Source organism: Cypionkella sinensis, from assembly GCF_042646385.1.
In the GTDB taxonomy this organism is placed as follows: Bacteria; Pseudomonadota; Alphaproteobacteria; order Rhodobacterales; family Rhodobacteraceae; genus Cypionkella; species Cypionkella sinensis.
Genome location: NZ_JBHRTO010000001.1, coordinates 564,874 through 618,683, shown reverse-complemented (window position 1 = coordinate 618,683; position 53,810 = coordinate 564,874). Strand labels below are relative to the sequence as shown.

At 61.4% G+C, this 53,810-nt stretch carries 65 protein-coding genes (2 of these 65 only partly in view); 26 read left to right on the top strand and 39 right to left on the bottom strand.

What is annotated here, in order from left to right:
* From nuoL to ACFOGH_RS02995, 23 genes are all read right to left on the bottom strand, one after another.
* Positions 1–1,956 carry the 5' portion of an NADH-quinone oxidoreductase subunit L gene (gene nuoL / locus ACFOGH_RS03105; RefSeq protein WP_380071589.1) on the bottom strand. Its footprint begins 273 nt before the window's first position, so 1,956 of the gene's 2,229 nt are visible here — the first part of the coding sequence; its start codon is at positions 1,954–1,956; the stop codon falls past the left edge of the window.
* 6 nt (positions 1,957–1,962) lie between these two features.
* Complete coding sequence (nuoK, locus tag ACFOGH_RS03100) at positions 1,963–2,268, bottom strand: NADH-quinone oxidoreductase subunit NuoK (protein WP_380071588.1); 306 nt, start codon at positions 2,266–2,268, stop codon at positions 1,963–1,965.
* 107 nt (positions 2,269–2,375) lie between these two features.
* Positions 2,376–2,867 (bottom strand): hypothetical protein, encoded by a 492-nt coding sequence (locus tag ACFOGH_RS03095; RefSeq protein WP_380071587.1) that lies wholly within the window; start codon positions 2,865–2,867, stop codon positions 2,376–2,378.
* Between the two features lie 39 nt (positions 2,868–2,906).
* Complete coding sequence (locus ACFOGH_RS03090; protein ID WP_380071586.1) at positions 2,907–3,521, bottom strand: NADH-quinone oxidoreductase subunit J; 615 nt, start codon at positions 3,519–3,521, stop codon at positions 2,907–2,909.
* Entirely contained in the window at positions 3,518–3,928 is a 411-nt protein-coding gene (locus ACFOGH_RS03085; RefSeq protein WP_380071585.1) for a carboxymuconolactone decarboxylase family protein, read from the bottom strand. Before ACFOGH_RS03085 ends, ACFOGH_RS03090 begins: the two co-directional genes overlap by 4 nt.
* Positions 3,929–3,933: 5 nt before the next feature.
* Positions 3,934–4,437 carry an NADH-quinone oxidoreductase subunit NuoI gene (gene nuoI, locus ACFOGH_RS03080; protein WP_380071584.1) on the bottom strand — a complete coding sequence of 168 codons (504 nt, stop codon included), beginning with the start codon at positions 4,435–4,437 and terminating at the stop codon, positions 3,934–3,936.
* A gap of 2 nt (positions 4,438–4,439) precedes the next feature.
* Positions 4,440–5,477, bottom strand: coding sequence for an NADH-quinone oxidoreductase subunit NuoH (gene nuoH, locus ACFOGH_RS03075; RefSeq protein ID WP_380071583.1), 1,038 nt, complete (start codon positions 5,475–5,477; stop codon positions 4,440–4,442).
* 42 nt (positions 5,478–5,519) lie between these two features.
* Positions 5,520–5,921 carry a hypothetical protein gene (locus ACFOGH_RS03070; protein ID WP_380071582.1) on the bottom strand — a complete coding sequence of 134 codons (402 nt, stop codon included), beginning with the start codon at positions 5,919–5,921 and terminating at the stop codon, positions 5,520–5,522.
* A gap of 3 nt (positions 5,922–5,924) precedes the next feature.
* A complete protein-coding gene (gene nuoG / locus ACFOGH_RS03065) occupies positions 5,925–7,934 on the bottom strand; it encodes an NADH-quinone oxidoreductase subunit NuoG (protein WP_380071581.1) in 2,010 nt (669 codons plus the stop codon).
* 4 nt (positions 7,935–7,938) lie between these two features.
* Entirely contained in the window at positions 7,939–8,442 is a 504-nt protein-coding gene (locus ACFOGH_RS03060) for a DUF3291 domain-containing protein (RefSeq protein ID WP_380071580.1), read from the bottom strand.
* A complete protein-coding gene (locus ACFOGH_RS03055) occupies positions 8,439–8,846 on the bottom strand; it encodes a DUF5333 domain-containing protein (RefSeq protein WP_380071579.1) in 408 nt (135 codons plus the stop codon). The genes ACFOGH_RS03060 and ACFOGH_RS03055 overlap by 4 nt, the downstream gene beginning before the upstream one ends.
* 107 nt (positions 8,847–8,953) lie before the next feature.
* Complete coding sequence (locus ACFOGH_RS03050; RefSeq protein ID WP_380071578.1) at positions 8,954–9,271, bottom strand: hypothetical protein; 318 nt, start codon at positions 9,269–9,271, stop codon at positions 8,954–8,956.
* On the bottom strand, positions 9,268–9,582 hold the full coding sequence (locus ACFOGH_RS03045) for a hypothetical protein (RefSeq protein WP_380071577.1): 315 nt from the start codon (positions 9,580–9,582) through the stop codon (positions 9,268–9,270). Before ACFOGH_RS03045 ends, ACFOGH_RS03050 begins: the two co-directional genes overlap by 4 nt.
* Positions 9,579–9,980: a hypothetical protein gene (locus tag ACFOGH_RS03040; RefSeq protein ID WP_380071575.1), complete on the bottom strand. Its 402-nt coding sequence runs from the start codon at positions 9,978–9,980 to the stop codon at positions 9,579–9,581. The genes ACFOGH_RS03045 and ACFOGH_RS03040 overlap by 4 nt, the downstream gene beginning before the upstream one ends.
* A 3-nt stretch (positions 9,981–9,983) precedes the next feature.
* Positions 9,984–11,279, bottom strand: a complete 1,296-nt coding sequence (nuoF, locus tag ACFOGH_RS03035; RefSeq protein WP_380071574.1) for an NADH-quinone oxidoreductase subunit NuoF — start codon at positions 11,277–11,279, stop codon at positions 9,984–9,986.
* A gap of 13 nt (positions 11,280–11,292) precedes the next feature.
* Positions 11,293–11,574: a DUF5337 domain-containing protein gene (locus ACFOGH_RS03030; RefSeq protein WP_380071572.1), complete on the bottom strand. Its 282-nt coding sequence runs from the start codon at positions 11,572–11,574 to the stop codon at positions 11,293–11,295.
* Positions 11,522–11,782, bottom strand: coding sequence for a hypothetical protein (locus tag ACFOGH_RS03025; protein WP_380071571.1), 261 nt, complete (start codon positions 11,780–11,782; stop codon positions 11,522–11,524). The genes ACFOGH_RS03030 and ACFOGH_RS03025 overlap by 53 nt, the downstream gene beginning before the upstream one ends.
* Before the next feature lie 8 nt (positions 11,783–11,790).
* Complete coding sequence (locus ACFOGH_RS03020; protein WP_380071569.1) at positions 11,791–13,008, bottom strand: NADH-quinone oxidoreductase subunit E; 1,218 nt, start codon at positions 13,006–13,008, stop codon at positions 11,791–11,793.
* Positions 13,008–14,243 (bottom strand): NADH-quinone oxidoreductase subunit D, encoded by a 1,236-nt coding sequence (locus tag ACFOGH_RS03015; protein WP_380071568.1) that lies wholly within the window; start codon positions 14,241–14,243, stop codon positions 13,008–13,010. Before ACFOGH_RS03015 ends, ACFOGH_RS03020 begins: the two co-directional genes overlap by 1 nt.
* Positions 14,243–14,431, bottom strand: a complete 189-nt coding sequence (locus ACFOGH_RS03010) for a hypothetical protein (RefSeq protein WP_380071566.1) — start codon at positions 14,429–14,431, stop codon at positions 14,243–14,245. Before ACFOGH_RS03010 ends, ACFOGH_RS03015 begins: the two co-directional genes overlap by 1 nt.
* Positions 14,432–14,434: 3 nt before the next feature.
* On the bottom strand, positions 14,435–15,034 hold the full coding sequence (locus ACFOGH_RS03005; protein ID WP_380071564.1) for an NADH-quinone oxidoreductase subunit C: 600 nt from the start codon (positions 15,032–15,034) through the stop codon (positions 14,435–14,437).
* A 9-nt stretch (positions 15,035–15,043) separates the two neighbouring features.
* Positions 15,044–15,577, bottom strand: coding sequence for a NuoB/complex I 20 kDa subunit family protein (locus tag ACFOGH_RS03000; protein WP_380071562.1), 534 nt, complete (start codon positions 15,575–15,577; stop codon positions 15,044–15,046).
* Complete coding sequence (locus ACFOGH_RS02995) at positions 15,568–15,933, bottom strand: NADH-quinone oxidoreductase subunit A (protein ID WP_322320220.1); 366 nt, start codon at positions 15,931–15,933, stop codon at positions 15,568–15,570. Before ACFOGH_RS02995 ends, ACFOGH_RS03000 begins: the two co-directional genes overlap by 10 nt.
* Positions 15,934–16,204: 271 nt before the next feature.
* Between ACFOGH_RS02995 and ACFOGH_RS02990 the strand changes: the two genes are divergently transcribed.
* Entirely contained in the window at positions 16,205–16,660 is a 456-nt protein-coding gene (locus ACFOGH_RS02990) for a CreA family protein (protein ID WP_380071561.1), read from the top strand.
* 113 nt (positions 16,661–16,773) lie between these two features.
* On the opposite strand, the gene ACFOGH_RS02985 is transcribed toward ACFOGH_RS02990, so the two are convergent.
* Positions 16,774–18,009: a DegT/DnrJ/EryC1/StrS family aminotransferase gene (locus tag ACFOGH_RS02985; protein ID WP_380071560.1), complete on the bottom strand. Its 1,236-nt coding sequence runs from the start codon at positions 18,007–18,009 to the stop codon at positions 16,774–16,776.
* Positions 18,006–19,226, bottom strand: a complete 1,221-nt coding sequence (locus ACFOGH_RS02980) for an MFS transporter (protein ID WP_380071559.1) — start codon at positions 19,224–19,226, stop codon at positions 18,006–18,008. Before ACFOGH_RS02980 ends, ACFOGH_RS02985 begins: the two co-directional genes overlap by 4 nt.
* 195 nt (positions 19,227–19,421) lie before the next feature.
* Here ACFOGH_RS02980 and ACFOGH_RS02975 point away from each other — a divergent pair, with 195 nt between their 5' ends.
* Positions 19,422–19,766 carry a hypothetical protein gene (locus ACFOGH_RS02975; protein ID WP_380071558.1) on the top strand — a complete coding sequence of 115 codons (345 nt, stop codon included), beginning with the start codon at positions 19,422–19,424 and terminating at the stop codon, positions 19,764–19,766.
* A gap of 1 nt (position 19,767) precedes the next feature.
* Here ACFOGH_RS02975 and ACFOGH_RS02970 read toward each other — a convergent pair whose 3' ends face one another.
* Complete coding sequence (locus tag ACFOGH_RS02970; protein WP_380071557.1) at positions 19,768–20,145, bottom strand: hypothetical protein; 378 nt, start codon at positions 20,143–20,145, stop codon at positions 19,768–19,770.
* 73 nt (positions 20,146–20,218) lie between these two features.
* On the bottom strand, positions 20,219–20,881 hold the full coding sequence (locus ACFOGH_RS02965) for an HAD-IA family hydrolase (protein WP_380071556.1): 663 nt from the start codon (positions 20,879–20,881) through the stop codon (positions 20,219–20,221).
* A gap of 84 nt (positions 20,882–20,965) precedes the next feature.
* Here ACFOGH_RS02965 and glmU point away from each other — a divergent pair, with 84 nt between their 5' ends.
* From glmU to ACFOGH_RS02945, 4 genes are read left to right on the top strand one after another with little or no spacing between them, the layout of a single operon-like run.
* Positions 20,966–22,315, top strand: coding sequence for a bifunctional UDP-N-acetylglucosamine diphosphorylase/glucosamine-1-phosphate N-acetyltransferase GlmU (gene glmU, locus ACFOGH_RS02960; RefSeq protein ID WP_380071555.1), 1,350 nt, complete (start codon positions 20,966–20,968; stop codon positions 22,313–22,315).
* Complete coding sequence (gene glmS / locus ACFOGH_RS02955; RefSeq protein ID WP_380071554.1) at positions 22,316–24,130, top strand: glutamine--fructose-6-phosphate transaminase (isomerizing); 1,815 nt, start codon at positions 22,316–22,318, stop codon at positions 24,128–24,130. It abuts the gene before it with no gap.
* Between the two features lie 41 nt (positions 24,131–24,171).
* A complete protein-coding gene (locus ACFOGH_RS02950; RefSeq protein ID WP_380071553.1) occupies positions 24,172–24,693 on the top strand; it encodes a DUF3833 family protein in 522 nt (173 codons plus the stop codon).
* Positions 24,694–24,697: 4 nt separating this feature from the next.
* On the top strand, positions 24,698–25,378 hold the full coding sequence (locus tag ACFOGH_RS02945; RefSeq protein WP_380071552.1) for a DNA alkylation repair protein: 681 nt from the start codon (positions 24,698–24,700) through the stop codon (positions 25,376–25,378).
* A 78-nt stretch (positions 25,379–25,456) separates the two neighbouring features.
* Here the strand turns inward: ACFOGH_RS02945 and ACFOGH_RS02940 are convergent, their stop codons facing one another.
* The gene (locus ACFOGH_RS02940; RefSeq protein WP_380071551.1) at positions 25,457–25,894 is read right to left on the bottom strand and encodes a hypothetical protein; all 438 of its coding nucleotides are present in this window, start codon (positions 25,892–25,894) and stop codon (positions 25,457–25,459) included.
* Between the two features lie 94 nt (positions 25,895–25,988).
* On the opposite strand from ACFOGH_RS02940, the gene moaA reads away from it, so the two are divergent.
* Complete coding sequence (gene moaA / locus ACFOGH_RS02935) at positions 25,989–26,996, top strand: GTP 3',8-cyclase MoaA (RefSeq protein WP_380071550.1); 1,008 nt, start codon at positions 25,989–25,991, stop codon at positions 26,994–26,996.
* Between the two features lie 9 nt (positions 26,997–27,005).
* On the opposite strand, the gene ACFOGH_RS02930 is transcribed toward moaA, so the two are convergent.
* The 5 genes from ACFOGH_RS02930 to ACFOGH_RS02910 form a co-directional block, all read right to left on the bottom strand.
* Positions 27,006–27,359 carry a DUF1304 domain-containing protein gene (locus ACFOGH_RS02930; RefSeq protein ID WP_380071549.1) on the bottom strand — a complete coding sequence of 118 codons (354 nt, stop codon included), beginning with the start codon at positions 27,357–27,359 and terminating at the stop codon, positions 27,006–27,008.
* Between the two features lie 151 nt (positions 27,360–27,510).
* Positions 27,511–28,677, bottom strand: a complete 1,167-nt coding sequence (locus tag ACFOGH_RS02925; protein ID WP_380071548.1) for a M20 aminoacylase family protein — start codon at positions 28,675–28,677, stop codon at positions 27,511–27,513.
* 52 nt (positions 28,678–28,729) lie between these two features.
* Positions 28,730–29,887 (bottom strand): amidohydrolase, encoded by a 1,158-nt coding sequence (locus ACFOGH_RS02920; protein ID WP_380071547.1) that lies wholly within the window; start codon positions 29,885–29,887, stop codon positions 28,730–28,732.
* 11 nt (positions 29,888–29,898) lie between these two features.
* Positions 29,899–31,149 (bottom strand): Hsp70 family protein, encoded by a 1,251-nt coding sequence (locus ACFOGH_RS02915; protein ID WP_380071546.1) that lies wholly within the window; start codon positions 31,147–31,149, stop codon positions 29,899–29,901.
* A gap of 258 nt (positions 31,150–31,407) precedes the next feature.
* Complete coding sequence (locus ACFOGH_RS02910; RefSeq protein WP_380071545.1) at positions 31,408–32,025, bottom strand: lytic transglycosylase domain-containing protein; 618 nt, start codon at positions 32,023–32,025, stop codon at positions 31,408–31,410.
* A 212-nt stretch (positions 32,026–32,237) separates the two neighbouring features.
* Here ACFOGH_RS02910 and ssb point away from each other — a divergent pair, with 212 nt between their 5' ends.
* The 7 genes from ssb (at position 32,238) to ACFOGH_RS02875 (ending at position 37,726) form a co-directional block, all read left to right on the top strand.
* On the top strand, positions 32,238–32,789 hold the full coding sequence (ssb, locus tag ACFOGH_RS02905) for a single-stranded DNA-binding protein (protein ID WP_380071544.1): 552 nt from the start codon (positions 32,238–32,240) through the stop codon (positions 32,787–32,789).
* 41 nt (positions 32,790–32,830) lie between these two features.
* Positions 32,831–33,772, top strand: coding sequence for an acyltransferase family protein (locus ACFOGH_RS02900; protein ID WP_380071543.1), 942 nt, complete (start codon positions 32,831–32,833; stop codon positions 33,770–33,772).
* Positions 33,773–33,865: 93 nt separating this feature from the next.
* Positions 33,866–34,228 (top strand): SUF system Fe-S cluster assembly protein, encoded by a 363-nt coding sequence (locus tag ACFOGH_RS02895; RefSeq protein ID WP_380071542.1) that lies wholly within the window; start codon positions 33,866–33,868, stop codon positions 34,226–34,228.
* Positions 34,229–34,289: 61 nt separating this feature from the next.
* The gene (locus ACFOGH_RS02890) at positions 34,290–34,640 is read left to right on the top strand and encodes a HesB/IscA family protein (RefSeq protein WP_380071541.1); all 351 of its coding nucleotides are present in this window, start codon (positions 34,290–34,292) and stop codon (positions 34,638–34,640) included.
* A 174-nt stretch (positions 34,641–34,814) separates the two neighbouring features.
* Positions 34,815–35,558: a triose-phosphate isomerase gene (gene tpiA, locus ACFOGH_RS02885; protein WP_380071540.1), complete on the top strand. Its 744-nt coding sequence runs from the start codon at positions 34,815–34,817 to the stop codon at positions 35,556–35,558.
* A 57-nt stretch (positions 35,559–35,615) separates the two neighbouring features.
* Entirely contained in the window at positions 35,616–36,542 is a 927-nt protein-coding gene (locus ACFOGH_RS02880; protein ID WP_380071539.1) for a DMT family transporter, read from the top strand.
* A gap of 11 nt (positions 36,543–36,553) precedes the next feature.
* Positions 36,554–37,726 (top strand): cytochrome P450, encoded by a 1,173-nt coding sequence (locus tag ACFOGH_RS02875; RefSeq protein WP_380071538.1) that lies wholly within the window; start codon positions 36,554–36,556, stop codon positions 37,724–37,726.
* Positions 37,727–37,852: 126 nt separating this feature from the next.
* Here ACFOGH_RS02875 and ACFOGH_RS02870 read toward each other — a convergent pair whose 3' ends face one another.
* The gene (locus ACFOGH_RS02870; RefSeq protein ID WP_380071537.1) at positions 37,853–38,314 is read right to left on the bottom strand and encodes an Lrp/AsnC family transcriptional regulator; all 462 of its coding nucleotides are present in this window, start codon (positions 38,312–38,314) and stop codon (positions 37,853–37,855) included.
* A 240-nt stretch (positions 38,315–38,554) separates the two neighbouring features.
* Between ACFOGH_RS02870 and ACFOGH_RS02865 the strand changes: the two genes are divergently transcribed.
* The 7 genes from ACFOGH_RS02865 to ACFOGH_RS02835 all read left to right on the top strand — a co-directional run bounded on the left by ACFOGH_RS02865 (position 38,555) and on the right by ACFOGH_RS02835 (position 43,611).
* A complete protein-coding gene (locus ACFOGH_RS02865; RefSeq protein WP_380071536.1) occupies positions 38,555–38,881 on the top strand; it encodes a DUF2849 domain-containing protein in 327 nt (108 codons plus the stop codon).
* Positions 38,874–40,544 (top strand): nitrite/sulfite reductase, encoded by a 1,671-nt coding sequence (locus ACFOGH_RS02860; RefSeq protein ID WP_380071535.1) that lies wholly within the window; start codon positions 38,874–38,876, stop codon positions 40,542–40,544. The genes ACFOGH_RS02865 and ACFOGH_RS02860 overlap by 8 nt, the downstream gene beginning before the upstream one ends.
* Complete coding sequence (locus ACFOGH_RS02855) at positions 40,534–41,283, top strand: phosphoadenylyl-sulfate reductase (RefSeq protein WP_380071534.1); 750 nt, start codon at positions 40,534–40,536, stop codon at positions 41,281–41,283. Before ACFOGH_RS02860 ends, ACFOGH_RS02855 begins: the two co-directional genes overlap by 11 nt.
* On the top strand, positions 41,280–41,684 hold the full coding sequence (locus ACFOGH_RS02850) for a DUF934 domain-containing protein (protein ID WP_380071533.1): 405 nt from the start codon (positions 41,280–41,282) through the stop codon (positions 41,682–41,684). Before ACFOGH_RS02855 ends, ACFOGH_RS02850 begins: the two co-directional genes overlap by 4 nt.
* Positions 41,685–41,782: 98 nt before the next feature.
* The gene (locus tag ACFOGH_RS02845) at positions 41,783–42,604 is read left to right on the top strand and encodes a ferredoxin--NADP reductase (protein WP_380073959.1); all 822 of its coding nucleotides are present in this window, start codon (positions 41,783–41,785) and stop codon (positions 42,602–42,604) included.
* 166 nt (positions 42,605–42,770) lie between these two features.
* A complete protein-coding gene (locus tag ACFOGH_RS02840) occupies positions 42,771–43,121 on the top strand; it encodes an MbcA/ParS/Xre antitoxin family protein (RefSeq protein ID WP_380071532.1) in 351 nt (116 codons plus the stop codon).
* Positions 43,102–43,611, top strand: a complete 510-nt coding sequence (locus tag ACFOGH_RS02835) for an RES family NAD+ phosphorylase (protein ID WP_380071531.1) — start codon at positions 43,102–43,104, stop codon at positions 43,609–43,611. The genes ACFOGH_RS02840 and ACFOGH_RS02835 overlap by 20 nt, the downstream gene beginning before the upstream one ends.
* Before the next feature lie 82 nt (positions 43,612–43,693).
* On the opposite strand, the gene ACFOGH_RS02830 is transcribed toward ACFOGH_RS02835, so the two are convergent.
* The gene (locus ACFOGH_RS02830; protein ID WP_380071530.1) at positions 43,694–44,224 is read right to left on the bottom strand and encodes a hypothetical protein; all 531 of its coding nucleotides are present in this window, start codon (positions 44,222–44,224) and stop codon (positions 43,694–43,696) included.
* Positions 44,225–44,340: 116 nt separating this feature from the next.
* Here ACFOGH_RS02830 and infC point away from each other — a divergent pair, with 116 nt between their 5' ends.
* The 3 genes from infC to ACFOGH_RS02815 all read left to right on the top strand — a co-directional run bounded on the left by infC (position 44,341) and on the right by ACFOGH_RS02815 (position 46,453).
* Complete coding sequence (infC, locus tag ACFOGH_RS02825) at positions 44,341–44,958, top strand: translation initiation factor IF-3 (RefSeq protein WP_449248532.1); 618 nt, start codon at positions 44,341–44,343, stop codon at positions 44,956–44,958.
* Between the two features lie 151 nt (positions 44,959–45,109).
* Positions 45,110–45,697, top strand: a complete 588-nt coding sequence (locus ACFOGH_RS02820; protein WP_380071529.1) for a YdeI/OmpD-associated family protein — start codon at positions 45,110–45,112, stop codon at positions 45,695–45,697.
* A gap of 63 nt (positions 45,698–45,760) precedes the next feature.
* A complete protein-coding gene (locus ACFOGH_RS02815; protein WP_380071528.1) occupies positions 45,761–46,453 on the top strand; it encodes an aspartate/glutamate racemase family protein in 693 nt (230 codons plus the stop codon).
* Positions 46,454–46,542: 89 nt separating this feature from the next.
* Here ACFOGH_RS02815 and ACFOGH_RS02810 read toward each other — a convergent pair whose 3' ends face one another.
* The 3 genes from ACFOGH_RS02810 to ACFOGH_RS02800 all read right to left on the bottom strand — a co-directional run bounded on the left by ACFOGH_RS02810 (position 46,543) and on the right by ACFOGH_RS02800 (position 51,277).
* Positions 46,543–47,505, bottom strand: a complete 963-nt coding sequence (locus ACFOGH_RS02810; RefSeq protein WP_380071527.1) for an XdhC family protein — start codon at positions 47,503–47,505, stop codon at positions 46,543–46,545.
* Positions 47,506–47,611: 106 nt separating this feature from the next.
* Positions 47,612–50,035 (bottom strand): OmpA family protein, encoded by a 2,424-nt coding sequence (locus ACFOGH_RS02805; protein ID WP_380071526.1) that lies wholly within the window; start codon positions 50,033–50,035, stop codon positions 47,612–47,614.
* 297 nt (positions 50,036–50,332) lie between these two features.
* Positions 50,333–51,277, bottom strand: a complete 945-nt coding sequence (locus ACFOGH_RS02800; RefSeq protein ID WP_380071525.1) for an MBL fold metallo-hydrolase — start codon at positions 51,275–51,277, stop codon at positions 50,333–50,335.
* Positions 51,278–51,339: 62 nt separating this feature from the next.
* Between ACFOGH_RS02800 and ACFOGH_RS02795 the strand changes: the two genes are divergently transcribed.
* Positions 51,340–52,389, top strand: a complete 1,050-nt coding sequence (locus ACFOGH_RS02795) for a glycosyltransferase family 2 protein (protein ID WP_380071524.1) — start codon at positions 51,340–51,342, stop codon at positions 52,387–52,389.
* Between the two features lie 120 nt (positions 52,390–52,509).
* Entirely contained in the window at positions 52,510–53,472 is a 963-nt protein-coding gene (locus ACFOGH_RS02790; RefSeq protein ID WP_380071523.1) for a phosphoadenosine phosphosulfate reductase, read from the top strand.
* A gap of 12 nt (positions 53,473–53,484) precedes the next feature.
* Here ACFOGH_RS02790 and ACFOGH_RS02785 read toward each other — a convergent pair whose 3' ends face one another.
* Positions 53,485–53,810, bottom strand: partial view of a lysozyme inhibitor LprI family protein gene (locus ACFOGH_RS02785; protein ID WP_380071522.1) — the 3' portion only. The gene runs 70 nt beyond the window's last position; 326 of the gene's 396 nt are visible here — the last part of the coding sequence; the start codon falls outside the window, past its right edge; its stop codon occupies positions 53,485–53,487.

The window sequence follows — 53,810 nt, the reverse complement described above, 5'->3', positions numbered from 1 at the left end:
CGGACGTTGCTGTGCGGCGAGTTTGCCCGGAAGGTCGGGACGGCGAATGTAGAACTGGAACGCCAGCAGGAAGCCCAGCACCATTGCGATGAACGGCGAGACCTTAACCCATTTCGGCGCTTCATGCGCGTGGTGCAGCACGTGGTTGTCCGCCCCCAGATAAATCGCGCCTTTCGGAGCAACACCGGGCTCGGCATGCGCCGCCTCAGCCGTCGCCGCAACCGCAGTTTCGGTGGCAGGTGCCGCTTCAGTGGTCGCAGCCGGGGCCGTTTCCGTCGCAGGTGCAGCCTCAGCCGTTGCTGCCGGAGCAGCTTCCGTCATCGCCCCCTCTGCCGTCGGCGCAGCCTCGGTCGCAGCGGTTTCTGTAGCCGGTGCATCCTCGGTCGCGTGACCTTCCTCTGCGGCCTGCTCATGCGCCGGTTCCATGTTGAACCAGGCCCGCATCTTCGCCTCATCGCCGAAGAAGCTGTTGTACCAGACCATCCCGGCAAACACCGCCCCCAATGCCAGCACCCCAAGCGGGATCAACATCACCGCAGGCGATTCATGCGCGTGGTCATAGGTATGCGCATCACCGCGCGGCTTGCCGTAGAAGGTCATGAACATTAGCCGCCACGAGTAGAACGAGGTCATGAACGCCGCGATCACCAGCAAAGTGAAGGCATAGTTCGACCCGACCCAAGCGCTTTCGATCACCGCATCTTTCGACAGGTAGCCGGCAAAGCCGTAATGCGTCAGCGGAATCCCCACCCCCGTAATCGCCAAAGTGCCGATCATCATCGCCCAGAACGTCAGCGGGATCTTCTTCCGCAAGCCGCCATAATTACGCATGTCCTGCTCGTGGTGCATCGCATGGATCACCGAACCTGCGCCCAAGAACAGCATCGCCTTGAAGAATGCATGCGTGAACAGGTGGAACATCGCCACCGGATACATCCCCACACCGGCGGCGACGAACATATAGCCCAGTTGCGAACAGGTCGAATAAGCGATCACCCGCTTGATGTCGTTCTGCACCAGACCCACGGTCGCCGCAAAGAATGCGGTCGTCGCACCCAGCACCACGATCAAGGTCTTGGCATCCGGCGCATATTCATAAAGCGGCGACATCCGGCAGACCAGAAACACCCCCGCCGTCACCATGGTTGCCGCGTGGATCAGCGCCGACACCGGCGTTGGGCCTTCCATCGCGTCGGGCAGCCAGGTGTGCAGGAACAGTTGCGCCGATTTACCACAAGCGCCGATGAACAGCAAAACCCCGATCAGATTGGCCGCGTTCCAGTCCGCCCAGAGGAAATGCAGATTGGTTTCCGCCAGTTTCGGGGCCGCCGCAAACACCTCATCAAAGCGGATGCTGTCGGTCAGGTAATACAGCGCGAAAATCCCCAGCGCGAAGCCAAAGTCACCCACCCGGTTGACGACAAACGCCTTCATCGCCGCCGCATTGGCACTTGGCTTGCGGTAGTAGAAACCGATCAGCAGATAGGATGCCACACCCACGCCTTCCCAGCCGAAGAACATCTGCACAAGGTTATCGCTGGTGATCAGCGACAGCATGGCAAAGGTAAAGAACGACAGATAGGCAAAGAAGCGCGGACGGTAGCTTTCGCCATGCGCCCAGTTGTCGTCATGCGCCATGTAGCCTTGGCTATAGAGGTGAACGAGCGCCGAAACCGAGTTCACCACCACCAGCATGATCGCCGACATCCGGTCAAGGCGAATGCCCCATTCCGTGCTCAGCGTGCCGCTCTCAATGAACCGCAGCACAGTGATGTGCTTAGTATCGCCCTGAAAGGTCAGGAAAATATACCACGACAGCACCGCACCCAGAAACAGGATCAGCGTGGCCAACCACGTCGCCGCCTTTTCGCCGATCAACCGCCAGCCAAAGCCGCACAGGATCGACCCCACCAGCGGAGCGAACAGGATGATCTTCGCGCTCAGTTGCATATCCATGATCGCTTAGCCTTTCATCACGTTGACGTCTTCAACGTCGATGGTGCCCCGGTTGCGGAAGAACACGACAAGGATGGCGAGGCCAATCGCCGCCTCTGCCGCCGCCACCGTCAGGATGAACATGGTGAACACCTGCCCCACCAGATCGCCCAACTGCGACGAGAAGGCGACGAAGTTGATGTTGACCGCCAGCAGCATCAACTCGATCGACATCAGGATGACGATGATATTCTTCCGGTTCAGGAAGATGCCAAAGATCCCGATGACGAACAAAGCCGCCGCCACCACAAGGTAATGTTCCAGTCCTACCATTTTCGTCCCTCCGGGTCGTTGCCCGTTGCTTTCTTTGTGCAGGCAGCCCTGCGTCGTCTCAGCCGAAATGCGCGAAATTCCTTGCCGAATTCCGTGCGGAAATCGCCTTACGGCATCGTCTCGGGGTAATACAGCGAACAGCCGCAATCTCCGCGTGAGGCTTTCGGCGTATAGGCCTTGGCCAGTTGACCCTTCACCACTTCATAGCCACCGCGTTGTGCGTTCTTGATGAACAGATCTTCATTCGCCAGCTTTTTCTTGGCGCGCAGGCCATCGACAAATGCAAACAGATCACCATGCCCCGGCAGACCCTTGCTCGAGTCTTTCAGCAGATATTCGGCCTTCAACTGCACCAGTTTGCGCGTGGCACAGTTGACCAGCGTGTATTTCTCTTTGGTGCCTGTGGCGTCGGATTCATCGGTTTCAAAACCGACATAGCCGTTGCCCTCATCAATCGCCGGGTTTTCGCGGTGCTTGCCAAAGGCATTGGTGGCTTCGCTGCCGCATTTTTTCAGATCGCGCACGACCTGTTTCTGATCAGCCAAAGCCGGGCCAACCGCCAGCATCGCGATAACGAAGGGAAGAACGAAAGCTTTCATCTGCACCACTCCATTGTTACATCAAATCTCAGGCCAGCCTTACAGCCCCTGCCCCGGCTTCGGGTCCATCAGCTCCATCGCCTTCGCCGGGTCGCGCCACATCTGGTGCAGCACGTTCTGGCGTTTCACATCCTTGCGGTGGCGCAGCGTCAACAGGATCGCACCGATCATCGCGACCAGCAGCACCAGGGCCGAAAGCTGGAACAACAGCAGATATTTGTCATAGATCAGCAGACCCAGCGCGCGGGTGTTCTCCATCTGCGCCATGTCCGGCGTGATCGCCGCGCGCAGCCCCATCGCGCCATCGGCTTGCACCCAAGCGCCGACGCCCAACACCAGTTGCATGATGATGATCACGCCGACCAGCAGCCCCAAGGGCATGTAGCGCGACATCTCGCCCTTCAATTCCTCAAAATCCACGTCCAGCATCATCACCACGAACAGGAACAGCACCGCCACAGCACCCACGTAGACGATGATCAGCAGCATGGCGACAAACTCCGCCCCCAGCAGCACGAACAACCCCGCCGAGGACAAGAACGCCAGGATCAGCCACAGCACCGAATGCACTGGGTTGCGCGACAGCACCACCAACAATCCCGCCGCAATAGTGACGGTGGAAAACGCATAAAAGGCCAGATCTGCAACGCTCATGGCGCTTTCTCCTCGGTTTCTGCGAACACGGCCTGCGCCGTCTCCAAAGCTTTCTGCATGGCGGGCGGGCCGCCGAACATCGACATTTGCCAGATCACTTCCGCGATCTCGCGCTTGGTGGCCCCAGCGGCCAGCGCATTCTTCACCGTCACCCGCATCTGCGGCTCGCCCAGCGGGCCAAGCACGGTCAGTGCCGCGATGGTCACAAGGAAGCGCGTGCGGGCGTCGAGGCCTTCGGGGTTGAAGGTCTTGCCAAAGAACGCCTCAAGCATTTCCTTCGGCATCATTGGAAACAGCTTCTCAAACGCCTTCACATCCACGCCTTCCAAACCGGGCGTGAAAGCCGAGGCCATTTTCTGGCCCTGCTCCATCATCTGCTTGAAAATCTGGTTGAATGCGTCGGTCATGCCATTCACCGATACGGCGCGTCGAGTTCAAGATTGCGCGCAATCTCGGCTTCCCAACGCGCGCCATTGGCCAGCAACTTGTCCTTGTTGTAGAACAATTCCTCACGCGTCTCAGTGGCGAATTCGAAATTCGGCCCCTCGACAATTGCATCCACCGGGCAAGCCTCTTGGCAGAAGCCGCAATAGATGCATTTGGTCATGTCGATGTCATAGCGCGTGGTGCGGCGGCTGCCATCCTCGCGCGGTTCGGCATCAATGGTGATCGCCTGCGCCGGGCAAACCGCTTCGCAGAGCTTGCAGGCAATGCAACGTTCCTCGCCATTCGGATAGCGGCGCAAAGCATGTTCACCACGGAAACGGGGCGAAAGCGGCCCCTTTTCATGCGGATAGTTCAGCGTCGATTTCGGCGCAAAGAAGTATTTGAAGCCAAGGCCAAAGCCCTTGAGGAAGTCAAACAGCAGGAAATACTTCGCCGCGCGGCCATAGTCAGTTGTGCGTGCCGGTCCCATGATCAGCCTCCCATCGTCCAGCGGGCCCAGAAGTGCCCGAATACTTCATATTTCGCCAAGAACGACACGATCACCACCCAAGCCAGCGACAGCGGCAGGAACACTTTCCAGCCAATCCGCATCAACTGGTCATAGCGGTAGCGCGGCACGATGGCCTTCACCATGGCGAACATGAAGAAGAACACCCACATCTTCGCAACCATCCACCACCAGCCATCGGCCAGACCGGGGATCGGCGACAGCCAGCCGCCGAAGAACAGCAGCGAGATCAGCGCGCACATCAGGAAGATCGCGATATATTCGCCCGCCATGAACAACAGATACGGCGTCGAGGAATATTCCACCATGAAGCCCGCAACCAGTTCCGACTCCGCTTCCGGCAAGTCGAACGGCGGGCGGTTGGTTTCGGCCAAAGCACTGATGAAGAACAGGAAGACCATCGGGAAATGTGGCAGCCAATACCAGTTCAGCAGACCCAGATTGCCCGATTGGGCGTGGACGATGGCCGAGAAACTCATCGAGCCGGTCGAGATGATGATGCCAATGATGATCAGACCAAGGCTGACTTCGTAAGAAATCATCTGCGCCGCCGACCGCAAAGACCCAAGGAACGGGTATTTCGAGTTCGACGCCCAGCCACCCATGATCACGCCGTAAACCTCCAGCGAGGATGCGGCAAACACGAACAGGATCGCGACGTTGATATCCGCCAGCACCCAGCCGCTATCAAACGGGATCACCGCCCAAGCCAGGATCGCCAGAACGAAGCTGAGGATCGGGGCAAGGAAGAACACCGCGCGGTCGGCCCCTGCGGGCACCACGATTTCCTTGACCACATATTTCAGCGCATCGGCTACCGATTGCAAAAGGCCAAACGGCCCCACCACGTTCGGGCCCTTGCGCATCTGCACTGCGGCCCAGATCTTGCGGTCGCCGTAAACAAGGAACAGCAAGCTCAGCATCACAAAAGCAACGATGGCAAGGCTTTGCAGCGCTATCAACAGCGCTATCCCCAGCCCGGTTTGCAAAAAGTCAGCCATGATCCCTCACGTTCCCTTAACCCGTTGGCCCTTATTTCGGCCCTAAACCGTCGGTATTCCCTGCGCACCACAATCGCGCACGGTCACTTCAGCATCTATCGTCTTCACACCACGGGGGAGTGCAGCCGAGATGGTGTAAACCGCATCCCCCCGCCAAACACCACCCTTGATCGCCACATTCGTGCGCACATGACGCGCAAATCCAAAGCCCCGGATCAGGGCATATTGCGCCGCAGCGCAGGCAGCGTAAGCCGCCACATCCGCATCATCGCGCGCACCCGTCATCGCCACCCGGAAATTCACCAGATCGCCGTCCAGCAGGATCGTCTCGATCCCCTTATAGCTGGGGTTGAACGCCACATCCTTTTTCGGCGTCTCGCCCGCGCAAGCGAACAGCCCGCCCAAGGCGGCCAGTCCGATCACAAAGGGGGCGAGAGGCCGCATGCCTTACTCTGCCGCCATCGCGGTTTTGGCGCGGTCGGCTTCCATCGCCGCCAACTCGCCCATCACCTTGCTGGCACGTGCAATCGGGTTGGTCAGATAGAAACCCTTGAAGGCATTGCGGAACGTGGCCTTGCCCATATCGCGCAGCGCAACCGGCTGCCAATCATTGACGGGCACATGATCGAGCATCCCCAGATGCGGATGCGCCACGACAATCGCCTTGCGCAACGCAGCGAGGCTATCCCACGGCAGGGTCTTTCCGACTTCCGCCGAAAACGCCCGCAAGATCGCCCAACCCTCTTTCGCCTCACCCGGCGCGAACCCTGCGCGCTGCGCCAGTTGCGGGCGGCCTTCGGTGTTCACGAACAAGCCGCTTTCTTCCGTATAAGCCGCCGCCGGGAAGATGATGTCGGCACGGTTCGCGCCCCGGTCGCCGTGGCTGCCTTGATAGATCACGAACGGACCTGCCGCGATTTCAACCTCATCCGCGCCAAGGTTATAGATCACCTCGGCCCCTTCGACCGCCGCAGCCAGCCCGCCCTCGGTCACAGCGCCCACGTCCATCGCACCCACGCGAGAAGCCGCCGTGTGCAGCACCAGCAACTTGGCCCCTGCCCCCTGCGCATAAGCCATGGCATGCGCCAGCACCGCCTCGCCATCCGCCTCGTTCAGCGCACCTTGGCCGACGATCACGATGGTGTTCGGCTTTTCCGTCACCTTGCCCACCAGATCGGCCAAAGCAGCTCGATCCGTTCCCATGTGCTTGTAATCATAGGTCAGATCAACCGCTTCACCGATCAGCCCGACATTCGCGCCCGCCGTCCAAGCCTTGCGTATCCGCGCGTTCAGCACCGGGCTTTCCACCCGAGGATTGGTGCCGATCAGCAAAATCGTCTTTGCGGTATCAATATCCTCAATCGCCGCCGTGCCGACGTAAGCAGAGCGGTTTCCCATCGGCAAACGCGCGCCATCGGTGCGGCTTTCCACCTTGCCGCCCAAGGATTCAACCAGCGCCTTCAACGAATAAGCCGCCTCAACCGGGGCCAGATCACCGACCAGACCGGCGATCTTTTTGCCCTTCACCGCAGCCGCCGCCATGGTCAGCGCCTCGTGCCAGTTCGATTTGCGCAAACGGCCATTCTCGCGCACATAGGGCACGTCCAACCGCTGACGGCGCAGACCATCCCAGACAAAACGCGTCTTGTCGGAAATCCATTCCTCGTTCACGCCGTCATGGTTGCGCGGCAAAATCCGCATCACTTCGCGGCCCTTGGTGTCGATCCGGATGTTCGACCCCAGTGCGTCCATCACGTCGATGCTTTCAGTCTTGGTCAATTCCCAAGGCCGCGCGGTGAACGCATAAGGCTTCGAAGTCAGCGCCCCGACCGGGCACAGATCAATGATATTGCCCTGCAGGTTCGAATCCAGCGTGGCGTTCAGGTAGGACGTAATCTCGGCATCCTCACCGCGCCCGGTCTGGCCCATCTGCAAAATGCCCGCCACTTCCGAGGTGAACCGCACGCAACGGGTGCAAGAGATACACCGCGTCATCTTGGTTTCCACCAAAGGCCCAAGGTTCAGATCTTCCGACGCGCGTTTCGGCTCGCGGTAGCGGCTGAAATCGACGCCAAAGGCCATCGCCTGGTCCTGCAAATCACACTCGCCACCCTGATCGCAGATCGGGCAATCGAGCGGGTGATTGATCAGCAGAAATTCCATCACGCCCTCACGGGCCTTCTTCACCATCGGCGAGGTGGTTTTCACCACCGGCGCCTCACCATTCGGCCCCGGGCGCAGATCGCGCACCTGCATCGCACAAGATGCCGCCGGCTTCGGCGGACCACCGACAACCTCGACCAGACACATCCGGCAGTTGCCCGCAATCGTCAGCCGCTCGTGATAGCAAAACCGCGGAATCGCCACCCCGGCGACTTCCGCCGCCTGAATGATCGTCATCGCGCCATCGACTTCAACTTCGATCCCGTCGATGCTGATTTTCTTGAGGTTCGACATCCGCTTACTCCGCCGCCATTGGGGCACAGGACCGGATTTTCATCCCCTGCGCTTCTTTCAAATAAGACCAGCCAAACGCCCGGTCCGTATCGCCGTTTGCCTGCACTTCTGCAAGCTTCGCAAGGGCTTCGTCCAATGTCGGCTTGTGCCCCGCAGGCACCCACCACATCACGAAATGCATCTTGCCCAAAACTTCAAACCACTCGGCCCGGCGCTCGTAGAACAGACGATGCACAGTGCCAAACACAAAATTCTCCAGCGAGGCCGCATCCTCCCAAACCGTCAGGTTGGAAACAAACTGCGGATCGCCGCCAATCTTGGCTTCGGTATTCCCCGTCCCCGGCTCGCCCGAGCCTTCCATCATCCACACGAACCCCGGCATCCGTTTGCCAAGCCCGTTCACCCGGTCCAATGCGCCCATGAACTCGGCCACGCGCGGGTCGTCGGTGGGGGCCAACAGGCGCCCCACGTTCAACTCGGCCAGATGATATCCGGGCATCTGGGTCATTTGTACGACCTCAGCAAAGACCCTGCCAAAGTGCCCTTGGCGATCTCATCCCGGCCCACTTTGCAGTAGCTCTCGACATCGCCCTCAACCGCACCGGCGGCTTTCAGATAGTCTGCCGCCAAACCCTTGATGCGCGCCTTTTCGACCTTGTTCTTGCGGAACGCTTCTACCTCGTCCTCGGTGTAACCCTTGGCACGCAAGTAGGATTTCAACTCGTTCCACTTCGACAGCACGGTGAACATCTTGGCGCTGATCGACGGGCAGGTGTTGCGGATGGTGTCGCCCACCCGCACCGCCACCAGAGATTCCGTGACGCGGGCATCCTTGTTCAGCGGCTCTTGCGCCAGTGCCGGGCTTGCTGCCAGTGCAACTGCCACAGTCATGGTTTTGATAAACTTGCTCATTTTGGCCTCCTTGGCATTAACAGCCCGGACCATATCGCGTGAACCCAGCGATATCCCATGACAAGACCGTGTCCTGTGCAGGTTATCGCCCATCAAAACCGCGGGGGTCATGCGCACCCCCCTTTGAACTGCCAAGCACCACCAACAAAATGCCCATAAGCCGCGCGATTGACCGCCCCGCCGCGCGAGGCGCAGAACGCCTCTGCCGCGCGTTTGGCTTCCAAACCTTCGTCGTTGCCGAATGCCGAACCGTCGCGCGTCATCGCCAAAACCGCGCCCGCTTCTGTTGGTTGCAGATCAGCAATATACGACCGCCCCGCCAGTTCCACCGCCACCGGCCCACTTTCCGCCAAAGCCATCGGGCGCTGCGTTTGCACGCAAGCGCTCAGCCCCGCCACGCTGATCAAGGCGAAAGCCCGCATCATACGCAGCCCCCGACAAACACCAACTGCCCCTTGACCAGCTTGGATTTGGTGTTGGCGACCTCATAACCTTCAGACGCACAAGCATCCTTCAGCAACGCCACGCCAATCTTGCGCTCGTAAGACATCGAGCCGCCGTCAATCCGCCAGACCCGCACATCATAAGGGCCGGATTTGTCGTCCGCCGTCAGTTCCACCTTGTATTTGATCCCCTCGTGTTCTGCCGGAATGATCAGCCCCGCATAGCCCTCAGCCGCCGCAACCTGCGGAGCCAAGGCCAGACCGATCATCGATGCCAGAACCAAGCGCATCATTTCGCCCCCTTCAGGAAACGGCCGATGCTGTCCTCTGTGCCAGCCATCTTTTTACCAAAACGGCAGAGGGCCTTGTCTTGGTTGAACAGGCCGCGCTTGTCCAGCTCGAATGCGCCCAGATTATCGTTGTCGTCTGCCCGTCCATAGAACAGCAAAGCCCGCATGCCCTGACGCCCAAATCCTTGCGCAGCAGTGATCTCGGTCGCAGCCATAACAAAGCTTTGGTAGTCGCCATTGCCAATCGGCTTCACACCGTCGCACCGCTTGGCAATCTTCCACGCCGCGACCACCTGTCCAAGCGCTGCGGCCTTCTCATCGGACATCGCAGCAGCAGCGCCCGCCCAGACCATCGAGGTCAGGCAGGCCGCCATTGCAAAATACCCGATACCAATCCGCATCGCTTACTCCGCCGCCATCGCGCCCATGCGCCCGGTGCGCTTGGCCTTGATGCGATCCTCGATTTCCTCGCGGAAATGCCGCACCAGGCCCTGGATCGGCCAAGCCGCCGCATCGCCCAAAGCGCAGATGGTGTGGCCTTCGACTTGCTTTGTCACCGACAGCAGCATGTCGATTTCCTCAACCTCGGCCTCACCGCGCACCAGACGGTCCATTACCCGCATCATCCAGCCGGTGCCTTCACGGCAGGGCGTGCATTGGCCGCAAGACTCGTGCTTGTAGAATTTCGACAGCCGCCAGATCGCCTTGATCACGTCCGTCGACTGATCCATCACGATCACCGCCGCCGTGCCCAGACCCGAGCGTTGTTCGCGCAGCCAGTCGAAATCCATGATCGCATCTTCGCACTGCGCCGCATTCAGCATCGGGACCGAAGACCCGCCGGGGATCACCGCCTTGATGTTCTTCCAACCACCGCGCACGCCACCGCAATGCACATCCAGCAACTCGCGCAGGGTGATCGACATCGCTTCTTCAACCACGCAAGGGTTGTTGACATGGCCAGAGATGCCAAACAGCTTGGTGCCCGCATTGTTCGGGCGGCCAAAGCCTGCAAACCACTCCGGCCCACGCCGCAGGATCGTCGGCACAACGGCGATCGATTCCACATTGTTCACCGTCGTCGGGCAGCCATAAAGCCCCGAGCCTGCCGGGAACGGCGGCTTCATCCGCGGCATGCCCTTCTTGCCCTCAAGGCTTTCCAGCAAAGCGGTTTCTTCACCGCAGATATAAGCGCCCGCGCCATGGTGCAGATAGCAGTCGAAATCCCAACCGGATTTTGCCGCGTTCTTGCCCAGCAGGCCCGCGTCATAGCATTCGTCCAAAGCGGCCTGCAAAGCCTCACGCTCGCGGATATATTCGCCACGAATGTAGATGTAGCAGGCATTCGCCCCCATCGCGAAAGATGCAATCAGCGCGCCTTCGATCAGGGTGTGCGGATCGTGCCGCATGATCTCGCGGTCTTTGCAGGTGCCCGGCTCAGACTCGTCGGCGTTGATCACGAGATAAGACGGGCGGCCATCCGATTGCTTCGGCATGAACGACCATTTCAACCCGGTCGGGAACCCCGCCCCACCCCGCCCGCGCAGACCCGACGCCTTCATCTGTTCGATGATCGTGTCTTTGCCGCGCGCGATGATCTCTGCCGTGCCATCCCAATGGCCCCGCGCCCGCGCACCGGCCAAGGAACGGTCGTGCATCCCGTAAAGGTTGGTAAAGATGCGGTCCTTATCGTCGAGCATGTTCGCCCCTTCCTTACGTGCGGCGCGCGCGCCAAATTTGATACGTCACGGCCATGGCCCAGATGAACCCCGCCAAAGCCGCCAGATCGATCAGCAACGAGTACTTCAGCGGCAAGCCAAGTTCCGCGCCAATCTGCTGGCCTCCCATCCAGAGCAGCATCGTCCCGGCAATCACCAAAGCCACCAGCCTGGTTTGTCGCGCAAGTCGTGCCTCTTTCGGATCAGGAACTGCCATCTTCGCCTCAGTGATGCCCGTGCCCGTGGTCATGCCCGTGGCCATGGTCGTCGGAACCATGATCGGTGACGGTCAGTTCAACGCCGCCATTGCCCAACAGCACCGCATAAACGCCAAACACCACCAGCCCCACGATCACCATCCCCAAGCCGCCGACATTGCCCAGCCAGACCGCCAGACCCGCCGCGATCAAAGCGGCCAGAACAGCAACAAGCCAGCCGCCAGCCCAAGGCCCATCAACGCTTGCATGGTCATGTGAATGGTCCATCATTGCCCTCAGTAATCGTTGGTCTTGGCGCGGATCAGGAAGGCATCCAGCCCGATCTCACCAATCAGCTTGGCCTGCGCCACCCATTTGTCGCGGCTGACCCGGCCTTTGAAGCCTTTCAGGTTGCTGTCCATCCACGCCACATCCGATGCGCTAAAGGCCGCAATCTGGTGAAAGTGGAAAATCCCCAGATCATGCAACAGCTTTTCGATGACCGGCCCGATACCTTCCAGCTTTTGCAGATTGTCCGCCACGCCGCCCCGCGGCGCAGTCAGCCCCGCTGGTTTGTTATTGCCCAACGGGGCAGGCGATTTGGCTTCTGGCGTCGCAAGCGGCGTTGCTTCCGGGGCATTGCCATCGGCCACCGGCCGGCCTTTCGACATCGCGGGCGCTTCGTGCACAGTCGCTCCAGTTTTGTCAGCCACCGCCGCCGCACCGGGCTTTGGTTCAACTGCCACACCAACCGCAGCCGTCACAGCCTCGGGCATTGCCGCCAGTTTCGGATCAGCAGCCACGACCTTGGGAATCCACGGCGTCAGCAGCGGCACTTCGGTGCCATCAATCCGCTTCACCGTATCGCCAATATCCACGGCATTCTGCGCACTGGCATTGTAAGGCTTGCGCCCCGCCTCATGCGATTTCAGCGAGGTCAGACCCGACAAAGGCTCTGCCGCATAGCGCCCATTCTGCGGCCCCGGCACCGGCACTTCGCCATTGCTGAACCGCCCGATCAAGGCGCGCAGCTTGTCTGCCGTCAGATCTTCGTAATAATCCTTGCCGATCTGGGCCATCGGCGCATTGGCGCAAGCGCCCATGCACTCAACTTCTTCCCAGCTGAACTTGCCATCGGCCGAGAGTTGATGCGGCTTGTCCGCCACCAGTTCGCGGCAGACCGCAATCAGCTCTTCCGCGCCACAAATCATGCAGGACGTTGTGCCGCAAATCTGGATATGTGCTACCGAACCAACGGGTTGCAACTGGAACATGAAGTAGAACGTCGCCACTTCCAGCGCACGGATATAGGCCATGCCCAGCATATCGGCCACATATTCAATCGCCGGACGGGTCAGCCAGCCATGCTGTTCCTGCGCGCGCCACAGCAGCGGAATCACCGCCGAAGCCTGCCGCCCAGCCGGATATTTCGCGATCTGCCCTTCTGCCCAAGCCAGATTGGCCGGGGTAAATTCAAACGAGCTTGGTTGTTCTTTGTGCAGACGGCGCAGCATTAGCGGTCAACCTCCCCGAACACGATATCCATCGTGCCGATGATTGCAGAAACGTCGGCCAACTGATGGCCTTTGCAGATGTAGTCCATCGCCTGCAAATGCAGGAACCCCGGTGCGCGGATCTTGGCGCGGTAAGGCTTATTGGACCCATCGGCTTTCAGATACACGCCGAACTCACCCTTCGGCGCTTCAACCGCCGCGTAAACCTCACCCGCAGGCACATGGAAGCCCTCGGTGTAGAGTTTGAAGTGGTGGATCAAAGCCTCCATCGAGGTTTTCATCTCACCGCGTTTCGGCGGGGTGATCTTGCCGCGTGCCAGCACTTCACCCGGCTCGGCGCGCAATTTGGTGATGCATTGACGGATGATGTGGATGGATTGCGCCATCTCCTCCATCCGGCACAGATAGCGATCATAGCAATCGCCGTTCTTGCCGACCGGCACCTTGAACTCGAACTCGTCATAGCATTCATAGGGTTGGCTGCGGCGCAAATCCCACGCCAGCCCCGACCCGCGCACCATCACGCCCGAGAAGCCGTATTTCTGAATGTCGTCTTCCGTCACCACACCAATATCAGCATTGCGCTGTTTGAAGATGCGGTTTTCAGTCAAAAGCCCGTGCAGATCGTCCAACACCTTCGGGAAGGTCTCGGTCCAAGCCTCAATATCGTTGATCAGATCGGGGGTCAGATCCTGATGCACACCACCGGGGCGGAAATAGGCCGCGTGCAGACGCGCCCCACAAGCCCGCTCATAGAACACCATCAGCTTTTCGCGTTCTTCAAAACCCCAGAGCGGCGGCGTCAGCGCGCCCACGTCCATGGCTTGCGTGGTGGTGTTGAGCAGATGGTTCAAAATCCGGCCGATTTCCGAATACAGCACCCGGATCAGCGACGCCCGACGCGGCACCACCGTGCCCGTCAGCCGTTCAATCGCCAAGCACCAGGCATGTTCCTGGTTCATCGGCGCCACATAATCCAGCCGGTCAAAATACGGCAGGTTTTGCAGATAGGTCCGGCTTTCCATCAGCTTTTCGGTGCCACGGTGCAGCAAGCCGATATGCGGATCGCAACGCTCCACAATCTCGCCGTCCAACTCCAGCACCAGACGCAAAACGCCATGCGCCGCAGGGTGTTGCGGGCCGAAGTTGATGTTGAAATTGCGGATGCGCTGCTCGCCCGTCAGGGTGTCAGCGGTGCCATCATCATAGCTGTTCTGCCGGATATCGCCGTCCATCAAACTGCCCTCCAAGAACTCGATCCAACTAAAACCAGACCGTTGTCAGGGCTGGACCTTTGATTTTCTTGAGTAATCTCTGTAAACCAAGAAGATTTTTTTTTATTCCCGCCTTGAATTATAAGAGCGAAAACAGCAGCCATGCCGACCAAAAGCTGTCCAACCTCTGAAAGGGATTCATACCACATGGATCAGCCCACTTTCTTCTCATCGCCGGGAAGGATGTATTTCGCACTCTCCCACGGGCTCATGAAATCAAATTGACGGTATTCCTGCACCAGCGACACCGGCTCATAAACCACGCGCTTCTGCGCCTCGTCATAACGGACTTCGGTATAGCCGGTGGTCGGGAAATCCTTGCGCAGCGGATGGCCACGGAAGCCATAGTCGGTCAGGATCCGCCGCAGGTCCGGGTGGCCCGAGAACAGGATGCCGAACATGTCGAACACTTCCCGCTCAAACCAGTTGGCCGAGGGGTGGATCAGGTGGATCGACGGCACCATGTCATCCTCGCCCACCGCGACCTTCAGCCGGATGCGGGCGTTGGTGTACATCGACAGGAAGTGGTAAACCACGTCAAAGCGCTCGACCCGCTCGGGGTGATCCACCGCCGTGATATCGACCAGCGAGGAAAACTTGCAGGCCGGGTCCACCGTCAGAAAGCCAATGAACGACACCAGCGCAGGCAGCGCCACCGTCACGTTCAATTCGCCAAACGCCAGTTCCGTCGCCAGCACCGCATCCGGGCGCTTTTCCGTTAGATAGGCGGCGAGTTCAGTCAAATCAGCCATATCGCCCCCTTAACGCACAAGCGTTCCCGTGCGGCGGATTTTCCGCTGCAACTGCAAAATCCCGTACAGCAGCGCTTCCGCTGTCGGCGGGCAACCCGGCACATAGATATCCACCGGCACGATGCGGTCACAGCCGCGCACCACCGAATAGGAATAGTGGTAATAGCCACCGCCATTGGCACAGCTTCCCATGCTGATAACATAGCGCGGCTCTGGCATCTGGTCGTAAACCTTGCGCAGCGCCGGGGCCATCTTGTTGGTCAGCGTGCCCGCCACGATCATCAGGTCAGACTGGCGCGGAGACGCGCGCGGTGCCGTGCCAAACCGCTCCAGATCATAGCGCGGCATCGAGGTGTGCATCATCTCAACCGCGCAGCAGGCCAGACCAAAGGTCATCCAGTGCAAGCTGCCGTTGCGCGCCCAGTTGATGATATCTTCCGTCGTGGTCAGGATAAAACCCTTATCCTGCAACTCGCGGTTCAGCGCCTGGGTTGCAACCTCGCGGTCCGGCCCCGCCGTATTCGCACCCGCCATCACGCCCATTCCAGCGCTCCTTTTTTCCACTCATAGGCAAAGCCCACGGTCAAAACGCCCAAGAACACCATCATCGACCAGAATCCCACCATGGAAATCTCGCCAAAGGCCACAGCCCAAGGGAACAGGAACGCCACCTCAAGGTCGAAGATGATGAACAGGATCGAGACAAGGTAAAACCGCACGTCAAACTTCATCCGCGCATCGTCGAAGGCGTTGAAGCCACATTCATAGGCTGACACCTTCTCGGGGTCCGGATTGCGCACCGCAATCAACGCGGCCGCAAGGATCAGCACAAGGCCAAGACCCACAGCAATCGCAAGAAGAATAAGGATGGGCAGATACTCACGAAGAAGATGATCCACGCGAAGCGCTCCTTCTGCTGGCAGATACGCGCCGCAAGCGCTTTGGCCCACGTCACTCTTGCCCATTCGTTTATCCCGCCACCTTGGCGGGGTCAACCAAAGGCCGCAGGAAAAGATGCCCGCAACAGCCGCTAAGCCCTTGGTTTTTGCGGTATAATTCATGAGTATTTCACTAAGGAATTAGCCAATATGCGCCGCTCTTGTGCAATCGCAGCATCCTGCCCATCTATAGGGCAGAAATCGCTGCAAAGCCCGGTTGGAAAGTCCCCTTATGCGCCTCTTTGCCCCCCTTGCCCTCGCCCTGCTGCCACTGACAGCCCAAGCCGAAGAAATTGGCCGAGTCGGCGTCGACTGGGTCGGAAATGACATCATCGTCGAGGCCATCCCCGACCCCAAGGTGCAGGGCGTCACCTGCCACATCAGCTATTTCGAACGCTCGATGTGGGACCGGCTCTCGAAAGGCAACTGGTTCGAAGACCCCTCCAACGCCTCGATCGCCTGCCGTCAAACCGGGCCGATCACCATCGGCGATATTGACACCTCGGAATCCGGCGAAGAAGTGTTCAGCGAAGGCCGCTCGCTGGTGTTCAAATCGCTGAACGTCACCCGGATTTTTGATCAGAAAAATCAGGTGCTGGTCTATCTCACCCATGCCACCGAACTGACCGACGGTTCGGCGAAAATGTCGATCTCTACCGTGCCACTGTATAACCCGGCAAAACCCTAAACTTTGCCTAAAATTTGCTTCATCTTGGTGAAAATACTCCACGGGGGAGCGGGTTTGGCACAAACCCGCTGGGGGTGTGAAACCCCCATCCGCAGCAGCCGCCAGATCGAGGCTCATTGAATAACCGGCAACACCACAGCCTCAGGCTCTGGCCCTTGTCCCACCACCAAAGCCTCGGCCCGGATGATCCGGGCGATCTGCGCGCAATCTTCCACTGAAAACGTCAGCGGCACCCGCATATCCACCAGCCCTGCCAGAATCCGATCCGTCTGCGGCAGGCACTGCGCCTCGGCATAGCCCCAATGCTGATAGCGCGAGGTGAACGCCACCGGGTCCGCCGCACCGAACCACTTCAACTCGACGCCCCGCGCCAAGGCCCGGCCCAGAAACGCGCCAATCCGCGCCGCAGACCAATCGGGCAGCAGAAACTGGAACGACGACCCAACATAAGTCTCCTCGTCAGGCCGCTCGACCAGCGCCAACCCCGGCACGCCGCGCAATCCGGCCTCCAGCGCCTGATAACACTCGGCCCACCGTGCCACCCGATCCGCCAGCAGCGGCAGTTGCGGCCGCAGGATCGCCGCGCGCAGATTGTCCATTCGCCCCGAGACATTCGGCACCTGCAAGCGCACAGCCTCAAACGCCTCGGGCGGTGGCGCCGCGCGGTGGCGCGCATACAGCATATAAGACCCTGACAGCAGCACTGCCCGCGCCATCACCTGCGGGTCATCCGAGATCAGAAAGCCGCCCTCTCCCGCGTTCAGATGCTTGTAGGTCTGCATCGAATAGCACCCCACCACGCCATGCCGCCCCGAGGCCACACCCTTCCAGGCAGCCCCCATCGTATGCGCGCAATCCTCGATGATCCGCACGCCAAGGCCGTCGCACAGCGCCACCAAAGCCTCCATGTCGCACAGATGGCCGCGCATATGGCTCAGCATCAGCACCTTGGCCCCACTGGCCCGCGCCTTCGCCGCCAGATCGTCGAAATCCAGCACCAACTGATCCGTCACCTCGACAAACACCGGGCGCGCGCCAACCGCCGCAATCGCCCCCGGCACTGGCGCGAGCGTAAACGCATTGGTCAGCACCGCATCCCCCGCCTGCACCCCCAAGGCTCGCAAGGCACAGCCCAAGGCATAGCCGCCCGAGGCCACCGCAAGGCAGTATTTCGCCCCGATCAGGTCGGCGAATTCCTCCTCCAGCAAAGCCGCTTCGGCGACTTCACCCGCAGCCGTGTTATAGCGGTGCAATCGCCCATGCCGCAGCACGGCAATCGCCGCCTCGATGCCCGCTTCGGGGATCGGCTCTTGCTGGGTGAAACTGCCCTCAAACCGTTCTTCGCTCACAGACGCTTCTCCTCACCCGGCACGATCAACAAGAACATCGCCAGCGTCACCGCCATCCCCGCCCCTGCCACAAAGAACGCCACATCCGGCGACTGCCAGCCGCCTGGCGCCATGAAATACCCAAAGATCTGGCTGAAAAACACCGTCCCCGCCAACATCGCCACATTCATGATCGCCGAAATCCCGCCCTGCAACTCGCCCTGCGCATCATCCGGCACCACCTTGGTCATCATCGCCGTCAGCATCGGATGGATGAAGCCTTCCGGCCCATGCACGATCATCAACACCACCACCACCGTCAAAGACCCTGCCACGCCATAGCCCGCCGCCGCAATCAACGCCGAGATCAAGCCGATCAGAGCCAAATTGCGCTCGCCAAACCACTTCACCCCAACCCCGGTCAAGCCGCCCTGAAACCCGGCCATCACGATGCCAAACACCGCCAGCGTCACCCCCACCATCGCGGTAGACCAGCCGAACTTCGCCATGCCCCAATAGGGCCAGATCGCCGGATAGACGCTGGTGAAAAAGAAAAACGCAAACAGCACCGCGCACATCGGCACCACGCCGTGATAGCTGCGAAACACCTTGAACGCCCCGAGCGGGTTAGACCGCGCCAGACTGAACGCGCGCCTGTTCTGCGGCGCCAAAGTCTCGGGCAGCACGAACCAGCCATAAATGAAATTCAGCCCCGAAATCCCCGCCGCCACAAAGAATGGCACCCGCGGCCCAAACTCGCCCAGCACGCCGCCCAAGGCAGGCCCCAGCACAAAGCCCAGCCCGAACGCGCCGCCCATCATGCCGAAATACTTCGCCCGCTCCTCTGGTGCAGTGATGTCGGTGATAAAAGCATTGGCGATCACCCAGCTTGATCCGCATACCCCGGCAATCACCCGCCCGATGAACAGCCACACCACCGTCGGCGCCAGCCCCTGCAACAGATTGTCCAGCCCCAAGCCCGCAATCGCCAGCAGCAACAGCGGCCTGCGGCCAAAGCGATCGGAAAGGTTGCCCATCAACGGGCTGAACGCAAACTGCGCCATCGAAAATGCAAAGAACATCCAGCCGCCAATCACCGCCGCTTCGGAAAGATCAACATGCCCCACCTGCTCGATCAGTTGCGGCAGCACCGGGATGATCAGGCCAAAGCCGATCATGTCCAACAGAACACATAGCAATACAAAGATGATGGCGTGACGGGACGGAGCTTTTGTCATGCCCGCAACCTAGGGCGCGGCCGGAACACTGTCAAACTGGCTTAAAAAACCGCCAAAACAACAATATGTTGTGTTTATGAGCCTCACCACCACAAGTCACTCCCAGCTGGGAAAGATCGCCGCATTGAAAACACCACGCGCAATCCCCGGCTGTCTGCGCTAGGCTTCCTTGCCATAGCCTGTAATGGAGCAGCCATGCGCCACCTGATTCACACCACCACCCTCTGCGCGGCCCTCGCCACCAGCGCGCAAGCCGACATCACCTATCAAGGCCGCGATGCGCAAGGATTGCACTGTGCGGCGATGCTGACCATCGCCTCAGCCCTGCTCTACAAAGCCAACCAAATCTCCGAGCATGAATTCAAAATCGGCCTCACCGGCTCGGCGATCATTCTATCGCAACTGCCGGGCACCGAGGCCGAAAAAATCCAGGCGATGCGCCAGCGCGCCGACAGCATCATCCGCACCCGCAGCCTCGACCAACTGGGGAAAGAGTTCAACTCGACGGGCAAATGGTGCCGCCGCGAATTCCTGCGCTGATCTAAACCCGCGCCGCGCGCCCCGTGCCCATCCACACGATCACCGCGAACATGATCAGCCCCAGCGCGCTCAGGCTGGAACCCGCAATCAGCGGCAGCTCACCCCAAGCTGCCCCCGCCAGCTTGCCATAAAGCCCAATCCCAAAGCCCATCATCCCCACCAGCGTCAGCACGTAATGCACGCCGATCAACCGCCCCGAGATCTGCGGGTTGGCGTTGTAGAACAATCCCGCCAGAAACATCCACACCCCGCCCACCAGATTAAGATGCGCATGGGTCGGCGCTTGCACAAAATCCTCGGCCATCCCCATCTTCACGCCCAGAACCACGCCACAGGTCAGAAAAATCACACTCGTCCGCAAAAACACATTCCCGGTCATGCCAGCCTCCAAAGTCAGATTCAGAATACACGATTGCTAAACCCGCGCCCCGGCCTCAGGCAAGTTTTCCCGCTCAGCCCAGCAACCGCGCCGCCAACCCCGGCAAATCCTCAAACCGATCCAGCAGCGCCTCGGGGTTCAGCCGAGATACCCCCGCCCCCTCTGGCCCGAATGTCACCAGCGCCACCGGCACCCCCACGGCCAATCCAGTCAGCCGATCGGTCTCGGTGTCGCCGATCAGCATGGATCGCCCGACATCGCCGCCCACCCGCCGCACCGCCTCGATGTAAGGGGCCGGATCAGGCTTGCGCACCGGCAGCGTATCCGCCCCCACAATCGCGCCGAACAGATCGCTGACCCCCAGACGGCGCAACAACTCCACCGCCAGCCCTTCCGGCTTGTTGGTGCAAACGGCGGTGCGATAGCCATCACTCAACAACTCAAACACCGCCTGTATCGCCCCCGGATACATCTTGGTATGCACGTCAATGCCATCGGCATAAGCCGCCAGCAGCACCGGATACTGCGCCGAAATATCCGCCTCGGAATAGGCCACCCCCAGCCGGTCAAACCCCACCCGCAGCATCGCCCGCCCGCCATGAAAAGCCGTCAGCGTATCGCGCCCATCCAGCACCACCCCATGCCCCAGCCCGACAAAACACGCATTCGCCGCCGCCAGCAAATCCGCACTGGTATCGGCCAGCGTGCCATCCAGATCAAAGACCACAGTTTTCATCTTCGTAACCTTGCGTGAAGAACCACCCCTTGCGGCCCCGCCGATCCGGGGTAAAACGGGCGACAACGAAAAGAAAGAGGCGACATGGCAGTATCCTTCATCATTTTGGCCGCAGGCATGGGCAGCCGGATGAACTCCGACACCCCGAAGGTGCTGCACCACGTCGCCGCCGCCCCGCTTCTGCACCACGCCCTCACCGCCGCCCGCAGCCTGGAGCCGTCGCGCATCGTCGTCGTCACCGGCCATGGTGCCGCCGAGGTCGCAAAATCCGCCGAAACCTTCGATCCCGCGATTGAATGCGTACTGCAAGAGCCGCAACTTGGCACTGCGCACGCCGTCGATATGGCCGCCCCGTTGCTGAAAGATTTCGCGGGCGACGCGATCGTGCTTTACGGCGACACCCCCTTCATCCGCCCCGAAACCTTGGCCGCCATGCTCGATGCGCGCAAAAAGCACGCCGTTGTCGTGCTGGGCTTTCAGGCCAAAGACCCCGGTCGCTATGGCCGCTTAGTCACACAGGGCGATGCTTTGGAAAAGATCGTCGAATACAAAGACGCGACAGACGCCGAACGCAGCATCACCCTCTGCAACTCCGGCGTTCTCTGCGCCCCAGCCAAACTGATGTTTGACCTGATCGCAAAGGTCGAAAACAACAATGCCGCCCAAGAATACTACCTGACCGACCTGCCCGCCTTGGCCCGCGCCGAAGGCCTTTCCGCAGGTGTAGTGATCTGTGACGAGGCCGAAACCCTCGGCGTCAACACCCGCGCGCAACTGGCCGAGGCCGAGGCCGCCTTCCAATCCCGCGCCCGCGCCGAGGCACTGGAAAACGGCGTCACCCTCACCGCCCCCGACACCGTGTTCTTCGCGCTCGACACCCATATTGGCCGCGACGCCATCATCGGCCCCAACGTCATCTTCGGCCCCGCCGTAACCGTCGAATCCGGGGCCGAGATCAAAGCCTTCTGCCACCTCGAAGGCTGCCACATCAGCCGCGGGGCCACCGTCGGCCCCTTCGCAAGGCTAAGACCCGGTGCGGAACTCGCCGAAGACGTGCACGTCGGCAACTTCGTCGAAATCAAGAACGCCATCCTCGATGAAGGCGTCAAAGTCGGCCACCTGACCTATATCGGCGATGCCGACATCGGCGAATTCACCAACATCGGCGCAGGCACCGTCACCTGCAACTATGACGGCGTGATGAAACACCGCACCAAGATCGGCAAACGCGCCTTCATCGGCTCGGATACCATGCTGGTCGCCCCCGTCAGCATCGGGAACGATGCGCTGACCGCCTCTGGCTCTGTGATCACCGAAGATGTCCCCGACGAAGCCCTCGCCTTGGGCCGCGCCAAGCAAGTCAACAAACCGGGCCTCGCCACCAAGCTGATGGCCCATCTCAAAGCCATCAAGGCCGCGAAAGGGAAGTCGTAAATGTGTGGAATTGTTGGCGTTCTGGGCAACCATGAAGCGGCCCCGCTGCTGGTCGAATCCCTCAAGCGGCTGGAATATCGCGGCTATGACAGCGCCGGGATCGCCACCATCAACAAAGGCAAACTCGACCGCCGCCGCGCCGTGGGCAAGCTGGTGAACCTCTCCGACCTTCTGGTGCATGAACCGCTCGCAGGCAAGGCAGGCATCGGCCACACCCGCTGGGCGACGCATGGTGCCGCCACCACCACCAATGCCCACCCGCACCGTTCCGGCCCCGTCGCGGTGGTGCATAACGGCATCATCGAAAACTTCCGCGAGTTGCGCGCCGAACTGGCCGAAGCTGGTCTGCGCCAAGAATCCGAGACTGATACCGAGACCATTGCCCTGCTGGCCCATCTGTACATGCAACGCGGCGCCACCCCAACCGAGGCCGCACGCCAAACCCTGCACCGCCTGCACGGCGCCTTCGCTTTGTGCTTTCTGTTTGATGGCGAGGATGATCTGATCATCGCCGCCCGCAAAGGCTCTCCGCTGGCCATCGGCCATGGCGATACCGAGATGTTTGTCGGCTCTGACGCCATCGCCCTCGCCCCAATGACCGACCGCATCACCTATCTGGAAGAAGGCGACTGGGCCGTCGTCACCCGCGCAGGTGCCACGATCTACGACGCACAAGACCGCCTTGCCAACCGCGCCGAAGCCCGGATCCAAGTCGATGCCACCCGCATCGAAAAGGCTGGCTACAAGCATTTCATGGCCAAGGAAATCGCCGAACAACCCGTGGTAATCGCCGACGCCCTGCGCCGCTATGTGCAGAACGGCGCGCTGCAACTGCCGATGGAGGTTGACTTTTCCGCCGTGGATCGGCTGACCATGGTGGCCTGCGGCACCGCGAGCTATGCCTGCCATGTCGCGAAATACTGGTTCGAACAGATCGCGGGCCTACCCTGCGAAATCGACATCGCCTCGGAATTCCGCTACCGCGAACCGCCGCTTTCTCCCAACCAATGGGCGCTGTTCGTCAGCCAATCCGGCGAGACCGCCGACACCCTCGCCGCCCTGCGCTACACCCGCGACAAGGTCGCCAAGATCGTCGCCGTGGTCAATGTCCCCACCTCCTCGATCGCGCGCGAATCCGATCTCGCCCTGCCGATCATGGCGGGGATTGAGGTCGGCGTTGCCTCGACCAAAGCCTTCACCTGCCAGTTGACCACCCTCGCACTGTTGGCGCTGAAAGCCGCCGTGGATCGTGGCCGCCTGACGCCCGAAACCCTCGCCACGCACCTCAGCGATCTGGCAGCCTTGCCCGGCCTGATGAACCACGCACTTGCGCTTGGTGCCAGCATCGCCGCCATCGCCGAGGAACTTTCCGAAGCGCAAGATGTGCTGTTTCTTGGCCGAGGTGCGATGTTCCCGCTCGCGCTGGAAGGTGCGTTGAAACTGAAAGAAATCAGCTACATCCACGCCGAAGGTTATGCATCAGGTGAACTGAAGCACGGCCCCATCGCGCTGATCTCGCCGCAAGTCCCGGTGATCGTCCTTGCTCCGCGCGATCATCTGTTCGAGAAAACTGTCTCGAACATGCAAGAGGTCATGGCCCGCCACGGCAAAGTGCTGCTGATCTCCGACGCCAAAGGCATCGCCGAGGCCGGGATGGAGTGCTGGAAAACCATCACCATGCCCGAGGTTTCCGACGCCTTCGCACCGATCCTTTACGCCATCCCGGCGCAGCTTCTGGCCTATCACACCGCCATCGCCAAAGGCACCGATGTCGATCAGCCGCGAAATCTGGCAAAATCCGTGACTGTCGAATAACCCGCCTTATATCCCCACAGTCCCCCGATAAGGAGCCTGTGATGGATCGTCGCCTTTTTCTGCTCAGTGGTCTCGCCCTTGCCGGATGCAGCACGCTGCCGCCTGCGCCCCAGCTCAACGGCGCGCAGCTGACACTGGATCAGGCCTTCGTTGGCCGTAAAACCGGCACCGGCCTGTTCCGGGTCACGCTGACCGGTCAGGAACGCCGGTTCACCGCACGCCTGCGCGGCAAACTGACCCGCTCGGGCACGCGGCTGACGGTTGTCGAGGATTTCGCCTATAACGATGGCCAGAAAGATCGGCTGACCTGGGTGTTTGACCGCCAAGCTGCGAGCGGCTGGATAGGTCGGCGCGAGGACACCGTCGGTCAAGCCGTTGTGACAGAAGAAAACGGCGCGGTGCGGCTGGCCTACACGGCTGATTTCAAATCTCTGTCGGGCGTCACCCGACTGGGCTTTCAAGATGTGATTTATCGTGCTGGCGATGGCCGGATCGTCAATGATGCGGTTGTGTCCCGCTTTGGAATTCCGGTAGGAACGGTCAAGTTCATCATCCAAGGATAACACGATGCCCACCTCGGCTCAGGCTCTGGCAGCCCTCGTTGCGCTGGAAAACACAGGCGAGGTCGCGGCGGCGCATGCCTATCACAAAGCAGATCGGCGCTATCTTGGCCTGAAAGTGCCGCAGATCGAAGAACTGACCACAGCATGGCGCGCCGATCTGTCGGTGGACGACCGCATCCAGCTTGCCGCTGATCTGTGGGAAAGCGACATCCACGAGGCCCGCATCGCAAGCGCCAAACTGCTGACCCAAGCCCGCATCAAACCCGATACCGCGGCTTGGGATCTGATCTGCCAATGGGTACCGCAGTTTGACGCTTGGGCCATCGCCGATACCGTCTGCATCGCCGCCCAAAAGCGCATCACCGCCGACCCTACGCGGATCGAGACAGTCGAAGGCTGGACCACATCCGAAAACATGTGGACCCGCCGCGCCGCCTTGGTGGCAACCCTGCCCTTCACCAAACAGAATTTCCCCAAACCGTTCGAGTTGGACATCCGCGACCGCGTGCTAGGCTGGGCCGCAGTCTATATCGACGACAAGGATTGGTTCATCCAGAAAGCCGTGGCGTGGTGGCTGCGCGATCTCTCCAAACACGACCCCGCACGCACCACCGCTTTCCTTGATCAACACGGCGAGCGGATGAAAACCTTCGCCCGCAAGGAAGCTGCGCAATATCTCGGCTAACCACTTCGGGTTATCCTCTCTGCCCAAATATCCCCAGGGGTGAGGCGCCAGGCGCGGAGGGGCAGAATGCCCCTGCCTTCATTCGGCGTAGATCGTGACCTCTGGCAGATCGGTCAGCCCCAACCCCAGCGCCCGGAACGCCGCCAGCGACAGCGAAGCAGCCCCGCTTCCGGGCAACAGGTCCACCGCCACCGAAGCCCCACCGGCTGTCACCACCCGGCCCTTGGCCTTGACCGTGACCAGCGGCGACTTCACCCACAACCCCTGCTCGGCAGGGCTGCCAAGTGCCACCACAGCCGTGCCCAACGATCGCTCACCGCCCGCAGGCTTCGCCGCCACCGCCGCAGCCCGCTCGGCCGCGGTGGTGCTATCCAGCGCCGCCGCAGATTTGCCAGCACCAATCACAGGCCGCGCCACCGGCGCAGCGCTGGCAACCGGCGCCTCAGGTGCTTTTTCAGTTTGCATCATGCCGCAGCCCGCAAGGCCCAGCACCGCACTCAGAAGGATCATGTTCATACGCATCATCCCCCAACGATAGCGCGCCGCCTCTGCGCATACAACCGTCGCATTCCACCTTGTCGCGGCCCCCTGCGCCGCTTACCTTAGTCCCATGTCCGAGATGCCCCTCATCGACCCCTTCGCCCGCGCGATTTCCTACCTGCGTGTCTCGGTTACTGACCGCTGCGATTTCCGCTGCGCTTATTGCATGACCGAACACATGACCTTCCTGCCGAAAGCCGAATTGCTGACGCTGGAGGAGCTCGATCGTTTGTGCAGCAATTTCATCGCCCTCGGTGTAGAAAAGCTGCGCATCACCGGCGGCGAGCCTTTGGTGCGCAAAGGCATTATGACATTCTTCGACGCGATGTCGCGCCATCTTGCCAGCGGCGCGCTGCGCGAACTCACCCTGACCACCAATGGCAGTCAGTTGCGCAAATACGCGGCTGACCTCGCCGCCTGCGGGGTCAAGCGCATCAATGTCTCGCTCGACACATTGGATGAGAAGAAATTCGCCGAGATCACCCGCTGGGGCCGTCTGGCTCAGGTGTTGGACGGGATCGAGGCCGCAAAAGCCGCGGGCCTTGCCGTCAAGATCAACGCCGTGGCGCTGAAGGGCTTCAACGAGGATGAGCTTTTCCGTCTCACCGATTGGTGCGCCGCCGAAAACCATGACCTCACCTTCATCGAGGTGATGCCGATGGGCGATATGGGCGAGGCGCAGCGTATCGACCAATACTGGCCACTGCGCGACCTGCGCGACCGCCTCGCCACGCGTTACACCCTGCAAGACCTGCCCGACCGCACCGGCGGCCCCGCCCGCTATGTCCGGCTGGCCGAATCCGGTCAGCGCATCGGCTTCATCACCCCCCTGACGCATAACTTCTGCGAAAGCTGCAACCGCGTCCGCCTGACTTGCACCGGCGAGCTTTACATGTGCCTTGGCCAGGAAGACATGGCCGACCTCCGCGCTCCCTTGCGCGCCAGCCCCGGCGACACCGCCCTGCGCCAAGCCATCCGCAACGCCATCGCCCACAAACCCAAGGGCCATGATTTCGACTACACGCGGCAAGTGGTCAAAGGCCAGATGACCCGCCATATGAGCCATACCGGAGGCTAATTCCCGGCCTCATATCCCCGCCAACACCGCGACTATCGCCAGCGCCGCAGGCACAGCCTGCACCAACAATATCCGGCGTGAGGCTGTCGCAGCACCGTAAATCCCCGCCACCAACACGCAAACCAGAAAAAACAGCGCCACGCCGCGCCCATCCGCCCCCAACCAAAGCGCCCAGATCAACCCTGCCGCCAGAAACCCATTATAAAGCCCCTGATTGGCCGCCAACACCTTGGTCTGCGCCGCAAATTCCGCCGAGGTTCCAAACACCGCCCGCGTACGCGGCGCCTGCCAAAGAAACATCTCCAACACCAGAATATAAAGATGCAGCACCGCAATCAGCCCGATCAGACCCGTCGCAATCATCGCTCATCCTCTCTGCTCAAATATCCCCGCCGGAGGCTCCCACCGCCCATCCCGCGCACCGTGTCAAACCCAGCCAACCAGAGCCACCAAACCCCACTGCCCCCTGAAGGCGGTGGGGTGGGCGGGTGGGAACCGCCTGAGGGGGGCAGTTCTACGCCGCTGGCATCCGCGCTTCCACCATCCCGGCATACCAGCTTGACCCAAACGGAATCGCATTATCGTCAAAGTTATAGGCCGGATGATGCACCATCGCCGTGTCGCCATTGCCGACGAAAATATACGCCCCCGGCCGCTCCAGCAGCATGAAGCTGAAATCCTCGGCCCCCATCAACGGCGCCGTATCGGTATCGACCTGCCCCGACACCGCCCGCGCCACCTCTGCCGCATAGTCGGTATTTTCAGGCGCATTCACCGTCACCGGATAGCCGCGCGTGTAGTCCACCACCGCCACCGCCCCCAAAGCTTGCGCCGTGCCCTCAGCAATCGCCTTCACCCGGGCCTCGACATAATCCTGCACGCCGAAATCCATCGTCCGCACCGTGCCCTTCATCTTCACCACCTGCGGGATGACGTTATGCGCCGTGCTGTCCGTCGCCACCGTGCAGACCGAGACCACCACCTGCTTCAACGGGTCCACCCCGCGCGAAGCAATCGTCTGCAGCGCCACAATGATATGCGCGGCCACCACCGTGGTATCAATGCAGTCATGCGGTTTCGCCGCATGGCCACCCTTGCCCGTCACGGTGATCTCAAACTGATCCGCCGCTGCCATCATCGCACCCGGGCGGATGGCGAAATGCCCCACCGGAATCCCTGGCATATTATGCATCCCGTAGACTTCCTGAATCCCCCAACGATCCATCATGCCATCGGCGCACATCTCGCGCCCACCGCCGCCACCTTCTTCCGCCGGTTGGAAGATCAGCACCGCCGTGCCATCGAAATTCCGCGTCTCGGCCAGATATTTCGCTGCCCCCAGCAGCATCGAAGTATGCCCATCATGCCCGCAAGCGTGCATCTTCCCCGGCACCTTGGAGGCATAGGCCACCCCGGTCTGCTCGATGATCGGCAGCGCATCCATATCCGCCCGCAAGCCGATCACCCGGCCGCTGGTATCGGTCTTGCCCTTGATCACCACCACCACGCCGGTGCGACCAATGCCCTCTGTCACCTCATCACAACCAAACGAGCGGCACAGCTCTGCCACCCGCCCAGCGGTGCGATGCACCTCAAACAACAACTCGGGGTTTTCGTGAAAATCCTGCCGCCATCCGGCGATCTCGGGCAGCATCTCGGCAAATCGGTTTTTCGGGGCCATGGCATATCTCCTTTGCGCCATGATTTGAGCAAACGCCCCCGCCCTGCAAGCCCTATCCGCGCGCGCGCATCATCCCCGCCAGCCAAGCCGCGCCGTAAGGCAGGCCCGCGTCGTTATAAGCATAGGCCGGATGATGCAGCAAAGGCCCGTCGCCATTGCCGACAAACATGAACGCCCCCGGCACCGCATTCAGAAACTCGCTGAAATCCTCCGACACCATCATCGGCGCCACATCGGCCTCAACCGCCGCCGAAATCCCCCGCGCCACTGCCACGGCATGACCCGCACAAGCCGCATCATTCACCGTTGCAGGCGCGTCGCGCAGATACTCCACCTCTGCCACCCCGCCATGCGCCGCTGTCACGCCCAACACCACCGCCCGCAGCCGATCCTCCAGCAGGTCCTGCACGCCCGGATCAAAACTCCGCACGGTCCCGGTCAGCACCACCCGCGCCGGGATCACACAAGCCCCCGCCCCCTCGCTGACAACCGTAGACACTGACAAAACCGCCGCCTGCAACGGATCAACATTACGCGAAACCACCGTCTGCAACGCCACCAACACATGCCCCGCGATCATCACCGGGTCCAAGGCCAAATGAGGCTGCGCCGCATGCCCGCCCCGCCCGGAAATCTCGATGCGAAACATATCCGCCGCCGCCATGATCGGCCCCGGCCGCGTGGCATAGGCCCCCACCGCCAACCCCGGCATATTGTGCAGCGCGTAAACCTCATCAATCGGATAGCGCGCCAGAAACCCCTCGGAAATCATCGCCCGCGCGCCACCGCCCGCTTCCTCGCCGGGTTGAAAGATCAGCACCGCCATCCCGGCAAAATCACGCGATCCGGCCAAATGTTTCGCCGCCGCGAGCAGCATCGCCGTATGCCCGTCATGGCCGCAAGCATGCATCACCCCCGGCACCGTGCTGGCAAAGGCCACGCCAGAGTCTTCGGTGATCGGCAAAGCATCCATATCCGCCCGCAGACCAATCCGCCGCCCCGGCCTGTTGCCGTTGATCACCGCGACCACCCCAGTGCCGCTCCACCCAGCCTCAACACTGTCGCAGCCAAAACCGCGCAGCAATTCCGCCACCCTCGCCCCGGTGCGATGCTCAGCAAAGCTCAACTCTGGATAGGCATGAAACTCCCGCCGCCACGCCACAGCCTCGGGTAAGATCGCCTCAATCGCCGCCAGCATATGCCCTGTCATTCTCGGCCCCCTCAGGAAAACTTCCGCCGCGCATCCAGCGCAAGGCCAGTCCCGACAGAGCCAAGCATATCCCCCGTGGCAATCGCAACCCCCGGCAGCGCCGCCTGCACGCAAGCCCGCAGCACCGGCAGGCCCGAGGAACCCCCGGTCATGAACACAGTGCCAATATCCGCCACGCCCACACCCGCCTGCGCCAGCACAGCCCCCAGCCGTTCCGAAATCCGCTCCACCAGTGGGGCGACCGAGGCTTCAAACCCCTCACGCCGCAGCATCGGGTTCGGCCCGCCCGTCAGCGCCGAAAGCTGCAACCGCACCGCCTCTTGATCCGAAAGCGCGATCTTCGCCGCCTCGACCGCCATCGCCACCGCATGCCCGTTGCGCTCGGAGACCACCCGCATCAGCCGCTCCAGCAGTTCCGGGCGATCCACCTCACGCGAGAACGCCTTGAGGTCCGCCAGACAGCGCTGGGTATACAGCATGTTGATGCGGTGCCATGTCGCCAGATCAAGGAAATAATGGTTCGGCATCAGCCCCTTACCCTGCTTGGTGGTGGCCTTGTAACCCAAATGCGGCATCACTTCCGCCAAAGACAGCATCCGGTCAAAATCGGTGCCGCCCACCCTGATCCCGTCATTGGCAAGAATATCGCCCGCCCGATCCGCCGCCCGCGCCCGCTCTGGTGACACCCGCACGATGGAAAAGTCGGATGTGCCGCCGCCGATATCGACGATCAGCACCAGTTCTTCGCGCGCGATCCCCTGCTCATACTGCAAAGCCGCCGCAATCGGCTCATACTGAAACGCCACCTCGCGAAAGCCCAAGCCGCGCGCGATCTCCTCCAGCGCCACCTGTGCCTTCATATCCCCGGCCTCATCGCTATCAACGAAATGCACCGGCCGCCCCAAAACCACCCGATCCGCCCCCGGCGCATGGCTCCGCAACACGCCCACCATATGGCGCATAAACCGCGTCAACACCTCGCGGAACGACACCGCACGGCTGCCGATCGCCGTGCGTTCATCAATCATCCCCGAGCCAAGCGTGCTTTTCAGCCCCCGCATCAGCCGCCCCTCATCGCCGCGCAAATAGGCCGCAATCGCCGCGCGCCCAAACTCCGGCGCACCGCCATCCTGCTCCCAGAACACCGCCGAGGGCAGCGTTTCCGCCTGATCTTCCAAGCCGATCAGCCAAGCGCGCTCTGCATCCGCCAGCGACACCGTCGAGTTCGAGGTGCCAAAGTCGATCCCACAAAACAGCGTCATATCCGGCCCCTCGGTGATGGAAAACGCACGCTGTAGCCGCCGACGCGCAGGAAGTAAACCAAGCGCTAGGCCCCAACAGCCAAATCGCTGCGCAGTTTCTTCTTGGCAAAAATACTCCCGCCGGAGGCATCCTCCGCCTCAACCCGCATGGCGATTCCGAACTCGCCAAACGCTAACGAAGGATCAAATACCCTTCACCAACCCATTGATTTTATATAAATGCAAACCCTGTCCACGCGTGGACACAACAGAAAACCCTCAGCCCAGAATCGCCAGAACGTAGTTTTCCGTCTCATCGTAGGGCGGCACTCCGCCGTGTTTTTCCACCGCCAACGGCCCCGCATTATAAGCCGCCAGTGCCAGTTTCCAGGTGCCAAAACGGTCATACATCATCCGCAAATAGCGCGCCCCGCCCTCAAGGTTCTCACCCGGATCGTTGATATCCACACCCAACCGATCCGCCGTCCCCGGCATCAGTTGCGCCAGCCCCGTCGCTCCCTTGACCGACACCGCCCCGGTGTTCCAGCCACTTTCCTGCTGCACCAGCCGCAGGAACACATCTTCGGGCACGCCATGCTTGCGGGCAGCGGCCTTTGCGACCTCAAGGTACTCGCCCTTATACTTGCCAGTGAACCGCTTCACCGGTGCATCGCCACCAGCAGCGGAGGTATCCTTGTTGTAATTCGGCTTCAACCGCTCAGACCCGCTATAGACCACCGCAAGTTTGCCATCCAGCAGCGCCATCTGAGACTTCATCAACGCCGCCCGGCTTTTCTTGCCGCCCAGCTTCAGCGCTTCGGCCTGCGCCACCCCCACCATGGCCGAGGCTACGCCCGCCGCAATCATCACCCGCAAGACCAACGCCGCAAATCGCATGGTAATCCTGTTTTCCGCCGCAACAAACTCGCGGCACTATACGCATTTTTCCGCCTAGTGCCAGCCTTGTGATGGAACCGCCCCTGGGGCGATCGGCAAAGCCTTGCCCATGTGGGCGGCGAAGTCCGGTTGCGGGGCCAGATGGGGCAGTCTATAGAATTTCTTAACCATCTGCCCGCGATGCTGGCGGAGACAACGGAATCAGGGAGACTATGATGGCAGGCGTTAACAAGGTGATCATCGTCGGCAATCTGGGCCGCGACCCCGAAGTGCGGAATTTCCCCAACGGCGGCAAAGTGGTGAACCTGCGCATCGCCACCTCGGAAACGTGGCGCGACAAGCAAAGTGGCGAACGGAAAGAGCGCACCGAATGGCATTCGGTCGCGATCTTCAACGAAAACCTTGGCAAGATCGCCGAGCAATATCTGCGCAAAGGCTCTACCGTCTATGTCGAGGGCCAGTTGGAAACCCGCAAATGGCAGGACCAATCGGGTGCGGATCGCTACACCACCGAAGTCGTGCTGCGGCAGTTCCGTGGCGAACTGACCCTGCTCGGCGGCCGTGACGGCGGCGGCGCGGGCGCAGGCGGCGGCGATGATGATCGTGGCCGTTATGAAGATCAGGGTGGCGGCGCAGGTGGCGGCTATAGCCGTGGTGGAGGTGGCGGTGGTTACGGCGGCGGCAACAGTGGCGGTGCTGGTGGCTATGGCGGCGGCAGTTCGGGCGGTGGCCGCTCAGATATCGACGACGAGATTCCGTTCTAAACCTGCGATAACATCAGGCACTTATTCCAATGGCCAGCGCCATGCGCAGTCGCGCCGTCGATATCCTCAAGCTGGTGCTGGCCTTCATGGTCGTCGGCATCCACGCCAATCCGTTTGCGCCACTGGGGCGGACGGCGATCTTGCTGACCGGAGACGGGTTGTTCCGGCTGGGCGTGCCGATCTTTCTGCTGTTTAACGGCTATTTCCTGCACGCCGCCGTGGCCCGTGATCGCGGCTGGGGCTATGTGAAGCACGCAGGCCAGCTTTATGTGCTGTGGATGCTGATCTATTTGCCGCTGTATTGGCCGGTGCTGGCGGCGCGCGGGCTGGGGCCGAACCTGCGCACATTGATCTTCGGCTATTGGCATCTGTGGTATCTGGCCGGGATGGTGATGGCGGCAGCGCTGATCGTCGGTATTGCGCGCTGGTCGAACCGCGCTTTGCTTTTGCTGATGGCTGCGACATTTCTGGGCGGGCTTGGCGTCACCTATGGCATGGCCTTCGATCTGATCGCGCCGAACAAGCAGATTTTCTCTGACCCGCTCTTGGCCAACCGCAACCCGCTGCTGCTCTGCCTGCCCTATATGCTGGCAGGTTTCCTGATCGCGCGGATGCAGGTGACAGATCGCGTGGCGGTGGGCTGGCTACAAGTCGCGGCCCTCGTCGGGGTCGCGCTGGTCTTGGCCGAATCGCTGCTGCTGGCGCGCTTTGCCATCAAAGGCGTGGCGCATGACAACATGATCGCCCTCGGCCTTGCAGCCCCGGCGCTGATGCTGCTGGCGTTGAAATGGCCCGGAACCTTGGCTACCCGCGTGGTCAGCGACTATGCCTCGGGGATCTACTTCATCCACGTCGCCTTCGTGGCGCTGCTGTTTCGCTATGAAGATTTCAGCCGCCCGGCGATCTATGCCTGCGCTGTCGCGGGCTCGCTGCTGCTGGTTTGGGCCATCCGCAAAGCGGGGCTGGAGCGACGGTTGCTGTGAGGCCTGCGACACCACCCAGCAAAACATATTCCTGCACTAGACCTTTGCGCGGCATTCCCTATATAAACGGTCAACTAACCGCGTGAGAATGTCATGAACCAGCCGCTGGACCAGATCGAGGGCGCGCCCCTGATCCGCCCCTCTACCACCGAACATCCGCTGTATGAGCAGGTGGTTGAGGCTTGCCGCACGGTCTATGACCCGGAAATTCCGGTTAACATCTTTGATCTGGGCTTGGTCTATACCATTGACATCTCGCCGGAAAACAGCGTCGAAATCCTGATGACCCTGACCGCCCCCGGCTGCCCGGTGGCAGGCGAAATGCCCGGTTGGGTGCAGGATGCGGTCGAACCCGTCGCCGGGGTGAAAGAGGTCAAGGTCGGCATGACCTTCGATCCGCCCTGGGGGATGGAGATGATGTCGGATGAAGCGCGGCTGGAACTGGGCTTCATGTAAGTCCCTTGCGGGACGCTTACCGTAATCCTATCTTTGCTGCATAGCTTAAAGGACCACATCCATGTTCGGCATCCCAGGCAAAGCCGCTGTCACCCTGACCCCGATCGCCGCCAAGCAGATTGCGCGGCTGATGGCCAAGCAAGGCTCGGCTGGCCTGCGCATCGGCATCAAGAAGGGCGGCTGCGCGGGCATGGAATACACCATGGATTACGTCGCCGAAAGCAATCCGCTGGATGAGGTGGTAGAGCAAGACGGCGCGCGGGTGTTGATCGCACCGATGGCGCAGATGTTCCTGTTCGGCACCGAGATCGACTATGAAACCGACCTTCTGCACGCAGGTTTCAAGTTCAACAACCCCAACGTGGCCGAGGCTTGCGGCTGCGGCGAAAGCATCAAGTTCAAAGACGCCTGATCTGGCGGCAATCGCCGTGATCTGAAGGCGCGGCGTGCCGCCGCAAGCCGTTTCAGCGCTTGCGCGCGGTGGGTGCCCTGCAGCGGCCAGTGGAAAATCCTGCTATCCAGCACCCTGCCCCTTTCGCTTGGCCAGCCAAATCGTTACGCCTTGCAACAGATCAGGGAGGACGCGATGAAAAAGCTGGCAGCAGGCAACTGGAAGATGAACGGATCGGCGGCGGCTTTGGCCGAAGTGCAGGCTTTGCTGGCGGCCCATCCCGACCCCGCTTGCGAGATGCTGCTCTGCCCGCCTGCCACGCTGCTGGCGCAGATGAACTGGGCCGCGCGTGGTTCGGTGCTGAAACTCGGCGGGCAAGATTGCCATACCGCCGCGTCCGGCGCGCATACCGGCGATATTTCAGCGGATATGCTGAAAGAGGCGGGTGCCACTTACGTCATTCTCGGCCATTCCGAACGCCGCGCCGATCACGGCGAAAGCGATGCGCTGGTGCTGGCGAAAGCGCAGGCTGCCATCGCGACAGGTTTGGTGGCAGTGGTCTGTCTGGGCGAAACCGAAGCGCAGCGTGACGCAGGTGAGACTTTGGCGGTGATCGGCGCACAGCTTGACGGATCGGTGCCGCGCGATGCCAGTGCCGCGCAACTGGTGATCGCCTATGAACCCGTCTGGGCCATCGGCACCGGGCGCACCCCCACCATCGCGCAAATTGCCGAAGTGCACAATTTCCTGCGTGCCCGACTGACCGCCCATATCGGTGCCGAGGCGGCAAACACCCGTCTGCTCTATGGCGGCTCGGTCAAACCGTCCAACGCCGCCGAGATTTTCGCTGTGGCTGATGTCGATGGTGCTTTGGTGGGTGGTGCCAGCCTGAAAGCCCCCGATTTCGGTGCGATTGTCAGCGCTCTCGCCGCCGCCTGACCCTGCCGCGTCGCGGACAGAGCAGCCAAGCCTTTTCGGATTGCCCAAATATACAGCATGACAGCCGCAGCCCAAACCCCCGCCCCCGCAGCGCCCAGCCTTCTGGGGGCCAATCTGATCTGCATGGCCTCGATGCTGATCTGGGCCGCTGGCCTGCCCGCCGCCGATTTCATCATCCCCTTGCTGCCAGCAGACCAACTCAGCGCCTTGCGGATGGCCTTGGCCGCCCTGTCGCTGCTGCCGATCTGGGCTCTGATGGAGGGGCCGGGGGCGCTGTTGCGCGTCAACTGGCTGAAGGGCATCGCGGTGGGCAGCCTTATCGGCCTTGGTGCATGGTTTCTAGTGCAGGGTCAGGCACGCGGCGGGGCTGTCACTGCAGCCGTTATCTCGGCAACCCTGCCTGTGGTCGGCATCGCACTGGAAGTGGCGCTGGATGGCCGTAAGCTGACCAAAGCGCTGATCCTGGGCCTTTTGCTGTCACTCGCGGGCGGCATGATGGCGCTGGATTTCAAGGCAGGCGGGCTGTCTTTGGGCTTTGGCGCGCTGTTGTGCTTCGGCTCGGTGGTCTCCTTTGCCTTGGGATCGCGGCTGACTGTCACGGCCTTTCCCGGCCTGTCGCCGATTGGCCGCACTGCCTTGACCATCGCCGGTGCCGCGATTGCGGTCAGCGTGGTGGCCAGCCTTGGCATCGCCGCAGGCAACCCGCTGACTGATTTCAGCGGCTGGGGCTGGAAAGAAGGCATTGCCTTGCTGGCGTTCTCGGTCGGCTCGCTGGGGATCAGCCAGTTGATGTGGATCATGTCGGTGGAAAAACTCGGCATTGGTCTGTCATCGCTGCACATCAACGCAGCCCCGTTCTATGTGATGATCATCCTGTTCTTCCTCGGCGGGCGCTGGGATTGGGGCCAAGCCGCCGCCGCCTGTCTGGTCGCCATCGGCGTGCTGATCGCGCAAGGCATCATTCCGTTGGGCAGGCGGGCTTGAAGGACGCGCATATGAAAACCCTGCAGCAATCGCCACTTGACCCCGCCTTCGTGCAAAACCCCTATCCGTTCTACGAAACCGCCCGCGCGGCAGGCCCGTTCTTCCACTGGGCCGAATACGGCATGGCCTGCACCGGCAACGCCGCCGCCTGCAACGCCATCTTCCGCGACCGCCGTTTCGGGCGTGAGGCCCCGGCGGAACTGGCCCCCAAGATCCCCGAGCATCTGAAACCATTCTACGCGGTTGAGGCCCATTCGATGCTGGAGCTTGAGCCGCCCCGCCACACCCGCCTGCGCGGTCTGGTGCTGCGCGCGTTCACCTCGCGCCGCATCGCCGCCCTGCAACCCGAAATCGAAACCCTGAGCCACCAGTTGATCGACGCCTTCCCGACCGGCCCCTTCGATCTGCTGGCGCATTTCGGCCAGAAACTGCCGGTGATCATCATCGCCCGCCTGTTGGGTGTGCCCGAGACGATGTCGGATGATCTGCTGCGCTGGTCGAATGCCATGGTCGGCATGTATATGGCCGGACGCGACCGCGCCCGCGAAGACCGCGCCATTGCTGCAACCGAGGCTTTCGTGGCCTTCATGCGCCAATATGTCGAGGCCCGCCGCGCCGATCCGCGCGATGATCTGATCACCAGCCTGATCGCCGCCGAAGAGGCTGGCGAGAAGCTGACCACGGATGAGCTGATCACCACCTGCATTTTGCTTTTGAACGCAGGGCATGAGGCCACGGTGCACACCATCGGCAATGGCGTGAAAACCCTGCTGCAGACCGGCCACCAAGCCACCGCCGAAAATGCCGAAACCTGCATCGAGGAAATCCTGCGCTTTGATCCGGCTCTGCATATGTTCACCCGCTGGGCTTATGAGGATATCGAGGTGATGGGCCACACGTTCCATCGCGGCGATCAAGTGGCGCTGCTGCTCGCTGCCGCGAACCGTGACCCCGGTGTCTGGGACGACCCCGCCCAGTTCCAACCGAACCGCCCGATCAAGCCGCATGTCAGCTTTGGCGCAGGCCTGCATTTCTGCGTCGGCGCACCGCTGGCGCGGCTGGAGTTGCAGGCTGCCCTGCCGATCCTGTTCCAGCGCCTGCCAAATCTGCGGCTGGTCGAGGCGCCGGTTTATGGCGATGTCTATCATTTCCACGGGCTGACCAAGCTGCTGGTGCAGGCTTAAGAGAGGGGCCAGCCCCTCGGCTTCGCCTCACCCCGGAGTATTTCTGCCAAGATGAAGCCGCTTTCACTTTGGTGTAATATGCTCGGGGGACGCTAAGGCGCAGAATGATCGTTGAATATCATTTGGCTACAGCGGCAGCGTGGTTGTTGCCTTGATCTCTTCCATGCTCAGCAGCGCGGTTACGTTGTAAATCTTCACTTCCGAAATCAGCGCCTGATAGAACGTGTCATAGGCGCGCGCGTTTTTCACCCGCACTTTCAGGATGTAATCAATATCCCCCGCCAGCCGATGCGCTTCCAGCACCTCGGGGCGGCTTCGCAGCACTTGCAAGAACTTGCGCTGCCAGTCGGCCTCGTGCTGCGAGGTGCGGATCAGCACGAAGAAACACGCCTCCAGCCCCAGGCTTTCGGCATCCAGCAAAGCGGTCTGTTTCAGGATCACGCCCTGTTCGCGCATCCGCCGGATACGGTTCCACACCGGGGTTTTCGAGCTGCCCACCTTGCGGGCGATTTCATCCAGAGATTGCTCAGCATCCTCTTGCAACTCGGCAAGGATTTTCCGATCCAACTCGTCCAACTGGGCTGCCATTCGCCAGACACCTTGCTTTGCGGAAATTCATTCTAATCCATCGCAGTATCGGAACATTTTTCCTTATCCGCAAGGGGGACTGGCAAAAACAGGGGAAAATATCCTATATTGGCAGGGTAATTCTATGGGTTCGCAGCCTGCCCTACCAAGCTTGGCCTTGCAGGTGCCGCCGCGATCCTCTACCGCCGCACCGCAACCGATATCCAAGCCCAAACTCAAGCCCAGCACAGGGACACCAGCATGAGCCGCCAGTTCACCCCGAAAGTCGTCACTGCCAATGATCTGCGCGAAGGCGATGTGGTCTATCTTACCGCAGATGACCGCTGGAGCCGTCTGCACCACGAGGCCGAACTGCTGAGCGATGAAGCCCAGGCGCAGACCCGGCTGGCCTTTGCGGCATCGCAACGCAATGTCATCGTTGGCGCTTATCTCGCCGATGCCAAGGCTGGCCCACACGGCCCCGAACCTGTGCATTTCCGTGAGGCGTTCCGCACCCGTGGCCCTTCCAACTACGCGCATGGCAAGCAAGTGGATCTGGGCAAGCAAGTGGACCTGCAAAATGTATAACTACTCCGATTTCGATGAATCCTTCGTCCGCGCCCGTGTGGCGCAATTCACCGATCAGGTCGCCCGTCGTCTGGATGGTAGCCTGACCGAGGATGAATTCCGCCCACTGCGCCTGATGAATGGCCTCTATCTGCAACTGCATGCCTATATGCTGCGCGTGGCAATCCCCTACGGCACGCTGAACCCCAAGCAAATGCGCCAACTGGCGCTGATCGCCGACACCTGGGATAAAGGCTACGGCCATTTCACCACCCGGCAGAACATCCAGTTCAACTGGCCGAAACTGCCCGACGTGCCCGCGATCCTTTCCGCCTTGGCGGATGTGGAAATGCATGCCATCCAGACCTCTGGCAACTGCGTGCGCAACGTCACCGCCGACCATTTCGCCGGTGCCGCCGCGGATGAGATTGAAGACCCCCGCCCCTATGCCGAGCTTTTGCGGCAATGGTCCACCGACCACCCGGAATTCCAGTTCCTGCCGCGCAAGTTCAAGATCGCCATCACCGGCAGCCCCAATGACCGCGCCGTGACCAAAGCGCATGACATCGGCCTGCGCATGGTCCGCAACGCCGCCGGAGAGCCCGGCTTTGAAGTGATGGTCGGTGGTGGCCTTGGCCGCACCCCGATGATTGCCTTCACCGTGCGCGATTTCCTGCCCGTGGCCGACCTTTTGCCTTACGTCGAGGCGGTGCTGTCCGTCTACAACATCCTTGGCCGCCGCGATAACAAATACAAAGCCCGCATCAAGATCACCGTGCACGAGACCGGGCGCGACGAAATCGCCCGCATGATCGAAGAGCGCTTTCTGGAAACTCGCCCGCAATTCGGCGGCGCGGACCAAGCGCTGCTGGATGACATCCGCGCGGCCTTCGCCCCACCCGCCTTCCGCAACGCGCCCACCGATACCTATGATGCCTTTTACAAGGCCGACCCGGTGTTCCGGGCGTGGGTCGATACCAACCTCGCCCCGCACCGCAATGACCAATATGCTATCGTCACCATCAGCGTCAAAGCCCATGGCCAGACCCCCGGCGATGCCACCAGCGCGCAGATGCGGGTGATGGCGGACCTTGCCGAGCAATACGGCCACGGCGATCTGCGCATTTCGCACGAGCAGAATGTGATCCTGCCGCATGTGCATAAATCCGACCTGCCTGCGGTGCATGCAGCGCTGGTGCAGGCGGGCCTTGGCACCGCCAATGTCGGTCTTCTGTCCGATATCATCGCCTGCCCCGGCATGGATTACTGCGCCTTGGCCACCGCCCGCTCAATCCCGGTCGCACAGGAAATCTCGTCGCGCTTTGAGGAGTTGAAGCTGGAGCATGACGTTGGCCCCCTGAAGATCAAGATCTCGGGCTGCATCAACGCCTGCGGGCATCACCATGTCGGCCATATCGGCATCTTGGGCCTCGACCGCGCCGGGGTGGAAAACTACCAGATCACGCTGGGCGGTGACGGCACCGAGACCGCCAGCATTGGCGAGAAAACCGGCCCCGGCTTTGCCTATGACGAGATCGTGCCCGCGATCGAGCGGATCATCCGCGCCTATCTGGAAATCCGCGAGGATTCGTCGGAAACCTTCCTGCAAACCTACCGCCGCACCGGGTTTGCGCCGTTCAAAGCCGCACTTTATGGTGCCGAAGGCGGGCGTGATGCCGCGTGATTTCCCCTCAGGCTCGGTGGCAGAGCGCGTCGCGGTTCTCAACGCGCGCTACAAACACCATGCCGCGACTTCGGTGCTGGAACATGCGCTGAAGGATGATGACTTGGGCCGCGTCGCCCTTGTGTCGTCGTTTGGTGCGGAATCGGTGGTGCTGTTGCATCTGGTCTCGGTGATCGCCCCGGAAACCCCGGTGCTGTTCGTCGATACCCGGATGTTGTTTCAGGAAACCCTCGACTACCAGCGCGAACTGGCCGAGAAGCTGAACCTCTGCGATGTGCGCACCATCCGCGCCAACCCGGCACGGCTGAATTTTGAAGACCCCGACAACACGCTGCACCAGTTCAACACCGACGCCTGCTGCAACGTGCGCAAGGTGGAACCGCTGGAACGTGCCTTGGTGCAGTTTGATGGCTGGATCACCGGCCGCAAGCGCTTCCAATCCGCGACCCGCACCGCCGTCGAGTTCTTCGAGGCCGAAGGCGATACCCGCATCAAGGTCAACCCCTTGGCGCATTGGGGCCGCGAAGATCTGGAAGAATACATGATCAACAACCGCCTGCCGCGGCACCCTCTGGTGTCGCAAGGCTACCCGAGCATCGGTTGCGCCCCTTGCACCAGCAAGGTCGCCCCCGGCGAAGATCCCCGCTCGGGTCGCTGGCGCGGACAGGAAAAGACCGAATGCGGCATCCATTTCATCAATGGCAAGGCCGTGCCGATCAGAAAGGACAGTGCAGCATGAGCGTTCTCGTCACCGATCAGGGCTTTGCGCCCGCCCCCGAAGTCGCCGCAGTGCCGCTGGCCGAGATCACCGCGCATACAGGCGCGGTAGATCTGCTGCACACCGACGCGCCCGAGGCTTTGCTGCCCTATCTGGCCAACCTCACGCTGATCCGCATCGCCTTCCCGGCTTTTTCCGATGGCCGCGCCTTCACCATCGGGCATCGTTTGCGCGCGCTTGGCTACAAGGGTCATCTGCGCGCCATGGGGCCAGTGATCGCCGACCAATATCCGATGGCGCGGCGCACCGGCTTTGACGATGTGGAAATCCCCGATGAGATGGCCGCCCGTCAGCCCGAAGCGCAATGGAAATTCCGCGCCGACTGGAAGGCGCATGATTACCAATCGCGCCTGCGCGCATAAGCCCAATTCCGCCCGCTGCCCCGCTGCGCTACAAGGCCGCATCGCTGCCCCCCTAGCGGCACGTGCCCAAGACGACCGTCTCAACCGAAAGCCCGCCCATGTCCTCCTCTGCCGAAGCCACCCTCTCGCCCGCCAAACCGCATCTGCCCGATGCGCAAACCGTGACTGCAGTGAAACACTGGACCGACCGGCTGTTTTCCTTCCGCGTCAGCCGTCCGAAAAGCCTGCGCTTCCGCTCGGGTGAATTCGTGATGATCGGATTGATGGGCGACAACGGCAAACCCCTGCTGCGTGCCTATTCCATCGCCTCTCCTGCATGGGATGAGGAATTGGAATTCTACTCGATCAAAGTGCCCGATGGTCCGCTGACCTCGAAACTCCAGCACATTCAGGTCGGCGATGAAATCATCCTGCGCCCGAAACCCGTCGGCACCTTGGTGCATGACGCGCTGCTGCCCGGCAAACGCCTGTGGCTGCTTTCCACCGGCACCGGCTTCGCACCCTTCGCCAGCCTTCTGCGCGAACCCGAGACCTATGAGAAATACGACCAAGTCATCATGATGCACACCTGCCGCGAAGTGGCAGAACTCGCCTATGGTCAGGCCTTGGTCGAAAGCCTCGCCGATGATCCGCTGATTGGCGAGATGGTGGGTGACAAACTGCGCTATTACCCCACCACCACCCGCGAACCGTTCCACCACATGGGCCGCGTCACCGACAACCTGACCTCCGGGAAAGTGTTTGCCGATCTCGACCTGCCAAAAATGAACCCGGAAGAAGACCGCGCCATGGTCTGCGGCAGCCTTGCCTTCAACGTCGACGTCAAAGCCATCCTCGAAGGCTTTGGCCTACATGAAGGCGCCAATTCCGACCCGAAACAGTTCGTCGTCGAGAAAGCCTTCGTCGGCGACGGGATCTGATCGCTCGGCTTCATCTTGGCAAAAATACTCCCGCCGGAGGCTTCTTCCGCAAATGGCGGATGCCTCCGGCGGGAGTATTTGCGCCAAGATGAAGTCCACAGCAGCGATAGCTTTGACATTCCACACAGATTGACCTATATATACGTCAATCTGAATGGAGGTCGCGATGAACATCCTCGCCTTTTCCGACAAATCCCTGTTCCAACCCCGGCTGCTGGCCGAGGAATGGCTGACCACGCAGGATGAAATCGCCCGCACCGCTGGGCTGGGTCGCGATGCAATCGCGCGTAAAGATCGGCTGGCTTCTGCGAAAACCCAAACCCGCCTGCGCGAGATGGTCGAAATCATCAACCGCCTGACGCCGCGCTTTGGCTCGGGGCTGGTGGCCTATGCTTGGTTCCGCTCTGAACCCCTGCCCGGTTTCGGCGGCATGACCCCGGCGCGGCTGGTGCAGGATGGCAAAGCCGAGGCGGTGATGGACTATATCGACGCCGTGGATGCGGGCGGCTTTGCCTGATCCGTCCACCTGCTACCAAGGCCCGCTTTACCGCGCCCTGAACCCGATCTGGGCGCGTGATCCCTTGTCAGGCGAAGGTGCCAGGCGCCATGGTGGGCGCTTTAACGCCAAGGGCCGTGCGGCGTTATATACCGCGATGACAATCATGGGCGCTGTGGCGGAGGCCAACCAGATTGGCCGCCCGTTCGAGCCTGTAACGCTGGTCAGCTACATCGCCGATCTCGACAACATCTTCGACAGCCTGAACCCCGCACATCTGGCGGCGCATGGCATCAGCGCCGCGGATCTGGCGGCGGACGACTGGCGTTTGCAGATGATGGCTCGCGGCACATCTAGGGCGCAAGACGCAGCCGAGGCGCTGATCGCCGCAGGCTATCACGGCCTGATCGCACCGTCTTTCGCCAAAGGCGCCGCACCGGATGCGCGCAATCTGGTGCTTTGGCATTGGCCAACGCTTACGCTGATCGACACCGAGCATCGCCTGAAATAGAGGCCGGATATGCAAAGGCCGCGCTCGGGTTTTCCCGGCGCGGCCCTGTTTGCCCGAAGGCGCAGACGTATCAGCCCAAGGCTTACATGCCCAAAGCGGTCTTCACGGCAGCCAGAGCTTCCGGCACTTTTGCAGCATCGGTGGCCGCTGCATCAACGCCGGTTTTCAGCGTGGTTTTCAGCGCATCATCCAGCGCCGATGCGTCGATCAAAGCCTTGACCTTGACGGCATCGAAGTTGGCCGGGTCGAGCACAGCCATCGCGTCGCTCGCCATCGAGGTCGCTGCAGCGGTGGCATCGGTTGCAGCCGAAGTGGCCGCAGCAGTTGCATCATTGGTCGCGGTGGTTGCAGCCGCAGCCGCATCATTGGCAGCCGTGGTGGCAGCCGCAGCCGCTTCATTCGCCGCAGCGGTTGCTGCCGCAGCCGCATCATCTGCTGCTTTCTTGGTCGCTGCAGCCGCTTCTTCTGCTGCCTTGGTCGCTGCTTCTTCTGCAGCCTTGGCCTCTGCCGCAGCGGCTGCCGCTGCCTCTTGCGCCGGTTTCATGCTGAACTGGTAATAGCCAGCGCCAGCCAAAGCGATCAGCACGATGCCGATAAGGACGTTCTTGTTCATAATCATTCTCCCAATACCGAGTACACATCGGTTAGCCCGGCTATGACAGAATCGGCGGCAAAAGAAAAGACCTGCACCAGCCAGCACCGGGCCAGAAGCCAAACCATGCACAAATCTTGCGGCTTTTCAGGTTGAAGCTTGCCCGCCACAAGACTATCTTGCGCCAGCCAATAACCATTCAAAGGACCACCACCATAGCCCGCAGACCTCACAATGCCCCGCCGCAACGCGAAACCGGCCCGCGCATCAACGATCGCATCCGGTCGCCCGAGATTCGCCTGATTGGCGCAGATGGGGAAAATGTCGGTGTCGTCACCCCCGCACGCGCGATGCAGATGGCCGAGGAAGCCGGGCTCGATCTGGTGGAAATCTCGCCCAACGCCGAGCCGCCAGTCTGCAAGATCATGGATTTCGGCAAGTTCAAATATGAACAGCAAAAGCGTGAGGCCGAAGCCCGCAAGAAGCAGCACATCATTGAGATCAAAGAAATCAAGTTCCGTCCCGGCACCGACACGCATGACTATGATGTGAAGATGCGCTCGGTGCTGAAATTCCTTGATGAAGGCGACAAGGTGAAAGTCACCCTGCGCTTCCGGGGCCGCGAAATGGCGCACCAGGAACTTGGGCTTGAATTGCTCAACCGCGTCGCCGCCGATGTCGGCGATGCTGGCAAGATCGAATCGATGCCAAAACTTGAAGGTCGCCAGATGGTGATGATGGTCTCGCCGAAATAGGCTAGACCCGCCGAACTGGCGAAAATTCTTGTAGCAAATTTGGGGGCCATTGGCCCCCTTACTTTTGCCCGCCCGCCCGCTGCCCGCCTCGGCGCGATAGACAGCCGCTTTGGCCTGCATTACCCCTGACAGCAATGTCCGGGGGAAGATGATGGCAGATTCCGACACGCAAATTGCCGCGTTCTTTGACGAAGCACCGATCTGGCGGGCCGAGTTGCAGGCGCTGCGCGCGCTCTTGCTGGCCTGCGGTTTGCAGGAAACCTACAAATGGCGTGGGCCCTGCTATTGCCACGACGGCGGCAATGTCGCCCTGCTCTGGGGCTTCAAGGAGGCTGCGACGCTCGGTTTCTTCAAAGGCGTGCTGCTCGAAGATCCCGCAGGCATCCTGCTGGCACCGGGTGAAAACTCCCGCGCGGTGCGGATGGTGAAATGCGCCGATCTGGCGCAGATCACTGCCATGGCCGAGACGCTGCGCAGCTATATCCGCGCAGCCATCGCGCTGGAAACATCAGGCGCGAAAATCAGTTATCCCAAGGATGATCTGCCCTACCCCGAAGAATTGATCATCGCGCTGGAACAAGACCCCGAACTGGCCGAGGCCTTTGATGCGCTGACGCCGGGGCGCAGGCGGGGGTATCTGTTGCATTTCAATCAGCCGAAAGCCTCGGCCACCAAAACCACCCGCATCGAAAAGCACCGCCCGCGTATCCTCCAAGGCAAGGGAATGAATGATCGGTAGGGTGCGTGCTTGCACGCACCACCCTTATCCCGCCCCCCCAAAGCCCCCCAAGAAAGCTCCCTCATGAAAACCATCGGCATCCTTGGCGGCATGTCTGCGGCTTCCACCCAAACCTATTACCGCACGCTCTGCGATCTGACGCGCGCCCGCTTGGGCGGCCTGCATTCGCCCGAGCTGTTGATTCGCTCGATAGATTTCGCCCCGATTGCAGCACTGCAAGCCGCTGGCGATTGGGAAGCCGCCGCCGCCATTCTGAACCTGCATGCCAAGGCCCTGCAAAGCGGCGGGGCCGAGGTGTTGCTGCTGGCCACCAACACCATGCACAAACTCGCCGAGCCGATGATGCACGGCGTGACCCTGCCCCTTTTGCACATTGCCGAGGCCACTGCCGCGCGCATCGCCCGCGCCGGGCTGAAATCTCCGGGCCTGATGGCCACTGCATTTACCATGCAGGAAAGCTTCTACACCGATAAGCTGCGCGCGGCGGGCCTGACCCCGATCCTGCCCAATGTCGATGACCGCAACACAATTCACCGCATCATCTACGAAGAACTTTGCCGCGACATCATTATGCCAGACAGCCGCGCCTGTTATGAGGCGATTGCGCAACGCCTTGCCGCCAACGGGGCCGACTGTCTGATCTTGGGCTGCACCGAAATCGGCATGCTGCTCAGCCAGTCCAATGTCTCGGTTCCGGTGTTTGACACCACCTTGATCCACTGCGAAGCCGCGCTGGATCTGGCTTTGACGCAGTGAAAATCAGGCCGTTCGTTAAAAATTCGTAAATTTTGAAAAATAAGCCATTGATCTAAAATAGATAATTTTGGTCCCGAGTTGGGACCATCCTATTCCCCCCGCAAAACCGCCGTCACCTGCGCCAGGATAGACACCGCAATTTCCCCCGGCCCCTGCGCCCCAATCGCCAGCCCGACCGGAGCATGAATCCGCCCGATTTCACTTTCCGAAAACCCAGCCGCCCGCAACCGCTCTACCCGCGCCGCATGGGTTTTTCTGGACCCCAGACAGCCAAGGTAAAAACACCCCGACCGCAAGGCGACCGCAATCGCCGGATCGTCCAGTTTCGGATCATGGGTCAGCGTCACCACCGCCGTCCGGCTGTCCAGCGCCAGCCCGGTCAGCGCCTCATCCGGCCACATATCCAAGATCGTCTCACCCGGAAACCGCGCCGCAGCGGCAAAGCTTTCGCGCGGGTCCACCACAATTGGATCATACCCCGCCAGCCGCGCCATCACCACCAAAGGCTGCGCCACATGCACCGCCCCCACCACGATCAGCCGCAGCGGCGGATTGTGGGGCGCGATGAACCGCCCCTCGTCGATCCCCGCCTTATCCGCCCGCAGCCGCGCATCCACCGCGCCGTCCTGCCCCGGTTCAACCAGACGACGGCTCCAGTCGGCCAGATCCACCACATAACCCACCGCCAGCCGCGACGCCCGCACCGCCACAAGCTCAGTCAGAACCGACAGCATCGGCGCGACGGGTTCGACGAGCACCCGGATCGTGCCGCCACAGGCCAGCCCCGCCGCAAAAGCAGTATCATCGGCCACGCCATAGCTCAGCAATCGCGGCACCCCGGCGGTGATAGCCTCCATCGCCTCCAGCACCACCGCGCCCTCGACACAGCCGCCCGAGACCGAGCCCACCATCTCGCCCAGTTCCGACACCGCCATCTGACTGCCCGCCCGCCGCGGTGCCGAGCCCCAGGTTTCCACCACGGTCGCAATCGCCGCAGCCTTGCCAGCGCGGGCCCAGTCCAGCGCCGCTTCGGGGATCAGATCGTGGCTCATGAGAAACTCCTTTTGGCGCGCAATTTGCAGCAAAGCGCGACCCTGCGCCACGCCCAAACGCAAAAGCCCCGAGGTTTCCCTCGGGGCCTTAAGTCGTGTGACAGCCTTACTTGCCGACCGACAGCAGCGGCGTGATGATCCGCACCGCCACACGACGGTTGCGTTTTTCATCCTTCTGCGTGTCGATGCGCAGCTCGGTCTCGCCGTAGCCTTGGATCACCATGTTCTCCGGCGGGATGTCGAAATACTCGGTCAGCGCCAAAGCCACCGATTCCGCACGCCGATCAGACAGCGCAAGGTTCATCGCCGCCTTGCCGGTGGCATCAGTGTGACCCTCGATCAGGAACATCTCACGCGGGTTCTTGTCGAGCATCTCTTGCATCAGGCTACCCAGATCTGCCAGATCCGAAGCCTCATCCGCCGCAATCGCAGCCGATCCCGAGGCGAAGTTCACGTTATCGACGTCAATCGTCGCAGCGAGATGACGCACTTCCGGGATCTCGCGGATCTGCCGCAAGCTGAAGGTGCGGCCGATCTTTTCGATATCCTTCGCAGCAAGTGCTGCCTTGAGCGCGTAATCGTTGTCCTTGGTCGAGATCACCACACGGTTTTCACGCGGTTTCGGCAGATCGCGGACAATCACCACGCGTTCCGGTTCCAGATCGTCGATCAGCACCAGTTCACGGCCGCGGCTGTCGAACTGCGAGCGGCGCAGCACACGCCCCGTCGCATCACGCACTGTCACCACTTGGGTGCCATCTGCACGCTCCACGATGGTCCGGGAAGAGCCATCACGATAGGTCTCGGTGCGCACGTTCGATCCGGGCTGACGCAGCACGGCATCATCATCCTTATAGACCTGATAGGTGCCATCGGGCTTCAGCACAACGACGCGGTCGCCCGTGTTGGACACGACTTGCGAGCCTTCACGACCGCGACGGTCCTTGTTGTTGTCCTTGATGATCGCGCCGACCACCAAAGCGCCCAGCGCCACTAGACCGACCTTTTCAAGATCGGACAGGCCGCTCTTTTTCTTCTTGTCGCTGCCCAGCATCACCGGCGCCGCCGCGAATTCCTGCGTGGATGAGCGCACGCTGCCCTCGGTCAACTTTTCGGTCAACGAGGTTACGGCGTCTTTCGAGGGCGCCAGATCAGCAGGCTTTTCACCTTCGGCAACCGGAGCAGCCGCCAAGGCAGCAGCAGCGCCCAAGGTCGCAGGATCAACGCCTTCAGGCTGGGCCAGAAGGTTGCTCAGGGTTTCAACCTCGGCCTCGGACGCGACCGGCACATCAACGGGGGCGGCGTTGGGGTCGGCCTCGACCGGCGCGGTTTTCAGGCCCGCCGAGGGGTCAACCACGGTGCCATCAGCTTCAACCGCGATTTCCTTCTGGGCCTCGGCAAGCGACTTTTCTTGCTCGGCAGCCTTGGCTGCGGCTTCTTCTTCCGTCACAGCGGCGCCCGTGGCCGGATCGACCACAAGCTTCTCGCCCGTTGCAGGATCGGTCACGGTGGCAGGCAGGATCACCGGCGCGTCAGTTGCCGTAGCATCTGTGGCCGGAGACTCGGCTGCATCGGCGGGGGCGGCATCGGTGCCGGCCTCAGTTGTCGTAGCCGCATCTGCATCCGCAGGGGCCGGATCAGCCGGGGCCGCGTCGGTTGCCGTGGAATCCGGAGCGGTGGCGTCAGGTGTCCCGGCATCCTCTGCAGGAGCTTCCGCCGTATCAGCCGGGGCTGCGTCCGCCGGGGTCGCAGCTTCGCCTTCGGCGGTTGCCTTGGTGTCCGCATCGGTTTGCGTCATGGTGTCAGCCTCAGCCTGAGCGGCTGCATCGGCGTCGGCTTGTGCCTTGGCGTCGGCCTCAATCTGTGCAGCTGCTTCTGCGTCTGCTTGCGCCTTGGCATCTGCCTCGGCCTGTGCGGCTGAATCAGCGTCAGCCTGTGCCTTGGCGTCAGCCTCTGCCTGCGCAGCGGCGTCGGCATCGGCCTGGGCTTTTGCATCTGCTTCGGCCTGTGCGGCAGCTTCTGCGTCGGCCTGCGCCTTGGCGTCTGCTTCGGCCTGAGCGGCGGCATCAGCATCCGCTTGTGCCTTGGCATCAGCCTCGGCCTGTGCGGCGGCGTCAGCGTCGGCTTGGGCCTTTGCATCAGCCTCGGCCTGAGCCTGAGCTGCGGCTTCCGCCTGTGCAGCCGCTTCGGCATCTGCCTGAGCTTGCGCTTGCGCGGCGGCTTCTGCCTCGGCTTGCGCTTGCGCGGCGGCTTCTGCCTCGGCTTGCGCTTGCGCAGCGGCTTCTGCCTGAGCCTGTGCTTCGGCTTCTGCCTGTGCAGCCTGCTCGGCCATGCGGGCCGCAATCGCGTTCGCCTGATCGGCGAAAGCCGCAGGATCGCAGGCCGCATCAGCCGTCGGTTCGCACAGGACGGTCCCATCCGCCGCGACCACAGCCCCGCTGTCGGTCAGCGTCTGCGCCATCAAAGGCCACGGCTGCACATTGAACATCGCCATCGACAAAGCGGTGGTGGTTCCGAGCATTCTTTTCATTGATCGTCCTTTCAAAATCGTGTGGCGGCTGTGGTTCGGCACTGATTCCAAACCGGGCCGCCGCTATGGCATCAAAGCACAGGATCGGTGCTGATATGCGATAGCAGCGGCTAAACTATCGGTGAAACCGCAAGCATTTCGCGCGGCTTCAACGTGATATCTGCTAACATTCCTCCCAAGCGCTGACATTCGTGTTCTTTGCACCGCCAGATCCGGGATGGTGCTTTTGACGTTAACAGTTACAACGCCGCCAGGTTGCCTTGGTTCCCCATATTGAACCGCTAGGCCGGGTTTGCGTCAATTCGCGGCCAGCGCCTGCACCCGCGCACGGTTCTGGGCGTGGACGTCCTCATAGGGCGCGAAATAGCGCAGCGCGCCGTTCTCAAGCCAGGGCGCGATGATCTCGGCCATCGGGCGCGGATCATCGGCCTGCAAATGCCGGATGTAATCCGCCGTCGCCGCCAGCAGATCAGGGCCATAGCCACCCGCCGCAATCACCTCTGCCGCGCCATGGTTGGGCAGCACCCAGCGCGCGCCCAAAGCCTGTAGCCGTGCAAGATCGGCGAGATGGATGTCGAAATCCTCGGGCGCGCCGACATAGGTCACGCAATCCTCCACCGTATCGCCCGCCAGAAGAATGCCGCGCTCTGGCAGCCACAGCACCGTGGCATCATCCGAGTGGATGTTGGCCTCGATCAGCTCAATCCGCATACCGCCCAGATCCAGCGTCATCTGCCCCTCGAACACCACATCCGGCAAGATCAGCGGGTTGATCGCGGGCAGGCCGTGATTGGTGCCTGCCTCGATCGCCGTTTGCCGCCCGCGCAGATGCGCCAGAGTGCGCGCGTTGGCGATCACCGGGCAGCCCGCGAAGGCCTCGGTGCCCGCGACATGATCCAGATGCCAATGCGACAGCACCACCCGGATATCGGTAACACCGCGCTGATGCAGCACTTCGCGGATGCGCTGCGCATGCGGCACCGAGACATGGCTGTCATAGACAATCGCCTGCGTGCCTGCGATCAATGCATAGGACGCGATCCCTAGCGACAAAGCCCCATCGTCCACCCAGTTCGGCGCATCGGCAAAACGGTGCCCCTCCACCCGTCCATCGTAAAACGCCAATAGTCCCGGATGCGGCTCATATATCCGCAGATGTGACAGCATCGAAATCCCCCCAAACCAGCGCCATGCTTGCCGCCGCACCCGCCAAGCGTCAAGTTCCCCCTTCCCTTTGGTCATCCTCTCTGTCCAAATATCCCCGCCGGAGGCTCCTTCATTCCACTCTGCGGCAAAGGATCAGAATGCGCGCCACTGCCCTCATCGGAGTTAAAAACGAAGGCGCGTTCCTCATCGAATGGCTGGCGCATCATCGCGCCTGTGGATTTACCGATTTCCTTGTCTATTCCAATGATTGCAGCGACGGCACCGATCTGATGCTGGATCGCCTTGCCACGATGGGCTGGCTGATCCATATGCGTAATGATGGCCCCCACCCGGAAGGGCCGCAATGGGCGATGCTGAAGGCTGCCGACAAACATCCTGCGATTGTAAAGGCCGATTGGCTGCTGTTTTGCGACATCGACGAATTCGTCAACATCCATGTCGGCGACCGCAGCTTGAATGCCCTGCTGCACGCCCTGCCCGATGCCACTGCCATCACGCTGACCTGGCGGATGTTTGGCAATGCGGGCGTGATTGAGATTTCCGATCAGCCCGTCACCGAGACCTTCACCCATGCGGCACCTGCAACCTTCGCATGGCCATGGCGGGCGCAACTGTTCAAGACTTTGTTCCGCAACGATGGCAGCTATCGCAAACTCGGCGTGCACCGCCCGCGCAGCCCTGACCCAGCCCGCGCAGGTATGGCGCGTTGGTATGACGGTGCGGGGCGCGCGCTGCCCGCTGATTTTCCGCAGGGCCGGATATTCTCGGACTACACTCGCGACAATTATGCACTGGTGCAACTGAACCACTATGCCCTCGGGTCGATGCAGAACTATCTGGTCAAGGCCGACCGCGGCCGCGCCAACCGCGATACGGCGGCGTTCGATATGAGCTATTGGGTCGAGCGCAATTTCAGCGCCTTCGAAGACCGCTCGATCCTCGCGCTGAACGCAAGCCACCTGCGAGCCGAGTTGCTGGCCGATCCGGTGCTGGGGCCGCTGCACCACCAAGCCGTGCAATGGCGCCGCGCGCGCTTTGCCACATTGATGCAGCAAGAGCCATGGCGCGCGCTGTTTGGTCGCCTGCTGATGACGCCGCCATCGCAGGTTTTACAACCCCAAGATGCACTTCACATCCTGATTCACGCCCAGACAGCAGCCAAACGTGACAGCTTGAAACAGTCTTAACTCAGTGTTCACAAACCCCATGCTAGTCTGGCCTGATCTTCGCTTGCCGTAGCGCGCGGCAGGGCAGATTATGGCGCAAAGCCATAGTATCGCCGTGTTCCGTGTTCGACTGGATGTAAAATGACCGATTTCGCCGATTTAGCCACGCGCCCCATGCCGACCGACAGCCTGCCGGACCGCGATGCCTGGGAACAGCGGATGGAGCAAGCGACCGAGGATTCGGGCTATTTCCACAGCCTTGGCGATGCCCATTGGGCGTATTTCGCCGATGAGGGGACCACGCTGCTGGTCAGCTTTGAAACCGTGGATGCAGTGCTTGCCCGCGCTGATCAGATGCCACTGGCAGACAGTCTGGCGCGCGCGCATGGCTGGTCGGTGCTGACGATCATCGCCGATGGCGACACATGGTTCCGCGACCCTGCGGTTTATGGATTTTTTGACCGTCAGGTCGATGATGCGTTTTTCGAGGATTTCGATCAGGTGCTGTTCTACGGCGCGGGCATGGCGGGCCATGCCGCCTGCGCCTTTGCTGTCACCGCGCCGGGTGCGCAGGTGCTGGCGCTGAACCCGCGCGCGACGCTGGAACCTGCGCAAAGCGGCTGGGACAGGCGCACTCTGGCCGCCCGCAGGCTGAACTTTACCGCCCGCTATGGCTATGCCCCGGATATGCTGGAAGGCGCCGGGCAGGCCGTGGTCATCCATGATCCCACCATCGCGGTTGAGGCGATGCACGCCAGCTTGTTCCGCGCCCCCTACATCACCCGGCTGTCTGCGCGGCATATGGGCGACAATCTGGAACCGGCGCTGATCCGTAGTGGTTTATTGCCCGCTCTGGTTGATCAGGCGATGATCGGAACGCTGACGCGGCAAAGCTTTGCCGTGCTGTGGCGGGCGCGGCGAAACTACTCGCCCTACCTGCGAGCCATTTTGGCCAAAGCTGAGAACATGGGCCGCACGAAACTGGCAATCATGGTATGCCGTTCAGTCACCAACAGACTGCGCGCACCTAGCTTTGCACGACGGCTGGCAAAATTGACCGAGCGGATTTCCGGGGCCGAAGGACAGAACGAGCCTGCGTCCTAATGCAGCAGCGCGTCAGTATTCCTCAGCCATCGCTTCCAGATCGGCGGTGCGCTGTTCTGTCAGCCGCGCGCGGCAGCCATAGATCACCATCGGCTCTGCCGATCCGCCATGCATGGCATAGCCTTCGGCAGCACAGGTTGCGTCCCGGAACGTAACCCAAGCCCGCTGGCCATCGCGCAGATAATCAGCGGCGCCGCGCTGATCGGCCTCAAGATCGGCATCTATGGCCTGCATCCGTTTACGCGCCACAGCATAGGCCGCGTTCAGATCGGCGTCGGCTGCCAGCCAATCCTGTTCGGCGCAATAGGTCAGCTCGACCTGCGCCTCTGCGTTGGCGC

Coding starts and splice junctions, on each gene's coding strand:
- ACFOGH_RS03060 (WP_380071580.1), bottom strand. CDS start 8,442: ATGACCCAGATGCCCGGATATCATCTGGCCGAGTTGAACGTGGGGCGC.
- ACFOGH_RS03020 (WP_380071569.1), bottom strand. CDS start 13,008: ATGCTGCGCCGTCTGCACAAAGAACAACCAAGCTCGTTTGAATTTACC.
- nuoI (WP_380071584.1), bottom strand. CDS start 4,437: ATGGGACCGGCACGCACAACTGACTATGGCCGCGCGGCGAAGTATTTC.
- moaA (WP_380071550.1), top strand. CDS start 25,989: ATGTCCGAGATGCCCCTCATCGACCCCTTCGCCCGCGCGATTTCCTAC.
- ssb (WP_380071544.1), top strand. CDS start 32,238: ATGATGGCAGGCGTTAACAAGGTGATCATCGTCGGCAATCTGGGCCGC.
- ACFOGH_RS02970 (WP_380071557.1), bottom strand. CDS start 20,145: ATGACCGGGAATGTGTTTTTGCGGACGAGTGTGATTTTTCTGACCTGT.
- ACFOGH_RS02880 (WP_380071539.1), top strand. CDS start 35,616: ATGACAGCCGCAGCCCAAACCCCCGCCCCCGCAGCGCCCAGCCTTCTG.
- ACFOGH_RS03070 (WP_380071582.1), bottom strand. CDS start 5,921: ATGCGGCCTCTCGCCCCCTTTGTGATCGGACTGGCCGCCTTGGGCGGG.
- ACFOGH_RS03010 (WP_380071566.1), bottom strand. CDS start 14,431: ATGTGGTATGAATCCCTTTCAGAGGTTGGACAGCTTTTGGTCGGCATG.
- ACFOGH_RS02895 (WP_380071542.1), top strand. CDS start 33,866: ATGAACCAGCCGCTGGACCAGATCGAGGGCGCGCCCCTGATCCGCCCC.
- ACFOGH_RS02915 (WP_380071546.1), bottom strand. CDS start 31,149: ATGACGCTGTTTTGTGGGATCGACTTTGGCACCTCGAACTCGACGGTG.
- ACFOGH_RS02860 (WP_380071535.1), top strand. CDS start 38,874: ATGTATAACTACTCCGATTTCGATGAATCCTTCGTCCGCGCCCGTGTG.
- ACFOGH_RS03085 (WP_380071585.1), bottom strand. CDS start 3,928: ATGACCGACGCATTCAACCAGATTTTCAAGCAGATGATGGAGCAGGGC.
- ACFOGH_RS02925 (WP_380071548.1), bottom strand. CDS start 28,677: ATGGCCCCGAAAAACCGATTTGCCGAGATGCTGCCCGAGATCGCCGGA.
- ACFOGH_RS02865 (WP_380071536.1), top strand. CDS start 38,555: ATGAGCCGCCAGTTCACCCCGAAAGTCGTCACTGCCAATGATCTGCGC.
- nuoF (WP_380071574.1), bottom strand. CDS start 11,279: ATGCTCGACGATAAGGACCGCATCTTTACCAACCTTTACGGGATGCAC.
- ACFOGH_RS02855 (WP_380071534.1), top strand. CDS start 40,534: ATGCCGCGTGATTTCCCCTCAGGCTCGGTGGCAGAGCGCGTCGCGGTT.
- ACFOGH_RS03050 (WP_380071578.1), bottom strand. CDS start 9,271: ATGATGCGGGCTTTCGCCTTGATCAGCGTGGCGGGGCTGAGCGCTTGC.
- ACFOGH_RS02815 (WP_380071528.1), top strand. CDS start 45,761: ATGAAAACCATCGGCATCCTTGGCGGCATGTCTGCGGCTTCCACCCAA.
- nuoG (WP_380071581.1), bottom strand. CDS start 7,934: ATGTCGAACCTCAAGAAAATCAGCATCGACGGGATCGAAGTTGAAGTC.
- ACFOGH_RS02930 (WP_380071549.1), bottom strand. CDS start 27,359: ATGATTGCGACGGGTCTGATCGGGCTGATTGCGGTGCTGCATCTTTAT.
- ACFOGH_RS02790 (WP_380071523.1), top strand. CDS start 52,510: ATGACCGATTTCGCCGATTTAGCCACGCGCCCCATGCCGACCGACAGC.
- ACFOGH_RS03015 (WP_380071568.1), bottom strand. CDS start 14,243: ATGGACGGCGATATCCGGCAGAACAGCTATGATGATGGCACCGCTGAC.
- tpiA (WP_380071540.1), top strand. CDS start 34,815: ATGAAAAAGCTGGCAGCAGGCAACTGGAAGATGAACGGATCGGCGGCG.
- ACFOGH_RS03040 (WP_380071575.1), bottom strand. CDS start 9,980: ATGCGGATTGGTATCGGGTATTTTGCAATGGCGGCCTGCCTGACCTCG.
- ACFOGH_RS02920 (WP_380071547.1), bottom strand. CDS start 29,887: ATGACAGGGCATATGCTGGCGGCGATTGAGGCGATCTTACCCGAGGCT.
- ACFOGH_RS02830 (WP_380071530.1), bottom strand. CDS start 44,224: ATGAACAAGAACGTCCTTATCGGCATCGTGCTGATCGCTTTGGCTGGC.
- nuoK (WP_380071588.1), bottom strand. CDS start 2,268: ATGGTAGGACTGGAACATTACCTTGTGGTGGCGGCGGCTTTGTTCGTC.
- ACFOGH_RS02975 (WP_380071558.1), top strand. CDS start 19,422: ATGCGCCACCTGATTCACACCACCACCCTCTGCGCGGCCCTCGCCACC.
- ACFOGH_RS02805 (WP_380071526.1), bottom strand. CDS start 50,035: ATGAAAAGAATGCTCGGAACCACCACCGCTTTGTCGATGGCGATGTTC.
- ACFOGH_RS02990 (WP_380071561.1), top strand. CDS start 16,205: ATGCGCCTCTTTGCCCCCCTTGCCCTCGCCCTGCTGCCACTGACAGCC.
- ACFOGH_RS02795 (WP_380071524.1), top strand. CDS start 51,340: ATGCGCGCCACTGCCCTCATCGGAGTTAAAAACGAAGGCGCGTTCCTC.
- ACFOGH_RS02945 (WP_380071552.1), top strand. CDS start 24,698: ATGCCCACCTCGGCTCAGGCTCTGGCAGCCCTCGTTGCGCTGGAAAAC.
- ACFOGH_RS02840 (WP_380071532.1), top strand. CDS start 42,771: ATGAACATCCTCGCCTTTTCCGACAAATCCCTGTTCCAACCCCGGCTG.
- ACFOGH_RS02850 (WP_380071533.1), top strand. CDS start 41,280: ATGAGCGTTCTCGTCACCGATCAGGGCTTTGCGCCCGCCCCCGAAGTC.
- ACFOGH_RS02980 (WP_380071559.1), bottom strand. CDS start 19,226: ATGACAAAAGCTCCGTCCCGTCACGCCATCATCTTTGTATTGCTATGT.
- ACFOGH_RS03055 (WP_380071579.1), bottom strand. CDS start 8,846: ATGAGCAAGTTTATCAAAACCATGACTGTGGCAGTTGCACTGGCAGCA.
- ACFOGH_RS03090 (WP_380071586.1), bottom strand. CDS start 3,521: ATGAGCGTTGCAGATCTGGCCTTTTATGCGTTTTCCACCGTCACTATT.
- ACFOGH_RS02910 (WP_380071545.1), bottom strand. CDS start 32,025: ATGCGATTTGCGGCGTTGGTCTTGCGGGTGATGATTGCGGCGGGCGTA.
- ACFOGH_RS03030 (WP_380071572.1), bottom strand. CDS start 11,574: ATGGTTCCGACGACCATGGCCACGGGCATGACCACGGGCACGGGCATC.
- ACFOGH_RS02870 (WP_380071537.1), bottom strand. CDS start 38,314: ATGGCAGCCCAGTTGGACGAGTTGGATCGGAAAATCCTTGCCGAGTTG.
- glmU (WP_380071555.1), top strand. CDS start 20,966: ATGGCAGTATCCTTCATCATTTTGGCCGCAGGCATGGGCAGCCGGATG.
- ACFOGH_RS02845 (WP_380073959.1), top strand. CDS start 41,783: ATGTCCTCCTCTGCCGAAGCCACCCTCTCGCCCGCCAAACCGCATCTG.
- ACFOGH_RS03045 (WP_380071577.1), bottom strand. CDS start 9,582: ATGATGCGCTTGGTTCTGGCATCGATGATCGGTCTGGCCTTGGCTCCG.
- ACFOGH_RS02965 (WP_380071556.1), bottom strand. CDS start 20,881: ATGAAAACTGTGGTCTTTGATCTGGATGGCACGCTGGCCGATACCAGT.
- ACFOGH_RS02900 (WP_380071543.1), top strand. CDS start 32,831: ATGCGCAGTCGCGCCGTCGATATCCTCAAGCTGGTGCTGGCCTTCATG.
- ACFOGH_RS02835 (WP_380071531.1), top strand. CDS start 43,102: ATGCGGGCGGCTTTGCCTGATCCGTCCACCTGCTACCAAGGCCCGCTT.
- ACFOGH_RS03095 (WP_380071587.1), bottom strand. CDS start 2,867: ATGAAAGCTTTCGTTCTTCCCTTCGTTATCGCGATGCTGGCGGTTGGC.
- ACFOGH_RS02950 (WP_380071553.1), top strand. CDS start 24,172: ATGGATCGTCGCCTTTTTCTGCTCAGTGGTCTCGCCCTTGCCGGATGC.
- ACFOGH_RS03005 (WP_380071564.1), bottom strand. CDS start 15,034: ATGGCTGATTTGACTGAACTCGCCGCCTATCTAACGGAAAAGCGCCCG.
- ACFOGH_RS02890 (WP_380071541.1), top strand. CDS start 34,290: ATGTTCGGCATCCCAGGCAAAGCCGCTGTCACCCTGACCCCGATCGCC.
- ACFOGH_RS02810 (WP_380071527.1), bottom strand. CDS start 47,505: ATGAGCCACGATCTGATCCCCGAAGCGGCGCTGGACTGGGCCCGCGCT.
- ACFOGH_RS03000 (WP_380071562.1), bottom strand. CDS start 15,577: ATGGGCGTGATGGCGGGTGCGAATACGGCGGGGCCGGACCGCGAGGTT.
- ACFOGH_RS02940 (WP_380071551.1), bottom strand. CDS start 25,894: ATGAACATGATCCTTCTGAGTGCGGTGCTGGGCCTTGCGGGCTGCGGC.
- ACFOGH_RS02800 (WP_380071525.1), bottom strand. CDS start 51,277: ATGACCAAAGGGAAGGGGGAACTTGACGCTTGGCGGGTGCGGCGGCAA.
- ACFOGH_RS02820 (WP_380071529.1), top strand. CDS start 45,110: ATGGCAGATTCCGACACGCAAATTGCCGCGTTCTTTGACGAAGCACCG.
- nuoH (WP_380071583.1), bottom strand. CDS start 5,477: ATGGCTGACTTTTTGCAAACCGGGCTGGGGATAGCGCTGTTGATAGCG.
- ACFOGH_RS02875 (WP_380071538.1), top strand. CDS start 36,554: ATGAAAACCCTGCAGCAATCGCCACTTGACCCCGCCTTCGTGCAAAAC.
- glmS (WP_380071554.1), top strand. CDS start 22,316: ATGTGTGGAATTGTTGGCGTTCTGGGCAACCATGAAGCGGCCCCGCTG.
- ACFOGH_RS03025 (WP_380071571.1), bottom strand. CDS start 11,782: ATGGACCATTCACATGACCATGCAAGCGTTGATGGGCCTTGGGCTGGC.